The sequence below is a fragment of the Balneicella halophila genome (assembly GCF_003096835.1).
GTDB classification, from domain to species: Bacteria; Bacteroidota; Bacteroidia; order Bacteroidales; family Balneicellaceae; genus Balneicella; species Balneicella halophila.
The window spans coordinates 865,072-922,742 of record NZ_QENZ01000003.1; the positions used below are offsets into that span (position 1 = coordinate 865,072).

The 57,671-nt window shown below is 35.1% G+C and carries 49 protein-coding genes, 4 tRNA genes and 1 other RNA gene (1 of these 54 running past the window's edge); 17 read left to right on the forward strand and 37 right to left on the reverse strand.

What is annotated here, in order from left to right:
* Positions 1-107 precede the first annotated feature (107 nt).
* The 5 genes from C7377_RS03860 to ftcD all read right to left on the reverse strand — a co-directional run bounded on the left by C7377_RS03860 (position 108) and on the right by ftcD (position 4,225).
* A tRNA-Arg gene (locus tag C7377_RS03860) sits at positions 108-181 on the reverse strand.
* A 61-nt stretch (positions 182-242) separates the two neighbouring features.
* On the reverse strand, positions 243-1,211 hold the full coding sequence (locus C7377_RS03865) for a M56 family metallopeptidase (RefSeq protein WP_116495995.1): 969 nt from the start codon (positions 1,209-1,211) through the stop codon (positions 243-245).
* A gap of 35 nt (positions 1,212-1,246) precedes the next feature.
* A complete protein-coding gene (locus C7377_RS03870; RefSeq protein WP_116495996.1) occupies positions 1,247-1,621 on the reverse strand; it encodes a BlaI/MecI/CopY family transcriptional regulator in 375 nt (124 codons plus the stop codon).
* A gap of 64 nt (positions 1,622-1,685) precedes the next feature.
* Positions 1,686-2,453, reverse strand: coding sequence for a S1/P1 nuclease (locus tag C7377_RS03875; protein ID WP_116495997.1), 768 nt, complete (start codon positions 2,451-2,453; stop codon positions 1,686-1,688).
* Between the two features lie 86 nt (positions 2,454-2,539).
* Positions 2,540-4,225, reverse strand: coding sequence for a glutamate formimidoyltransferase (gene ftcD, locus C7377_RS03880; protein ID WP_116495998.1), 1,686 nt, complete (start codon positions 4,223-4,225; stop codon positions 2,540-2,542).
* 262 nt (positions 4,226-4,487) lie between these two features.
* On the opposite strand from ftcD, the gene C7377_RS03885 reads away from it, so the two are divergent.
* Together C7377_RS03885 and C7377_RS03890 are read left to right on the forward strand one after the other, a co-directional pair.
* A complete protein-coding gene (locus tag C7377_RS03885; protein ID WP_207778402.1) occupies positions 4,488-7,424 on the forward strand; it encodes a M16 family metallopeptidase in 2,937 nt (978 codons plus the stop codon).
* Positions 7,425-7,590: 166 nt separating this feature from the next.
* Positions 7,591-9,141, forward strand: a complete 1,551-nt coding sequence (locus C7377_RS03890) for an alkaline phosphatase (RefSeq protein ID WP_116495999.1) — start codon at positions 7,591-7,593, stop codon at positions 9,139-9,141.
* 90 nt (positions 9,142-9,231) lie between these two features.
* On the opposite strand, the gene C7377_RS03895 is transcribed toward C7377_RS03890, so the two are convergent.
* From C7377_RS03895 to C7377_RS03920, 6 genes are all read right to left on the reverse strand, one after another.
* Positions 9,232-10,197: a D-alanine--D-alanine ligase gene (locus C7377_RS03895; protein WP_116496000.1), complete on the reverse strand. Its 966-nt coding sequence runs from the start codon at positions 10,195-10,197 to the stop codon at positions 9,232-9,234.
* A 49-nt stretch (positions 10,198-10,246) separates the two neighbouring features.
* Complete coding sequence (locus tag C7377_RS03900) at positions 10,247-11,281, reverse strand: RluA family pseudouridine synthase (protein WP_116496001.1); 1,035 nt, start codon at positions 11,279-11,281, stop codon at positions 10,247-10,249.
* On the reverse strand, positions 11,281-12,057 hold the full coding sequence (locus C7377_RS03905) for a PASTA domain-containing protein (protein WP_116496002.1): 777 nt from the start codon (positions 12,055-12,057) through the stop codon (positions 11,281-11,283). The genes C7377_RS03900 and C7377_RS03905 overlap by 1 nt, the downstream gene beginning before the upstream one ends.
* A 118-nt stretch (positions 12,058-12,175) precedes the next feature.
* The gene (gene gldG / locus C7377_RS03910) at positions 12,176-13,837 is read right to left on the reverse strand and encodes a gliding motility-associated ABC transporter substrate-binding protein GldG (protein ID WP_116496003.1); all 1,662 of its coding nucleotides are present in this window, start codon (positions 13,835-13,837) and stop codon (positions 12,176-12,178) included.
* A gap of 4 nt (positions 13,838-13,841) precedes the next feature.
* Positions 13,842-14,570 carry an ABC-2 transporter permease gene (locus tag C7377_RS03915; protein ID WP_133241456.1) on the reverse strand — a complete coding sequence of 243 codons (729 nt, stop codon included), beginning with the start codon at positions 14,568-14,570 and terminating at the stop codon, positions 13,842-13,844.
* Positions 14,571-14,633: 63 nt separating this feature from the next.
* Complete coding sequence (locus C7377_RS03920) at positions 14,634-15,458, reverse strand: outer membrane beta-barrel protein (RefSeq protein ID WP_116496005.1); 825 nt, start codon at positions 15,456-15,458, stop codon at positions 14,634-14,636.
* 235 nt (positions 15,459-15,693) lie between these two features.
* Here C7377_RS03920 and C7377_RS03925 point away from each other — a divergent pair, with 235 nt between their 5' ends.
* The 3 genes from C7377_RS03925 (at position 15,694) to C7377_RS03935 (ending at position 20,436) form a co-directional block, all read left to right on the forward strand.
* Positions 15,694-16,728 carry a DUF6340 family protein gene (locus C7377_RS03925; protein ID WP_116496006.1) on the forward strand — a complete coding sequence of 345 codons (1,035 nt, stop codon included), beginning with the start codon at positions 15,694-15,696 and terminating at the stop codon, positions 16,726-16,728.
* A gap of 6 nt (positions 16,729-16,734) precedes the next feature.
* Positions 16,735-19,872, forward strand: coding sequence for a UvrD-helicase domain-containing protein (locus C7377_RS03930; protein WP_116496007.1), 3,138 nt, complete (start codon positions 16,735-16,737; stop codon positions 19,870-19,872).
* Positions 19,873-19,950: 78 nt separating this feature from the next.
* Positions 19,951-20,436 (forward strand): hypothetical protein, encoded by a 486-nt coding sequence (locus C7377_RS03935; RefSeq protein ID WP_116496008.1) that lies wholly within the window; start codon positions 19,951-19,953, stop codon positions 20,434-20,436.
* 186 nt (positions 20,437-20,622) lie between these two features.
* Here C7377_RS03935 and C7377_RS03940 read toward each other — a convergent pair whose 3' ends face one another.
* From C7377_RS03940 to C7377_RS03960, 4 genes are all read right to left on the reverse strand, one after another.
* Positions 20,623-21,243, reverse strand: a complete 621-nt coding sequence (locus C7377_RS03940; RefSeq protein WP_116496009.1) for a sensor histidine kinase — start codon at positions 21,241-21,243, stop codon at positions 20,623-20,625.
* Between the two features lie 56 nt (positions 21,244-21,299).
* Positions 21,300-21,947: a PAS domain-containing protein gene (locus C7377_RS03945; RefSeq protein WP_133241457.1), complete on the reverse strand. Its 648-nt coding sequence runs from the start codon at positions 21,945-21,947 to the stop codon at positions 21,300-21,302.
* A 4-nt stretch (positions 21,948-21,951) separates the two neighbouring features.
* Positions 21,952-22,716 (reverse strand): sigma-54 dependent transcriptional regulator, encoded by a 765-nt coding sequence (locus C7377_RS03950; RefSeq protein WP_317045658.1) that lies wholly within the window; start codon positions 22,714-22,716, stop codon positions 21,952-21,954.
* A 240-nt stretch (positions 22,717-22,956) separates the two neighbouring features.
* Positions 22,957-23,032: transfer RNA gene (locus tag C7377_RS03960), tRNA-Pro, on the reverse strand.
* A 117-nt stretch (positions 23,033-23,149) separates the two neighbouring features.
* Between C7377_RS03960 and C7377_RS03965 the strand changes: the two genes are divergently transcribed.
* The gene (locus tag C7377_RS03965; RefSeq protein ID WP_116496012.1) at positions 23,150-23,956 is read left to right on the forward strand and encodes a mechanosensitive ion channel family protein; all 807 of its coding nucleotides are present in this window, start codon (positions 23,150-23,152) and stop codon (positions 23,954-23,956) included.
* A 60-nt stretch (positions 23,957-24,016) separates the two neighbouring features.
* Here C7377_RS03965 and C7377_RS03970 read toward each other — a convergent pair whose 3' ends face one another.
* Both C7377_RS03970 and gldB read right to left on the reverse strand, forming a co-directional pair.
* Positions 24,017-25,213: a protoporphyrinogen/coproporphyrinogen oxidase gene (locus C7377_RS03970; protein ID WP_116496013.1), complete on the reverse strand. Its 1,197-nt coding sequence runs from the start codon at positions 25,211-25,213 to the stop codon at positions 24,017-24,019.
* A gap of 29 nt (positions 25,214-25,242) precedes the next feature.
* Entirely contained in the window at positions 25,243-26,211 is a 969-nt protein-coding gene (gene gldB, locus C7377_RS03975; protein WP_116496014.1) for a gliding motility lipoprotein GldB, read from the reverse strand.
* A 57-nt stretch (positions 26,212-26,268) separates the two neighbouring features.
* Between gldB and C7377_RS03980 the strand changes: the two genes are divergently transcribed.
* From C7377_RS03980 to C7377_RS03995, 4 genes are all read left to right on the forward strand, one after another.
* Positions 26,269-27,918, forward strand: a complete 1,650-nt coding sequence (locus tag C7377_RS03980) for an NAD+ synthase (protein ID WP_116496015.1) — start codon at positions 26,269-26,271, stop codon at positions 27,916-27,918.
* A 51-nt stretch (positions 27,919-27,969) separates the two neighbouring features.
* Positions 27,970-28,686: a Crp/Fnr family transcriptional regulator gene (locus C7377_RS03985; protein ID WP_116496016.1), complete on the forward strand. Its 717-nt coding sequence runs from the start codon at positions 27,970-27,972 to the stop codon at positions 28,684-28,686.
* Between the two features lie 110 nt (positions 28,687-28,796).
* Entirely contained in the window at positions 28,797-29,264 is a 468-nt protein-coding gene (locus C7377_RS03990; RefSeq protein WP_207778403.1) for a Dps family protein, read from the forward strand.
* Positions 29,265-29,357: 93 nt separating this feature from the next.
* Positions 29,358-30,077 (forward strand): thioredoxin family protein, encoded by a 720-nt coding sequence (locus C7377_RS03995; protein ID WP_116496018.1) that lies wholly within the window; start codon positions 29,358-29,360, stop codon positions 30,075-30,077.
* Positions 30,078-30,160: 83 nt separating this feature from the next.
* Here C7377_RS03995 and htpG read toward each other — a convergent pair whose 3' ends face one another.
* The 4 genes from htpG to C7377_RS04015 all read right to left on the reverse strand — a co-directional run bounded on the left by htpG (position 30,161) and on the right by C7377_RS04015 (position 36,019).
* Entirely contained in the window at positions 30,161-32,197 is a 2,037-nt protein-coding gene (gene htpG / locus C7377_RS04000; protein ID WP_116496019.1) for a molecular chaperone HtpG, read from the reverse strand.
* A gap of 124 nt (positions 32,198-32,321) precedes the next feature.
* Positions 32,322-33,824 carry an NAD(P)H-hydrate dehydratase gene (locus C7377_RS04005; RefSeq protein WP_116496020.1) on the reverse strand — a complete coding sequence of 501 codons (1,503 nt, stop codon included), beginning with the start codon at positions 33,822-33,824 and terminating at the stop codon, positions 32,322-32,324.
* A gap of 87 nt (positions 33,825-33,911) precedes the next feature.
* Positions 33,912-34,601, reverse strand: a complete 690-nt coding sequence (locus C7377_RS04010) for a response regulator transcription factor (protein ID WP_116496021.1) — start codon at positions 34,599-34,601, stop codon at positions 33,912-33,914.
* A gap of 8 nt (positions 34,602-34,609) precedes the next feature.
* A complete protein-coding gene (locus tag C7377_RS04015; protein WP_116496022.1) occupies positions 34,610-36,019 on the reverse strand; it encodes a sensor histidine kinase in 1,410 nt (469 codons plus the stop codon).
* A gap of 95 nt (positions 36,020-36,114) precedes the next feature.
* On the opposite strand from C7377_RS04015, the gene C7377_RS04020 reads away from it, so the two are divergent.
* The 6 genes from C7377_RS04020 (at position 36,115) to C7377_RS04045 (ending at position 40,304) form a co-directional block, all read left to right on the forward strand.
* Positions 36,115-36,747, forward strand: coding sequence for a 7-carboxy-7-deazaguanine synthase QueE (locus C7377_RS04020; RefSeq protein WP_116496023.1), 633 nt, complete (start codon positions 36,115-36,117; stop codon positions 36,745-36,747).
* A 131-nt stretch (positions 36,748-36,878) separates the two neighbouring features.
* Positions 36,879-36,951: transfer RNA gene (locus C7377_RS04025), tRNA-Lys, on the forward strand.
* A gap of 35 nt (positions 36,952-36,986) precedes the next feature.
* Positions 36,987-37,059, forward strand: a tRNA-Lys gene (locus C7377_RS04030).
* A gap of 129 nt (positions 37,060-37,188) precedes the next feature.
* Positions 37,189-38,109 (forward strand): ABC transporter ATP-binding protein, encoded by a 921-nt coding sequence (locus C7377_RS04035; protein WP_116496024.1) that lies wholly within the window; start codon positions 37,189-37,191, stop codon positions 38,107-38,109.
* Between the two features lie 6 nt (positions 38,110-38,115).
* Complete coding sequence (locus C7377_RS04040) at positions 38,116-38,838, forward strand: ABC transporter permease (RefSeq protein WP_133241458.1); 723 nt, start codon at positions 38,116-38,118, stop codon at positions 38,836-38,838.
* Positions 38,835-40,304: a GldG family protein gene (locus C7377_RS04045; RefSeq protein WP_116496026.1), complete on the forward strand. Its 1,470-nt coding sequence runs from the start codon at positions 38,835-38,837 to the stop codon at positions 40,302-40,304. Before C7377_RS04040 ends, C7377_RS04045 begins: the two co-directional genes overlap by 4 nt.
* An 8-nt stretch (positions 40,305-40,312) precedes the next feature.
* On the opposite strand, the gene miaA is transcribed toward C7377_RS04045, so the two are convergent.
* From miaA to C7377_RS04100, 11 genes are all read right to left on the reverse strand, one after another.
* A complete protein-coding gene (miaA, locus tag C7377_RS04050; RefSeq protein WP_116496027.1) occupies positions 40,313-41,212 on the reverse strand; it encodes a tRNA (adenosine(37)-N6)-dimethylallyltransferase MiaA in 900 nt (299 codons plus the stop codon).
* Positions 41,213-41,223: 11 nt separating this feature from the next.
* Positions 41,224-42,867, reverse strand: a complete 1,644-nt coding sequence (locus C7377_RS04055) for a M20/M25/M40 family metallo-hydrolase (protein WP_116496028.1) — start codon at positions 42,865-42,867, stop codon at positions 41,224-41,226.
* Positions 42,868-42,879: 12 nt separating this feature from the next.
* Positions 42,880-43,632 (reverse strand): tetratricopeptide repeat protein, encoded by a 753-nt coding sequence (locus C7377_RS04060; protein WP_116496029.1) that lies wholly within the window; start codon positions 43,630-43,632, stop codon positions 42,880-42,882.
* A 35-nt stretch (positions 43,633-43,667) separates the two neighbouring features.
* Complete coding sequence (locus tag C7377_RS04065) at positions 43,668-45,515, reverse strand: BatD family protein (RefSeq protein WP_116496030.1); 1,848 nt, start codon at positions 45,513-45,515, stop codon at positions 43,668-43,670.
* Between the two features lie 71 nt (positions 45,516-45,586).
* Positions 45,587-46,486, reverse strand: coding sequence for a tetratricopeptide repeat protein (locus tag C7377_RS04070; RefSeq protein WP_116496031.1), 900 nt, complete (start codon positions 46,484-46,486; stop codon positions 45,587-45,589).
* Complete coding sequence (locus C7377_RS04075; RefSeq protein WP_207778404.1) at positions 46,479-47,399, reverse strand: VWA domain-containing protein; 921 nt, start codon at positions 47,397-47,399, stop codon at positions 46,479-46,481. The genes C7377_RS04070 and C7377_RS04075 overlap by 8 nt, the downstream gene beginning before the upstream one ends.
* A 139-nt stretch (positions 47,400-47,538) precedes the next feature.
* Positions 47,539-48,528: a vWA domain-containing protein gene (locus C7377_RS04080; RefSeq protein ID WP_207778424.1), complete on the reverse strand. Its 990-nt coding sequence runs from the start codon at positions 48,526-48,528 to the stop codon at positions 47,539-47,541.
* A gap of 5 nt (positions 48,529-48,533) precedes the next feature.
* Complete coding sequence (locus tag C7377_RS04085) at positions 48,534-49,499, reverse strand: hypothetical protein (protein ID WP_116496034.1); 966 nt, start codon at positions 49,497-49,499, stop codon at positions 48,534-48,536.
* A 55-nt stretch (positions 49,500-49,554) separates the two neighbouring features.
* Positions 49,555-50,433, reverse strand: coding sequence for a DUF58 domain-containing protein (locus tag C7377_RS04090; protein ID WP_116496035.1), 879 nt, complete (start codon positions 50,431-50,433; stop codon positions 49,555-49,557).
* Positions 50,434-50,442: 9 nt separating this feature from the next.
* Positions 50,443-51,438 carry an AAA family ATPase gene (locus C7377_RS04095; protein ID WP_116496036.1) on the reverse strand — a complete coding sequence of 332 codons (996 nt, stop codon included), beginning with the start codon at positions 51,436-51,438 and terminating at the stop codon, positions 50,443-50,445.
* A 97-nt stretch (positions 51,439-51,535) separates the two neighbouring features.
* Positions 51,536-52,813, reverse strand: a complete 1,278-nt coding sequence (locus tag C7377_RS04100) for a permease (protein ID WP_116496037.1) — start codon at positions 52,811-52,813, stop codon at positions 51,536-51,538.
* Positions 52,814-52,914: 101 nt separating this feature from the next.
* Here C7377_RS04100 and rnpB point away from each other — a divergent pair.
* An RNA gene (rnpB, locus tag C7377_RS04105) (RNase P RNA component class A) lies at positions 52,915-53,260 on the forward strand.
* Positions 53,261-53,327: 67 nt separating this feature from the next.
* Here the strand turns inward: rnpB and C7377_RS04110 are convergent.
* From C7377_RS04110 to C7377_RS04130, 5 genes are all read right to left on the reverse strand, one after another.
* Positions 53,328-54,203 (reverse strand): hypothetical protein, encoded by an 876-nt coding sequence (locus C7377_RS04110; RefSeq protein WP_116496038.1) that lies wholly within the window; start codon positions 54,201-54,203, stop codon positions 53,328-53,330.
* A 230-nt stretch (positions 54,204-54,433) separates the two neighbouring features.
* Positions 54,434-54,799, reverse strand: a complete 366-nt coding sequence (locus tag C7377_RS04115) for a hypothetical protein (RefSeq protein ID WP_116496039.1) — start codon at positions 54,797-54,799, stop codon at positions 54,434-54,436.
* 12 nt (positions 54,800-54,811) lie between these two features.
* On the reverse strand, positions 54,812-55,117 hold the full coding sequence (locus tag C7377_RS04120) for a hypothetical protein (protein WP_116496040.1): 306 nt from the start codon (positions 55,115-55,117) through the stop codon (positions 54,812-54,814).
* A gap of 22 nt (positions 55,118-55,139) precedes the next feature.
* Complete coding sequence (locus C7377_RS04125) at positions 55,140-56,456, reverse strand: OmpA family protein (protein WP_116496041.1); 1,317 nt, start codon at positions 56,454-56,456, stop codon at positions 55,140-55,142.
* A 222-nt stretch (positions 56,457-56,678) separates the two neighbouring features.
* Positions 56,679-57,671 carry the 3' portion of a LuxR family transcriptional regulator gene (locus C7377_RS04130; RefSeq protein WP_116496042.1) on the reverse strand. 582 nt of this gene lie beyond the right edge of the window, so only the last 993 of its 1,575 coding nucleotides appear in the window; its start codon lies beyond the right edge, outside the window; its stop codon occupies positions 56,679-56,681.

Below are 57,671 nucleotides of genomic sequence, written 5' to 3' on the forward strand. Positions count from 1 at the left end.
CGTATAATTTCATCCTTTCTTTTCTTATTGATTATTTCTCAACTTGACCTTTCAAACCAAAAAAAGAGAAACCATTTTTAATGATTTCTCTTTTCGAATTTTAACTGTGAACACGGAGGGATTCGAACCCCCAACCTCTTGGGCCGTAACCAAGTGCACTATCCAGTTATGCTACGCGTCCATTTGATTTCGGGTGCAAAGATACGAATATTATCATATCAAAAAAAGAAAATATCGTTTTTTTATTCAAAAATAACAGGAATGCTGTCAGTTGACAAACTATCTATAACGGGGCTTACAGGTTCGCTGATAGTTTCTGAAGCATTCAAAGGGGCATAGTCTGTTGCAAAGGCTAAAACCAAGACTAACAAAAGTGGTAATACTAAAGAAACTTTTGTCTTTCGCCATAGTGGAGATTTTGATTTAGCTAGCATTTTAATTCTATTCTTTAATGCTGTTGCTGCAAAGTTGCTCGCTTCTGCAAAGCTGTGTCCATCTAAGGTATAGTTCAGCAAGTGTTGTTGGTAAACAATAGTATCCATTCCTTGCTCAATCAAGCTGTAATCCGTTTGGTATTCGTGAATTTCTTTCAGCTTCCGTTTTATTGACCACACAAATGGATTGAACCAAAAGATACAACTCCACACCTCCAAAAGAAAACTTTCAATCGTATGCCCTTGCTTGATGTGTTCAATTTCGTGCTTCCAAATAACTTTAAAATCAGGAGCATTCAATTCTTCTTTATTTACATAAATGATGTTCCAAAATGAAAATGCAGTAAACGGCTTATTGTGCACGAAAAGGCGTACTCCATCTTTACGGTATTTTTTTGATACTCTATGTAATGAAGTAATTTGATACAGGAATACAAAGACACGAATTGAAAACACAAATATTCCAATATAATATACTTTCTCAATAATATTAGGCCAGCTAAAAGGGGAGGCTTTACCATAGATAATCACTTCATCTAATAAATAAACAAAGAAAAATTCTTTTGTGCCATCGACTAAAGTATAGAAAAAACTTTCCGGTGTAGATACGCCTATCGGTATAGTAATTTGGATTAAAGGAATCAAAGCAGAAAGAAGCAATATAGCCAAAAGGTAAATCCTGTTCAGTCGGAAGAAAGTTTCTTTCCTGAGCAGAAAATAGTAGAGTCCGTATAAAAGACCGCTACATATGAGTGTTTTGACGATGAAGGCTATCATGATTCCTTACTTAATTTGAGCTGTGTAATAATGCGTTATTTCTTTTGTTCTTTGAGTTGTTTATCAATCAATGCCTGTATTTCTTCCAATTCATTTACGCTAATTTCTTTATTGTTTGCAAAAAAAGAAACCATGTTTTGAAAAGAATTTGAAAAATAATCTTTGACGAAATGCTTTACAAAGGCTTTCTTGTAATTGTCTTTAGCAATAATAGGATAGTAGAGATGACTCTTGCCACAAGCTTCATGCGACACGAATCCCTTTCGCTCTAAGATGCGCACAATCGTAGAAACGGTATTGTATGCTGGTTTAGGTTCAGGTAATTGTTCAATAATATTTTTTACGTAGGCTTTTTCTAACTTCCAAAGCTCTTGCATGATTTGCTCTTCTGCTTTCGTCAACTCTTTCATGATATCCAATTTTAAAAACTTTCTACTAATTTATAACTAAAAATTTAGTTTTCCAAATATTTAATTAAAAAATATCATTCAAAACACCTGCCAGGCGGATTCCTGCTTTGTGTAATTGATGTCTTAAGGTTTCAAAATAATCATACATATACCGGTAGCCTAAGTCCTCATCTTGCTCAGCTGAAGCGTAAACCATCGCCGTAGTAGTTCGCATTTCCTCTGTCCATGTTAGCATGTCGCCTTTTTGCCATTCCTTGCGAACTTTACGGGAGATTTTGGGCATGTTTTCTGCCAATTCAGAATAACTCATTCGGTACGATGATATCATATTCTCATCCCAAACACGATGCAGGTTAGACTTTCTTCCGAACCATTTTACTTTGATGTCATTACCACCACGGTCTTCAGCACGTCCTATGTGAAGCGGTTGGTGAGCATCACCGACTAAGTGAACCAATATCTTCAGACAAAAGCGTTTATCCTCTACAGAGGATGATTTATCTTTTAATGTAGCTACACAATGGTTAAAAGCGGTAACTAGATCTCCTTTAGGGTTTTTTATGCTTTGCAGGTATGTTTCTCCGTCTTTCATATTTACATAATGCCAGGTATAGGAGAAGTCATAGGCTTTATCTGATTTAATATCATCCCCGTAAGTGGAAACCAGTACTAAATTTTCGTCACCCAATAGTTTCTTGATAGCACGTTTTGCTCGGCAATTCAAATGCTCTTGTGCAATGGCAGAAACCGCACGGTGTCCTGTTGGTCCATAAGCCCAAAGTGATAGTGCAGAGCCTATAAATAGAACCGAAATAATTATCTTTTTCATCATAATTTTAAACATTGATTTAAGTACAAATATAGAAAAAGGGAAGCTAATAGACCTCCCTTCTTAGATTATATAAAATGGAATGTTAATTATTCAGATAATTTTCCTTCAGCAATATCAAGAATAATTTTTTCCATATTTACGGTATCCTCTGCAATTTTCTTTGCCTCACCTAACATTTTCTCAACGATTTTGATATCCTCAACATCTTTTAAGTTAACTTGTACGTTTAGGTAAGCTGCTAATACACCAGAGCGAGCGGCCAATGCACCTACTGCAGCATCCGTTACGGAATTTGGATTTCCTATTTCAGTCATCGCTTTGATAACTTCCATGCTGTCGTAGCAAAGTTGCATCGTTTTTAATGGCACTTCTGCGGCATAGATTGTCGCTTCTTGAATAGCTTGTTTGCGAGCTAGCTTTTCCTCATCAGTACTTTTAGGTAGTCCAAAAGCATTCATAATCGCGTTGAATGAATCTGTATCTTCATCTACTGCACGGAGCAGTGCCTGTTGGTAATGCTTTCCTTTTTCTGCCCAGTCAGAAAATTCTTCCCAACGGTCATCCCATCCTCTTTTATGTGATGAAAGGTTAGCTACCATAGTTGCAAGAGATGCACCCAAAGCACCCATATATGCTGCTACGGAACCACCACCCGGAGCAGGTGATTCTGATGCGGTTTCTTCTGCAAAGCCTTGAACAGAGTAGTCCACCAATCGCTTCTTGTCCTCTTGCATCTTGTATTCAATAATCTTTTCTTCAGGATCGAATGGTGCTAATTCATCAAGTCCCATTGTTTTTACAGCAATCTTAATCAATTCAGCATCAGATACACCCGTAGAACGTTTTTGTTTGCGCAAGAAGTAACGACCGGCCTCAAGCATTGCATCTAAAGGAATCAATCCTACAAGTTCAGAGCCAGTTACGCGGATACCTCTTTTTTGTGCTTTGTCACAAACTTCATCAAATGCTTTGTGGATAGAAGTAACCGAGATATCTGTTAGGTTCATAGAGATTTGTGCTACGCCATATTCTTCAATAAACCAGCCGATAGCTTTCACAGATTTTAATGTTCCCGGCTCATTAATTGGGTTGCCTTTTTCGTCTCGAAGAATCTTTCCTGTCAACTTTCCGCCTTCGCGCTTCACACGACCACGTTCACGCACATCAAATGCAATGGCATTGGCACGGCGAGTAGAAGTTGTATTTAAGTTTACGTTGTAGGCAATGAGGAAGTTTCTGGCACCTACAGCTACGGCACCAAAATTAGGGTTAAATTCATCAGAACCGAAATCTGGTTTTCCAGCGTCTGTTTTTAATTTTTTAGCCAAACCTTCGTATTCACCAGAGCGAACTTTTGCTAAGTTTTTGCGCTCAGGAGTTAAAGCGGCAGACTCGTAGCAATATACTGCTAGACCTAATTCATCACCGACTTTTTTAGCCAATTTCCTAGCATATTCTACCGTTTCTTCCATAGAAATATTAGCCACAGGAATGAATGGACAAACATCAGTAGCACCAAAACGTGGGTGTTCGCCTTTGTGCTTACTCATGTCTATCAATTCAGATGATTTTTTGATAGCTTGGAAAGCGGCTTCAACAACTTCATCAGGCGTACCTACAAAAGTTACTACCGTACGGTTTGTCGCTTTGCCTGGATCTACGTCTAGCAAGCTCACTCCATCTACTGCTTCAATAACATCAGTGATTTGTTTAATCACTTGCATATCATTCCCTTCACTAAAATTAGGAACACATTCTATAATCTTCTTCATTTTAAAAACAATGTTTTATAGGTTACATATCATTGCTACAAATGTATGTTTATTATAGAGATTTTCCACATTTTTTAGGAAGGATTTTAGGAAAATATATTCGTATGAAATTTTTATAAATTTCTAGTTCGTCCAATTCTATTTTATACAAGTTGGAACTATTTAATTGTTAAAAACTAATAAAAAATACGAGTGTTTGCTTGAAAGAAATTATCTTTAAAATGGATTAGTATAGATCTATTAAAATTAAAATCAATTAAAAATGATGAAACGTTTATTTATTTTATCAGCTTTTTTATTCCTTTCTCTGGCTTTACGAGCTGAGGATAAGGTGTATAAAGTTGAAAAACACACAGATGCAAATGGGTACAGTTACGAAACTGTAACTAACGACCCCACAGGCACAAGAATCTACACATTAGAAAATGGCTTGAAAGTATATTTAAGTAAAAATGAGAATGCACCGCGTATTCAAACATACATTCCAGTGCGTACAGGTTCTAATAATGATCCTGTTACCAATACCGGATTGGCTCACTACCTAGAGCATATGCTTTTTAAAGGTACTAGCAAGGTGGGTGCACTGGATTGGGGCTCAGAGAAAGAGTTATTACAACAAATTTCTGATTTGTATGAAGAGCACAAAGCGGAGCAAGATTTAGAAAAACGTAAAGAGATTTATAAAAAGATTGATTCGATTTCCCAGATTGCAGCAACTTATGTTGCAGCTAATGAGTATGATAAATTAATGTCATCTATGGGTGCTAGTGGTACTAATGCGCATACTTGGTATGAAGAAACGGTTTATCAAAATAACATTCCAGCAAATGAGTTGGAGAGATGGTTGGAGTTAGAAAGTGAACGCTTTAGTGAACTTGTACTTCGCCTTTTTCATACAGAATTAGAAGCCGTATATGAAGAGTTCAATAGAGCACAAGATAATGATTTCAGATTGGTACACTATGCTATGATTGATGCATTGTTTCCAAATCACCCTTATGGACAGCAAACAACGATTGGTACTTCAGAACATTTGAAGACACCTTCAATGAAAGCTATTCATGAATATTTTGGTACTTACTATGTGCCCAATAATATGGCGATAGTATTGGTTGGAGATATTGAATTTGATAAAACAATAGCCCTAGTTGATCAATATTTTGGGAACTTTAAATCCAAACCTTTACCTGAGAAAACATTTCCTAGAGAAGAGCCAATCACAGAGCCTATCATAAAAGAAGTTTTTAGTAAAGAAGCAGAGCGCATGAGCATGGCTTTCCGATTCGATGGCGGTACTGGTAGCGAAGATGAAAAATATGTCACTTTGATCGATATGATTTTAGCTAACGGTAAAGCAGGTTTAATTGACTTAAACATCAATCAAGCTCAAAAAATGCTTAGTGCAGGCTGTTCTCCAAATATATTGAAAGAATACACTTACCACAGTTTTAATGGAATGCCTAAACAAGGTCAAACATTAGAAGAAGTTAGAGACTTATTGTTAGAGCAGATTGAAAAAGTAAAAAAAGGAGAATTCCCAGAATGGCTGATTGAAGCTACAATCAATGATATGGAATTAAATGCGATTCGCTCTATTGAGAAAGCCAACAATGTCGCTTCTCTATTATATTCAAGCTATATTCAAGGAGTAGATTGGGCAAATAGATTAGCATTTTATCAAGATTTACGAAAGATTTCTAAAGATGATATTGTAAAATTTGCAAATGAGCACTATAAGGATAATTATGTGATTGTTTACAAACGACAAGGTGAAAATAAGAACTTAGTTAAAGTTGAAAATCCTGGTATTACACCTATCCAAATAGACCGAACTAAAGTATCTGAGTTTGGTACAAACTTATTAGCTAAGCAAACTGGCTCATTAAAGCCTCAGTTTATTGATTACAAAGAGAAAATTAAATCAACAGAACTTAATGGTAAAAAGATTGAGTATATCATTAATGAGGATAATGACTTGTTTGATTTAAGTATCATATTTGATATGGGAAGTTTTAACGATAAGAAATTATCATTAGCAGTTTCTTACTTAGAATATCTAGGAACAGACAAATACACACCAGAGCAAATCAAGCAAGAATTTTATAAGATAGGTGTATCATACAGTGTTTCTAGTGGCTCAGAGAAATCATATATCTCTTTATCTGGTTTGAAAGCAAATATGTCAAAAGGATTAGATTTATTAGAGCATCTTTTAGCTAACGTACAAGCTGAGCCAGAAGCTTACAAGGAAATGGTGAAAAACATATTGAAGTCTCGAAAGAATGCCAAAACAAATAAAGGCTACATATTACGAGGTGGTTTAATGAACTTTGCAAAATACGGTGAAGATTCTCCATTAAGGGATGTATTATCGCGTGAAGAATTACAAGCGATAAATCCTTCCGAACTAGTAAGCATTATCGAGGGTTTATTGAATTATAAGCACCGCATTTTCTATTATGGAAATGACGTGGCAGGACTGAAGGATGCATTGCAAAAATATCATAATTTTGGAATGAATAAAGAATATCCTAAAGCCAAAAAATACACTGAAGTTGATACAGGAAATAAGGTGTACTTTACGGATTATGATATGGTGCAAGCTCAATTAATGATGTTGAGAAAAGCAGGTGAGTTTTCAACTAAAGAAATGGCTCTGTCAAGTATGTTTAATCAATATTTCGGAGCAGGACTTTCTTCAATTGTTTTCCAAGAAATTAGAGAATCTAAGTCATTGGCTTATTCAGCCTATGCTTATTATGCAATACCTGGAGATAAAGACGATCATACTTATGTAATGGCATTTATAGGTACGCAAGCAAATAAATTGCCAGAAGCATTAGATGCGATGAATGAATTAATGAATGACATGCCTTTAGCGCATAAAAATTTTGAGGCTGCTAAGGAATCTGCATTAAAACAAATAGAGTCTCAACGGATTACACGTTCTTCAATTTTCTGGAACTACGAAAGCTTAAAGAAATTGGGCATTGATTATGATATTCGTAAAGATATTTATGAAGAACTTAAAACGATGACATTAGATGATCTTCAAAAATTCTTTAAAGAAGCTGTAAAGGGAGATAATTACACACTAATTTTAATTGGTGACAAAAAAACGATGCCAATGGAGAAATTGAAGGAGTTCGGAGACGTAGAGGAATTAGATGTTGATTATTTGTTTAACAACAAAGAATAAAATCCAAAATTTTGTGTGATGTAAAAAGGCTGGGAAACTTCCCAGCCTTTTCTCTGTTAGAAAGACGTTATTGACTCACTATGCGGTAAGAAAATAATCTTTAGTTAATGTGACACTTTACAATTTCTATTATCTTTGAAAATAAATTATTAAAATATCAAGATCAATGAAAAAATATCTATACCTAATTGCAGGGTTATTCCTATGGGCATCCTGTGTTGTAGCTGTTAACAATAAGTCCGGATTGTCTGGAAGTACATCAGCGAATAATAAAAAGGCAGAAGCCAAAAGACAAAAAGCACCTAAATATGTTTTTTACTTTATTGGTGATGGATATGGTCCTGCACAAGCACACTTGGCTGAGGAGTACTTAGCCAATAGAGATGGACGAATATTGCCAGATACCTTACTGATGAATACATTTCCGGTACACGGCACTTATACAACCTATGCAGGAAATCGTTTTATTACAGGTTCTGCAGCGGCTGGTACTGCATTGGCTGCTGGTCATAAAACAACAATAAATACCATTTGCATGAGTGGTGACCATGGATTGAAATATAAAAGTATGGCAGAGTTGTTAAGGTCAAGAGGAATGAAGATAGGTATTGTAACTTCAGTTTCAATTGACCATGCTACACCTGCGGTATTCTATGCGCATCAGCCTAATAGAAATAATTATTATGATATCGCTTTAGAGTTAGCAGAGAGTGATTTTAATTATTTTGCCGGTGGTGGATTTAAAGATCCTGAAGGAGTAAAAAAAGGTAATAAGAACCCATTGGCGAATATGGGAATCGATAAATCAACGGCAACTTCTGCAAACAAATATCCATCAGCTTATGCGATAGCTGAACAAGCTGGATACCGTTTTGTCAATTCAAAATCAGAATTTGCACAATTAAAAAAAGGAGATGATAAAATTGTAGTTTTTGACCCAAAACCCGCATCAGGTGCCTCTATTCCTTATGTGATAGACCAAACCGACGAAAATTTTACTTTAGTAGATTTTACGAAAAAAGGAATAGAGTTGTTAGATAATCCGAATGGTTTCTTTATGATGGTTGAGGGAGGAAAAATTGACTGGGCATGTCATGCCAATGACGCAGCAACTGCAGCTTTAGAAGTTTTGCAGTTTGATGATGCTGTACGCGAAGCCTATAATTTTTATTTGAAGCATCCCAATGAAACGCTCATTGTTATTTGCAGTGACCATGAAACTGGCGGACTAACCCTAGGACACGCTGCAACACATTACGAAACTTCATATCAGTATTTAAACAATCAAAAATGCTCTACAGAAGCGTTTACTGAAATGATTGAAGACTACAAAGCGAAACATCCAAATAATGCAAGGTATGAAGATATTTATCCACTTTTAAAAGAATATTTCGGATTTGATACAACAGATGAGTTGAAATTAGACCAATATGATATTGCTGATCTTAAAAAAGCACTGCAAGATGATGTTACGACGACGTATGAAGAGCGTATGCACAATCCACGTTTGGAGTGTGGCTATGGTCCTTACAATCCATTAGCTACAGTTGCAGCTCGTATCTTAGCAAATAAAGCCGGTTTAAGCTGGACTACCTATTCTCATACAGCAATTCCTTGTCCTGCAAGAGCAGTGGGAGTAGGAGCAGAAGCGTTTTATGGATACTATGACAACACAGAACTTCCTCGAAAGATTCTAAAAATGTATGAATTACTTTAGAAGATTAATTTTATAAGAACATTAAATACACAAAAAGCCTTGGATAACTAACGTTTCAAGGCTCTTTTAATTTTCTACTAGGGGAAATAGTTATCCGATTAGCTGGCTTAAAATATCTGACATTTCTTTCCCCTCATAAGCTAATTGTTTTGGAATAAAGCTATTGGAAGTCATGCCTGGTATGGTGTTGGCTTCAAGCATATAAATGTCATTATCTCTTATGATGTAATCAATACGTACAATGCCTTTAAAACCTGAGATTTTATAGATTTTCTCTGTAGTTTCTTGAATTTGCTTCGTCAGTTCATCAGAAATACGTGCAGGTGTTATTTCATCTGCAAAATCCGGGTCATACTTTGCTTGAAAATCAAACAAATCATTTTTGCTTACAACTTCTGTAATTGGCAGTGCCTTCACCTCTCCATTTAACTTTATGACTCCGTTGGTAACTTCTGTGCCTGTTATAAATTCTTCTATAATTACGGCATTATCTTGTTCGAAAGCTTTAGTAATAGCTGGTGATAAATCATCTTTTCTTGTAACCTTAGCAATTCCAAAACTGGAACCTTGTTGGTTGGGTTTTACAAAACAAGGAAGTCCTGTTGTTTCAATAATTTCATCTACATTGTAAGCAGTGTTTTCTAGGACTAATACTGACTTTGCAATGTTTACTACATCGAAACTTTTGATAAAATGATTGTAAGCAAATTTATTGAAACTCAACGATGACTCCATCACTCCAGAAGCGGAGTAAGGAATTCCTAAAATGTCAAAATATCCTTGTAAAAGACCATCTTCAGCAGGTGTTCCATGTATCGCTATAAACGCATAATCAAACTTTAAGATATAATCACTAAGCGATACACTAAAATTATTCTTATTAATATCATGCTCCGTATGTCCGGCTTGCAAATACCAACGGTCTTTGTCAATAAGCACCAAGTAAGGATTGTATAAACTCTTATCTAGAGCATTCATAATGTTTTCAGCAGTCCATAAAGACACTTGTCTTTCTGATGAATAACCACCTGCTACTACTGCAATATTCTTCTTCATTTCTTAAATTTTATAATCGTCAGTAATTTGTAGAGAAAAACATTTTATTTTAAATATCATCTCTTGCTGAAGTATAGACTCGCCACTTTTCTATCAAAGCCGTCATATCTTCAGGTAATGGTGAATTGAAATCGATATATTCATTGGTTCTCGGATGAATAAAACCTAATGTCTTGGCATGTAAAGCGTGACGAGGACATATTTTAAAACAATTTTCGATAAACTGTTTGTATTTAGAAAAGGTGGTTCCTTTTAGAATTCTATCACCTCCGTATTCCCAGTCATTAAAAAGCGGATGTCCTATGTGTTGAAAGTGAGCACGTATTTGGTGGGTACGACCGGTTTCTAGTACACATTCCACTACATTTACATATCCTAGAGGCTCTATTACTTTGTAATGAGTTACAGCATGCTTACCATATTCATTACCTTCAGGAAATACAGCCATTACTTTTCTGTCTCTAATGTTTCTGCCTATATTTCCTCTGATAGTGCCTTCTTTTTCTTCTAAATTTCCCCAAACAACAGCTACATATTTTCGAGTCGATGTCTTGTCGGCAAATTGAGCACTCAGTTTTGTTTTTGCGATATCGTTTTTTGCAATTACCAATAGACCCGAAGTGTTTTTGTCAATGCGGTGTATTAGTCCAGGTCTTACATCACCGTTTTCTTCATTGAAATATGGATTGTCTTTAAAATAATGGGCAAGTGCATTCATTAATGTACCACTATAATGTCCGTAAGAGGGATGCACAACCATACCTGGTTGTTTATTGATGACCAGTAAATCCTCATCTTCATAGACAACTTCCAAAGGAATATCTTGAGGAATCAGTTCAAACTCCTTTTTAGGATAATCTAATACCAATGCCACAATATCGTTCGGCTTTACTTTATAATTGGATTTTACTGATTTACCGTTTACATGGATAAATCCAGCTTCGGCTGCAGATTGTATTTTACTTCTTGAAGCATTTTGATGTTTCTGCATTAAAAACTTGTCCACCCTTACTGGGGTAATGCCTGGCTCAGCAATATATCTGTAATGTTCGTAATATTTTTGTTCTTCTTTAGGATAATCCATTAATTCTCGTTTGTAGTTTCAGGCTTGGCAAGAATTAGATTAATGCTTGATCCGGGGGTAGCAAGATCGCCGGAATTGAGAGACTGATGTTGTACTCTGGCAATTCGACGCCCTTCTTCAGAATCATCTTTAAAGGTTACTTTTCCGATATTCAATCCTGCCTCAAAGGCTTTACGCTTGGCATAGTTTTCTGATAATCCCTTTAAATTAGGGACGGTAAAGGTTACTCCTTCATTTGTGCCTACTATTAAGGTGACTTCCTCGCCTTTGTAAATTTTATCACCTTTTCTTAGTTCTTTCCCATTCAATGAAATTCCAGTTACCAAGTTCGTGTACGATGATGGTACATAGTCTAATTTTTTGATGTAAATTCCTTTTTTACTCAGTTGACCAATGGCTTGTCGCAACGAAAGATCACGAACTTGATCAATCTGCACCTTTTGTGGAGCAATAGCCGCTATGGTAAGTGTTACTAGACGTTTTCTTTTCACTTCTTGACCACTACGAGGATATTGTTCAATAACACTACCCGGCTCGCTGCCTCTGTTGAATACAGAGTCTTGAACTTCATATCTTAAATTGCTATCATTTATCAGTTCCTCGACTTCAGCTAGTTGTTTCCCTCTTAAATCAGGAACAGGAATTTTTTCTCCGTGGTGAGTATAAAGGTTAGTAAGTTTCAGCCCAACCCACATTAGAATAAAAGCTACGATAATAGAGATAAACAGATTTTTCCAAAAAGCACGTGATACGATAAATGAAGCGAAACTACTCATGTCTTATATTTTATAATAAAATGCAGTATTTACATTTAGTTGACTACAAAAATACAATTTAATATAGATATGTAAGAATGCTTAGCTTAGATATTTTTACTTCCTATTTTTTTGTTATCTACTTGGAGTATTTCTTTTTCCGATAAAATGAATAAACAAAACCAACGATTAATATAAATAGCAATGGAAATAATACGTTTATCAGTTGCCAATAGGTTCGTTCTGCCCGTGCTTTAGTTTTTTGAAGTGTTGCGGGAGTATATTCTTTATTTCTCAATTCTAGCCAGCCTTCATCATCGCAGAGGTAATCAATAGCGTTTAGTAAAAAAGTTTTATTACCATGGACATATTTATAGTCAATATTATAACCTAAAGGAAGAAATTGCATGGATGCTCTGCTACCTCTGGTTTCGTTTTTTATGATATCGCCATCGGCAATGACAATCATTTTATTGAAAGAACTTTTATCTTTATAGTTCTTTTGTTGTGTATAAGCAAGCCTTCCTTTAAACACAGAGGAAAAATTCCCCTCTAATAATACGCCTACAGTAATATTGGATTGGTTGTAAAAATTGGGCTTTTGCATGCGACTAATTTCTTGCATTTGAATCAATCTGGGAACATTTTCTAAACGTGTTGAGGTTGATGTTCGCAGTAAAGGAGTTGGCTCTATATCTTGTAATGATAGCGTATCGATACTATTGGCGAAAACAGCTCGGACTGGCGAAAGTCCTTTGGTAATCACATGGAAAGGGTTAGTCTCCAAAAGCGGTTCGTATGCCCAAGGAAGTGCCGTGAAGCGTGGTTGCTCTCCTTTTAATGCAGTATTTACTTTAACCAAGTCTGAATTTCTATCTAGTACCAATTGAGGATTGATGCGAATTCCGTATGTGAAAAGTTGGTCTTCTATATTTAAAGGCTTATAGAATGCTGTTACCTGTTGATTAGCCCGTAGGCTATCTTTAGACACTCGTACTTCATCAACCAACCAGAGAACCTTTCCCCCGTTCATAATGTATTGGTCAATAGAGAACTTATCATCTTCAGGGAAATCCTTATTAGGCTTTGCAATGATAAGTGCGTCAATAAGTGTGTCAAGGTTTTGACTAGTTGCTCGAATAACATTGTAATTTTCGGAAAGTGACGTGGCAAAATCGATAGTTTGTGCGGGCAAAAGTTCGCCATGCCCTTCTAAAAATGCGACAGTAGGAAGTTTCTCCTGTTCAAGCATACGCAAACCATTCACTAACTCGTATTCTAGATTGGCGATGGATTGATTCAAATTCTCCTGCCCAGAGAGAGCCGGATTGTTTTGTAATAAAGGAATAACAACTTCCTTCTCTTGATTGTGTAAAATCAGTGCAGGGAAGAGGAGTTGCTGTGTAAGTCTTCCTTCTTTATCTTTAATGTTGACACTTGTGTATTTTAAACCTCTTTGAGTGAGTTGTTCAACAGTTTTCGGATTGTCTGGTTCAATTTCAGGCAATACATACGATATATCTTGTGAGGTTTCTCTGTCTAATTCCTCTAAGATTTCTATGGTTGCTTGTTGCAATTTATGAAAGCCGTACGGCAATTCACCACTCAAATAAATCTCCGCTTCATAATCGTGATTTAAATCCTTAAGAAAATCGTAGGTGTTTTGAGACAAACTGTATCTTCTTTCTTTGGTTAAGTCAATTCGGTAATAATAAGTCTGTGAAATCCAATAGATGACTGAGCCTGCAATCACAAATATTACGATGAATAACCAATGTTTATATGTCTTGAAAACTTTCAAACTCTTATCTCTTTTTAGTTATTACTATCTGTGTCAGCATGAGAAAAAAAACAGTAATAAGGATAAAATATACTAGGTCACGTGTATCTATCACTCCTCTTGATATTGAATAATAATGTTCTTCAATGCTTAAAGAGATGAGTGTATTTTGCAAACTTTGTTTTGTGAAAATACTTGCTAAATAAGTCCATCCTGTATATATAAAAGCACAAAGTATCACTCCCAACAGAAAGGCAATGAGTTGATTGTTGGAAATAGACGATGTAAAAAGACTGATGCTCAGGTAAATACTTGCTAAAAAAAGCAATCCGATGTACGAACCACCAATGGCGCCAAGATCAACATTTCCTGCAGGATTAGCAAGCAGATAAATGCTAATGGCGAAAATAAATGTGGGTATTAAAGCAAATAAAATGACTACAAACCCAGCCCAATATTTTCCCATGATGATATCCCAAGTGCTTAAGGGTCTGGTGAAAAGTAACAGGCTTTTCTTTGTACGATAGGTTTCAGAGAATAAATGCATACACAATGCTGGGATCAGCCATAGAAAAAGCCAAGGTGCATTTGTAAATAATCCATCTAAGTTTGCAAATTCTGTATCTAAAATGTTTTGATAACCAGGAAATACCCAAAGCAAAAGTGCACTCGCTAATAAAAATATTGCGACCACAATGTATGCCATCGGCGAACCGAAATACAACGCTATTTCTTTACGAAAAATCTGAAACATTTTTGAATTCTAAAACAAGTATTTATACTTGCAATATTACACAAAATAAAGGAGTTTTTTCGTTTAGATATGAATACCGATAATAAATGGAGTTAATTCAGGACCTTTATTCTTTTCAAACAAATCAATCAATGAATAATTGAAAAACAAATGAATTCCTTGATAGCCTATACGGAATTGTGCGTCAAATTTGAAATCTTTTAAGTTGAAATTATCACGATTTTTGGCTTTCTCCCAGCCACTATTTTCTTTATATTTTATCTTGGTACGTGATGATAATCTGAAACCGCCCTCAACACCTGCACTCACATGTATTCTTCTGTTATGTGCATCAGGAAATTGCACCTCAAATAAAAGTGGTGCCGTAACATAAAGAATATGTAATTTAGATTTCTTTAATTTTCTGTATGTTAGTGGTTTAGGTTGTATGACACCGTCAATATTTTCTATTGTGTAGTCATTTTCAAATCTAAAATTTTTACTTTCAAGTCCAAGTCCGGTGACAAAACCCATATTGTTTTTGTGTTTTTGAATACCAAGGTCATATTGTATTAGGTTTAATCTAACAGCTGCAGATTTTATAGTACGTAAATCCATGAAATCCTTTATTTCATAATTGCTATAATCTTCATTTGCGAAGCCATTTAGTCCAAGCTCCAAGCCAGACCAGTTTCCATGGAAGTTGTTCTGATCATATTTATTCCCATAGCAGACTTTAACATTGTTATCACTTATTCTTACTTCCACACCCACTGCATGAATCTTTGTAGTATCAGTATTGTTTTTTGTTCCTGAGTTTGATTTTTTACTTTTATCCATGGATGTTTCCTGTTGTGCACACAGCGTAGTTGATACAATTAAACAAATTAGAATTAGAATGTTTCTCATGGTTCATGTTTTTTATTAGTTATGTTTATTTTGACGTACCCCCAAAAGCAAAGGTTACACAAAAATCCGAAATTTTTAGTGAAAAACTTACATACAGCCACATGCTTTCAGGGTTAATGATAACTATTGCATTATTTTTGCTTAAAATTTAATTGTACTATTTCTTTGCAGTTGTAGAGGAAGCATGTCGGATATATTGTTAAATTTGTAAGTAGGATCAAAAAATATAACTATTATGAAAAAGGTATTTTTACTCTGTGTTTTTCTGTTAATTAGTATAACACTAGCGTTTCCTGCTGGAGTGCTAACCTATGAGATATTAAGACCAGCCTCAGATCCTCTCCCCAAAGACGTGAAAACTTTGGCATTTGTTTATCGTAATTACAATTTTAAAGCAGATAGTATTACGCACTTTTATAAATATAATGATGAGACTTTTGTAGACAATGAAGATTACACCAAGCTTATTGCAGAATCTGCGTATTGGGGATTTCGTGCTACAGTCGAGGAGCATTATTCTTTAGATACGATACCTTTTGTCATGCTGGATGAAACTGAAGGAGATTCATTGCGTACTATTCCACCACTTACATGGGATAAAGTGAATTTGATTTGTGCAGAAAATAAATCAGATGTACTCGTTTCCTTAGATGATATTACCATATTTAATAACTACGAAACGTGGTTTGATGGAGAAAAATACAACGGCGTAGCTGATATTTCTTCTTTTCACCGATGGACTGTATATGATCCATTAACGGAGGTTTATCTTTTTGAGGAGGCAGAATTAGATAGTTTGCAGGCGTTTGAAACAGATTATTATCTAGAACAGTTAGTAAAGTCAAGACTTCCACATCGTGAAGAAATCATGAAAGTAGTTGCTTTTTCTATTGGTGAGGCTTTAGGTAAAAAATTAGCACCGTATTGGGAGACTGTTTATAGAGAATATTATGACAGTGGCACTCGAGAGATGCGTGAAGCAGCAAAAAAAGTTAGAGAAGAAAAATGGGATGAAGCTCTTCAAATATGGGCAGAAATACAAACGAATGCTCCCGACAAACATAAAGCTAGGGCTGCATTTAATATGGCGATTGTCCACGAGCGTTTAGGACTTCTTACCCAAGCTTTGATAGATATCCAGGTAAGTATAAATTTTTATAAGAATATTAAAAAGCTCGAGAAAGAAAGAGAATTGGCTGAAACTCTCAAAGAAGTTTTACAAAGGCGAAAGAGTGAGGTTGAGCAACTAAAAGCTCAGAATGTAGAATAAACGATTATGACGCAGCTTTCTGTATATAAAGCCTCTGCAGGTTCAGGAAAAACCTTTCGGCTCACGATTGAATATTTAAAAATAATCTTAGCAAATCCATCTCATTATAAAAAGATTCTCGCAATAACTTTTACCAATAAGGCTACTGCTGAGATGAAAAAACGGATTCTTGAACAACTTCATGAATTGTCAGTAGGTAAAGCAACACCCTATCAAACTATTTTAGCGGAGGAGCTATCATTGTCATCAGTTGCAATACAAGATAGAGCGAAACAAGCAGAACAATACATATTGCATGACTACAGTCGCTTTTCAGTGATGACTATTGATGCCTTTTTCCAGTCAATTCTTAAAGCATTCGCCAAAGAGCTTGGTGTATCGTATAACTATAATGTTGAGTTAGATACAGATCGGATCAAACGTCTGGCTGTTGAACGAATGTTTAATGAATTGGATGAAAATAAGACCTTAAGAGGTTGGCTGATGTCCTATGTGGAGTCGAAGATTCAAGATGGTAAATCATGGAACATCACGAATGATATCTTAACCCTCTCGAAGGAATTATTTCAAGAAGAAATTTTCCTTATTGCTAAGGATAATAAATTGTCTCAATGGAATGATAAACAATTTATTGCGAATTTTTCGAAGAAATTGAATGCGCATATTTATTCTTACGAGAATGCTATGAAGGAAATTGCGTCTTCAGCTTTGGAATTAATAGCCTCACAAGGTTTAACTGTCGATGATTTTAAACATAAAAAAAGCGGAGTTGTTGGTTTTATAAAAAAAATAGCTGACGGGAATATGGAACCAGAGCTAAGCTCTCGTAGTTTGAATGCTATAGATAATTCAGAGGGCTGGTATAGTAATACTTTATCTAATGATAAAAAACAGAGAATAGAGGCAATTTATCCGCAACTAAATGATCAACTAAAACAAATACAAGACTTCATAGAAAACAAAGCAAAAATCTATCAAAGCTGTGTGTTGGTAAGGAATAATCTTTATATGATGGGAATCTTTTCGGATATTGCCAAGCATATTCATGAGGTTTTGCAGGAAGAGGAAAAAATATTGCTTTCTGAAAGCAATAAATTGCTATATGAAATGATAGCAACGAATGAGGTGCCTTTTATCTATGAAAAAACAGGGAATCAATACTTATATTTTTTGTGGGACGAGTTTCAAGACACTTCGCAGATGCAATGGCACAACTTAAAACCACTTCTAGCTAATGCTTTAGCTGAAGGCAATCCCTGCCTAATTGTTGGAGATATAAAACAAGCCATATATCGTTGGCGAAATAGTGATTGGCAAATCATGGATACGCAGGTAGCGAGAGAATTCCCAGAACTCACTACAGTGTCGTTGCAAAAGAACTGGCGAAGCGCTACTCGTGTGATTGAGTTTAATAATATGATATTCAGTGAGCTACCTCGACTTTTACAACAGAAACTAGAATTGGACGATAGTAAGATAGTCTCACTCTACAGTGATGTACAACAACAATTTGCTAAAGAAGATGATGCTCGTGAAGGTTTTGTAAACTTTTCATATTTTGAAAACTCAGAAGACTTGACTGACGAGGAACTGATGTTGAAACAATTACCTGAGTGGATTGAAAGATTGCAAGAGGAAGGGGTTCGAGCAGAAGACATTGTTTTTCTTGTTCGTAAAAATAAGGAAGCTGTTGCTATTGCTGATTATTTTGCCAAATTAGAAGCTCGTAAATTTGGTATCAATTACAATGTCGTTTCAGAATATGCACTACTCTTAGAAAATGCCTTTGTAGTGAAAGTGCTGATTCATGCGCTTTATTTCTTCCAGACGCAGGAGAGGTACTTTGAAGTATTTTTGGAGCAATCAGTCCCTTATTTACCGGATGGTGAAACAAGTGTGTATAACTGGAAGGAATATGTTGCTGCAGGACAATATGCCATCTCTTTAGATTCCCTCATCCAAAAAATCATTCGTATTTTCAAATTACATCTGTTAGGTGCTGAGCAATTATACTTAATGGCTTTTGAAGAGTTTCTAGCCAATTATTTAGACAGCCAAAATGGTAATTTGAGTGATTTTCTACTCAGTTGGGAAGATAAAAAATCCTCCCTTTCAGTCACTGCGGGTGATCGTGTTCAAGCGATGCGCGTTATGACGGTACATAAGGCAAAAGGTTTGGAATTTCATACAGTCATTTTACCCTTTGTCCACAAAAATTTGAACGAGTACCAAAACGGAGAAGCCTTTTGGCAAGAATCAGCTACAGAACCGCTGAAAGGTGTTGGGGAATTATTAATTCCATTCACAAGAGGTAAACTTTTAAACAGTACCTTTGCTGATGCATTTAAAGAAGAGATGTGTAAGAGATATATTGATGAGTTAAATGTCTTCTACGTAGCTACCACACGTGCCGTAAATAATTTAATTATATTAGCTCCTGAGAAAATCACTGCTAAAGGTGAGGAGAGTGGTGTGCGCATCACCAAACTTCTCTATGACCAGCTCCAGAGTCAAGCAAAAAAAGATTCTTGGACATATACACAGAATGATGCAATGGAAGAATGGAGCTATGGAGAGTTAGTAAGTTCCCAAGGAATAGAAGAGATACAAAAAGATAAAATTTATCATCACAATCAGTTCTTTTATCAAGACTTTTTAGAACGATTTTCTCTACGTATCAAAGCAATAGATGATGCTAAACGGGATACAGTTGATGCTCATACACCAACTGAAGATGGCAAGATCTGGCATCAATTACTTGAAGGAGTAAAGTATATTGATGACGTACCTATAGAAATAAGGAAAGCCTATTATTCAGGATTAATTACTTCAAATGCGATTCCAAACTATAAAAGACATTTAACGGAGCTACTTCAAAGAAAAACGATTCATGAATATTTTACGAAAAAATATGAAGTTTTGAATGAAAGACCTTTTTGGATGGAAGGTAGTGCCTATGTGCCAGATAGAGTGGTGTATAACGATGAGGAAGTTGTTGTTATTGATTATAAGTTTGGTGAAACCCAGCAGTCAAGTCATAGAAAGCAAGTTGAGAGGTATTTATCCTTTTTTGAGAAAAAAGGTTTTAAAAATAGAAAAGGCTTTCTGATTTATGGAGTTTTTTCTGAAATTGTACAAGTTTAGCGCTTGTTGGCATAAAAATTGTTATCATTGTTTTTAAGTATTTTTTAAAACAACAAATTAATTTAAAAACTGTAACACATGAAAAAAATTGCTGTAATTTTAGGAGTATTAGCATTGGTATTCTTTGCTTCTTGTAACAACAAAGAAAATGAACTTAGCGAAGAATCTAGAAAAGCTATCGAGGATGCAAAAGCTCAAGTTGAAGTAGTAAAAGGAGAATTATCAGAAGCTGAAAGAAAACTAGCTGAAGCTAAAAATGCAACTTATGATTCTGAGGAATTAAAAGACCAAGCTGTTGCGAATGCAGAAGAGGTTGTTCGAATCACTGAAAATAAGCTTGAAGAAGCTAAGAGAAAAGTTCATGCTGAGGTTGAAAAAGCTGGTGAAGCTGGAAAAGATTTAATTGATGAGTCTGAGTACAAACTTAAAAAAGCTGGTGAAGACATTAAAGATGCAGCTAAAGATGCTGGTGATGCTATCGAAAGAGGTGCAGAAAAAACTGGTGATGCTATTAAAGAAGGAGCTAAAAAAACTGAAGAAAAAGCAAAAGAGATTTTTAACTAATCATCTTTTTTAAAGTTTAATATATGAAAATCCTTGCTTGGTAAAGCAGGGATTTTTTTTATGAATTACTAAGTTGTAACGACAAACTACTAAAACAATTCTATTTTCATAAGCTCATTCTAAGTTTAGAATCACTCCTTTCATCTGTTACACTCTTAATTTATTATTAATTGATTCCATAATTTATTATAATTCGAGAACAAACTGACTGCCTTGCCCTACTTCTGAAACTACGCTGTTAGTACCACCGTGGTTACGCATAATCTGACGAGAGAGGCTTAATCCTATGCCGGAACCATTCTCTTTTGTAGTGAAAAAAGGAATGAAAATTTGCTCCAATAGTTCTTTTGATATACCGCAACCATTATCCGCTACAATTAGTTGAGATTTATTGTTTTTATTTAGTTGAGCAATAATTTTTATCGTTGGGTTTTTAACCTTGTTCAATGCGTGGGTAGCATTTTTTATTAGGTTAAGAAGAACTTGTGATATTTGTCCCTCGTCTGCGTCTATTGTTAAGTTTTCTGGAGTTATTTCGTATTTAAAGTTTATTTTTTCATCCTCTACCAATAAAAGGAGATGCTCTATGAATGGCTTTGCTGCAATGGTTTTTAGTACAGGTGCAGAAACTTTAGTTTGTTTTCGATAAGATTCTACAAAATGAATTAACCCGACACCTCTTTCTTTGATAACCTCTAAACCTTTAATTGTATTTTCCGTAATTTTCGGTGTGATAGGCTCTTTAGGAGATGTGTAATAATTTAATAAAGTATCACTTAAGGAAGTTGTTGGCGTGATGGAGTTCATTATTTTGTGATTGAGTACACGGATTAATTTTAACCACGCTTCTATTTCTTTAGCATCTAATTCATTGCGTTGTCCTGAATAGAAACCAAGGTAAAGGACGTATTCCGCGTCTCAAAATTCGTAGCTTGTAGCGTAAGTTGGGTGGTGGTATTATTGTGCGTTAATTTGACCAATTGGCGGTTTCCCTCGCTGAGCATTTTAAACGCCTGATACAGATTTTCATCAATACATTTTAGTTGAACGATGTGCGTAAGCGTATTATAATTCAACAGTTTTTTGGCTTCCGTATTGGCTTGTAAAATGTTGCCGTTAGCATTGAGGACAACAATTCCCGTCGTAACTTGTTCCAAAAGAGCTGCAAAATATTGGTCTTGCTCTCGGTTTCTCAATTTCGCTTCTTGGATTAGTAAATTAATGCGATTTAAGCTCTTGTGTAATTCGCGAAGTGAGGAATTATTTACTTTTTCAGAAAAATATAAGGTAGAGTCTTCATTTTCTACAGCATTAAAAAAGTAGGCTATCTTTTGGTGAATTTTATCGAAAGCCGTAATAATTTGGTAGGCAGAAATAAGAAGAGCAATACCAACTAACAACATGAGTGTGGGAGAATATTCATTGTTATACAACCACACTTCTAATCCTGAAAAGATGATAAGCAATAAAATATTTATGGCGATACGAGTATGTGAGGAGTGAGTGGACATAGTTTTAAAGTTCGTATTTTTTAATTTTATTATATAAGGTTTGACGAGTAATGCCAAGCTCCGTTGCCACTGCACTAAGGTTGTTGTCGTTGCGTTGCAGACACTGTGCAATCATTTTACGCTCCATTTCTTCGAGGGTAGTCGTAGGCACTTCTATAATTTCGCCAGATGGGTTGAGGAGTAAATCTTCCGGAGTGATTTGCAGACCATCATTGAGGATAACGGCTTTTTCTATGGTGTGTTGCAATTCTCGGACATTGCCCGGCCATTGGTTTTTTGATAGTTTTTCTAAAGCTTCGGCATTTATTTTCAATTTGGGTTTGTTGTATTTGAGGGCATATTTCTCTAAAAAGAATTTCGCCAAAAGAGGAATATCGCTACTTCTGTGACGCAATGCAGGAACCTCTATTTGTATTGTGTTGATGCGATATAGTAACTCCTCACGGAATTTACCTTGTTTTACCAAATCCGGTAAATTGGCATTGGTGGCACAGACCAAACGAATGTCGATAGGGATTTTTTTGTTGGAGCCTACTCGCACAATCTCACGAGTTTGTAAAGCCGTGAGGAGCTTTGCTTGTAGCGGTAGAGATAGGTTCGCTATTTCGTCTAAAAACAAGGTACTGCCTTTTGCCAATTCAAATTTTCCCATTCTGTCCTCTTTCGCATCGGTAAAGGCTCCTTTGACGTGTCCGAATAATTCACTTTCAAATAATGTTTCGGAAAGTGCTCCCATATCAACGCGAACGAGAAGCTCCCTATTTCTCAAAGAATTGCACCGCGAGGGAATGACGATTATCCAAGTAACTCATAATGATAAATTTGCAATCTATGGTGAACGCATCGTGAAACTGGAAGATGGAAGGATAATGGGGTAAAGAAAAGCTTTTGATATGTTGTTTATGGCTTGTTTTAATCTCCTATAAATTGCGAAAATTGTAAATGGGAGGGGTTATGTAATAATTCAAAAGCTATGTAAAAGCTTGTGTTCTTTTTGTTTTTTACTAAGTCGGGATGACTGGATTCGAACCAGCGACCCCACGCCCCCCAGACGTGTACTCTAAACCGGACTGAGCTACATCCCGAACTTGTTTTATTATCAAGAAATGACTGCAAATATATAGTTTTTTTTGGTAACAAAAGCGTATTGTAATAATCTTGAGATTCTTTTATATTTGCGGTATAATTAAAAAAAGACATTTATGGATTATCTTGAAACTATCAAAGAGATGGCTGTTCAGTATGCACCAAAGGTACTGGGAGCGTTACTTACCTTAGTCATTGGGTTTTGGCTGGCAAATGTATTGAAAAGATTGGCAATAAAACAGATGGAGAAACACAATGTTGCAGCCGGTGTTATAACTTTTATGGGCAGTTTTATTGGTATTATCCTAAAGGTACTGGTATTGCTAAGTGCGGCAAGCTTGTTCGGTTTTGAGGTAACATCCTTTATCGCTATTTTTAGTGCCTTTGCGTTTGCTATTGGAATGGCGCTACAGGGCAATCTGAGCCACATGGCGTCAGGGGTATTGATCTTATTTTTCAAACCGTTTAGAGTAGGTGACTTTATCGTAACCCAGGGGCATTCAGGAACGGTTAAGGAGATTCAAATATTTAATACCATACTCACAACTTTAGATAATAGAATTATCATAATTCCTAATGGAGCGGTTATGAGTGGTCCTATTGAGAATCTCACAACAAATCCTATGCGTAAAGTGCCTATGGTGTTTGGAATTGGCTATCCTGATGATATTGACCAAGCAAAACAGGTGATTAAAAAAGTTGTGGATTCCTGCCCTCATGTAGATCATGAACAGCCTGTTGATATTTTAGTAACAGAATTAGCAGATAGTTCTGTAAATATCGCTGTACGTCCTTGGTGTAAAACCGAAGATTATTGGAATGTGCATTTTTATATGCAGGAGCATATTAAGAAGGAATTTGACAAAGCCGGAATTGGCATCCCTTTCCCACAAATGGATGTACACCTTAACAAAGCAGAATAACACATTTAAACTATGAAAATGTAAAAAGGGTTGCTGATTTATTTATTGGTAATCCTTTTTTTATGCTTTGCTAATATAGCGAAGTGCTTCTTCTTTTGAACGCAATAGACAATCTTCTAAACTCAACCCTTGAAAATAATTTCCCGTTACATAGATGTTTTCTAAAGATGCTATTTCTTCAGTCATTGCTTCTAGTAACTCCTCGTGTCCTTTTCTAAGTTGGGGGAGGTAATTATTCTTATATTTCTCTTGAAGAATGCTGTTGGGTGTTATGTTAAGTTCCTCGCAAAGTAAAGTCCGCAAGTCATTGGCAGTAAGATTTCCCTGAGAATGAATAGAAAATCCTCTGTAATTTTCATTGGATACAATGTCTCTAGAAACAATTGAGGTGTATTTCTCTGTCGGAGTAAGTAGTCCAGCAAACGTTCTTAAGCTCTGAATTTGTTTTTTATCAACAATGATTCCTAATGAACTCACTCCCTGATAAGAAATTTGATCCAAAATACTTGATAGTGTTGGGGCTAATTCTTTGGTGAGATTTACAACAGCATCTGCATGGCAAGCAAAAGCTATATTTGGGCAGGAGAAGGTACTATTCGCTGTTTGGATATCAAATTCTTTTTTGTTTTTGGTAATTTTTTCAGCCTTAGAGTTAGTAATAACAGTGATGTTCGGATGTTGTTGTAATCCATCAGTGAAAGTTTGCAATCCTTTGGAGAAAGTAAAACTGCGTGGGTAGGCTTTGTTGCGTGTATTTCTGCGCTTTAGGAAAAATGCAACAGGATAATTGTCAGCACTTTGGCACAGTACAGCTTTGAAAAAATGTCTGGCAAAGTTGTTATAATTTTTTTTGCCTAAGATGGGAGCATAATATTCCCGAACACTTTTCCCTTCTTTTTTAGAACCTAATATTTTAGGAAGATTAAAAAATAATTCTCCAAAATTTAAAGGCTTAGTCAACTTTTGTATTCCATTAGAGGTTGAAAAGAAATATTTCTGTTTTTCACGTTCTTTTAGCTGATTTTTTACAGAAGTTTGTTCTAGTAATTCTATAAATGTGACATAGGAATTGTAGGCGGTATGTGCCCCTAAATCAATTGTGTAATCATCATGAGTAAAGCTTTCGACAGCGCCGCCTACTCGTTTTGTTTTGTCCAAAACAAGCACTTTTCTGTCCATATTTGCCAGCATATAAGCTAAAGAAAGCCCGCTGATGCCTCCACCAATAATTGTGATATCATATTTTGAAATTTCCATATTCTTTTTATCAATTTGAAGTTAATAAACTACTCAGGATTATAAGCTGATAGTTCTAAAATGTCTGAGTAATCTGTATTGTCAAGTAGCTCGGTTAAGTTTGTTTGCGTATTGTCCATATAGTCTTTTACAATCTGAAAGCCTATCCACACGCCTGTTTGCCCGGGTGATTCTGTAGGAAATCCCTTAGTAAACGGAGCAGGATCTATATACGATCTTATCGTACGGTAATCAGATGAGAATAAATGTTGATGTTCTACTAAGTAACTCCACATCATCGCTTCGTTTGCCTCACACCACAGCTCTTGTTCGGGAGTATAGTTTAGAAAAAAAGCAAGAGATTTTTTTGGAAATAATTCTTTTAATACATAATAAACTTTTCCTTGATAAATCATTGTAGATAGCAGATTATCAGTAGCATTAGTTGGGTTCACTTTTTGAAAAAGGAGCATCTTCATAATGTCAACAGGAATCTTATTAGGAAACATGCCTTCTCGCAGGTATTGATAAACACCTAATTGGTCATAATAATTACTCTTTCCTAAATAATTCTCTAAGCTTATAGAAATAATATTCCCGTTAGTAATGATAGATTCATTAAATCCTGAAAAATGTGTGTATAATTTTGGAATACTGTCATTGGGGAAATAAGATATGTAGTTACCTAAGGCTAAAGCCAATTGCTTCTCAACGCTATCCATAGTGCGAAACACCACTCTTACACTATCATAAATAGGTGATTTATAAGTGTTTTTAAATTCCTGGAAATAAGCAACAGTGGTGCTGTCGCCAGCTTGCCCTACTTTGATAATTTTCTCCAAATAAAAAGGTGTAAAAGCAGGATAATCTGCTACAAGTTCATTGATGTTTTTAGAAAAAACAGCCTCATCAAACCGCTGAAATTCTACAAGCACTTCAGGATGCTGTTTTGAATTGCATGCACTCAATAGAACGATTAAGCACAAAAATGGTATCCAGGTTTGTTTTTCTTTACACATAGAAGATATTTGCTTATTTTTGTTTCCAATAGCAAAACTACATTATAATTGAGAGAAATGAAAATAGCATTAGCCCAGTTGAATTATCATATTGGTAATTTCCAAAAAAATGCAAAGAAAATTATTGATCATATCCATAAAGCAAAGGAAAACCGAGCAGATTTAGTTGTTTTTTCTGAGCTTGCAGTTTGCGGTTACCCACCACAAGACTTGCTGGAACGCAGTGATTTTGTAGAGGATACTTTTGCATGTTTAGATTCAATAAGGAAGGAAGTTAAGGATATAGCCGTCATTATAGGTGCCCCTTCTTTAAACCCTAATTCAAAAGGAAAAAACTTATACAACTCGGCATATTTTATTGAGAATGAGAAAATTCAGTTGGTGCAACATAAAACATTACTGCCTGATTATGATGTTTTTGATGAATGCCGATATTTTGAGCCTAATGATAAGTTTCATACTATTAAATACAAAGGATATCGGATTGCTTTGACGATATGCGAAGATTTGTGGGACAAGCTACCTCAACAAAATAATTTTGCAAAAACAGAGCTCTATACAACATCCCCTTTGAAAAGATTAATGAAGGACAATCCAGATATTGTAATAAATATTGCTGCATCCCCATTTTCGTATGATCGTGATGATACCCGCACAACTATTCTTGGCGACGTGTGCAAAAAGTACGGAGTACCTCTGGTTTATGTTAATCAAGTTGGAGCACATGCTGAGCTGATTTTCGATGGAGATTCTAGAGTATTTAGTGACAAAGGAGAGGTGAAGCTACAGCTCCCGTCCTTTGAGGAAGATTTTCAAATTTTTGATTTTGAAAAAATACATGAGATTGACACCTTACCCCTACAGAAAACAAACGACATGGAATTGATTCATGATGGTTTGGTTTTAGGAGTAAAAGATTACTTTGCAAAAAATGGATTCAAGAAAGCCTTGATAGGACTTTCAGGTGGGATTGATTCTGCCGTTACTTTTGTGATAGTGCAACGAGCTTTGGGTAGTGAAAATGTGCATGCTATTCTAATGCCTTCCGAATTTTCTTCAGATCATTCAGTAGATGATGCAAAGAAGTTAGCTGAAAATGTTGATGTTTCTTACGACATTATTTCTATAAAAAAATCGTATGATGCTGTTGTAAATACGATGACGCCGGTATTTAAAGATTTACCATTCAATGTAGCTGAAGAAAATATACAAGCTCGTCTTAGAGGTCTTATTTTGATGGCATACTCGAATAAATTCGCGCATTTAGTGCTGAATACTTCCAACAAGAGCGAGATGGCTGTTGGCTATGGTACTTTATATGGAGATATGGCAGGTGCTTTGTCTGTATTGGGTGATGTCTATAAAACCAAAGTGTTTGAACTGGCAAGATATATGAATAAAGATGGAGAAGTAGTCCCTGAGCATACTATTGTAAAACCACCTTCAGCAGAGTTGCGTCCTAATCAGAAAGATTCCGATTCGCTTCCTGATTATGATTTATTGGATAAAATTCTTTATCGATTTATTGAACAAAATGCTTCAATAGAAGATATTTTACAAGAAGGATTTGCTGAAGATGTTGTACGTCGTGTGATTCGTTTAGTCAATTTGAATGAATATAAACGATACCAAGCAGCACCAGTTTTGCGCGTAACAACCAAATCTTTTGGTATTGGGCGTAGAATCCCGTTGGTTCATAAGTTTTGATATACTCGATTATTTGATTATTTTTGTTATGAAATAACCTAGCTAAAAAAGATGATTGTAGAAAATAAGGAGTTCCATTCTAGAATTTGCGTGGATGCTTTAGAAAATGCTAAATCAGTATTTTCTCCATTAAGTTCAGAAGAAAAACAGTTGCTTTTAGAACAAATGATCGCTCATGAATTTAAAAAAGGTGAGGTCATATATAGAGTAGGAGAAAAACCAGACGGAGTATTGTATTTGGTGCATGGTAAAGCTAAGATTGCTAAAGCAGGAATAGGCGGTAGAGAACAAATTGTAAGGATGGCAGGTGTTCATTCTTTTATCGGTTATCGGGCTCTCTTTGCAGAAGAAGAATCCTATGCTTCTGCTACAACATTAGAGGAAACATTTTTAGTGCAATTGCCTTTCGAGACAGTAGTCTCAGTAATACGTTCTAATTCGGACTTTGCTCTAGCTTTATTAAAATCTTTTGCAACAGATTTGCGTTTTGCTGAAAATCGTACAGTTACACTTACTCAAAAACACATTAGAGGTAGATTAGCAGAATCTTTGTTATTGCTTCACAAAGAGTATGGCGTAGGCGATGATGAACAAACTTTACAAGTTTTATTATCAAGAGAAGATGTAGCTAAGTTTTCAAATATGACACCATCCAATGCAATCAGGACATTATCAGCCTTTGCGCAAGAAGGAGTTATTGCTTTAGAAGGTAGAGCTATTAAGATTCTAAATATAGATGAACTTGAACGAATTAGTCGATTAGGTTAATTTATATAAGAAATGTTTTTATAGATTTTATTTATTTGATTTATGCGCAGTTGTTTGCTATATTTGTAGTAATAACATTTAGAAATAATAACTAATAAAAACAAATAAAAATGAGTACAATTGGATTAAGTAAAGAGACTAGTGTAAAAGTTGCTGATAGTTTGAATGAACTTCTTGCAGATTATCATATTTTCTATATGAATGTAAGAGGTTTTCACTGGAACATTAAAGGTCATAAATTTTTCGTTCTTCATGAGAAATTTGAAGAGCTTTATGATGATTTGTTTGAGAAAATTGATGAGGTAGCTGAGCGTGTATTAACTCTTGGTCAATCACCTAAGCATGCTTACTCTAATTACTTAAAAGTGTCAAAAGTAAAAGAAGCAACTGATATTAGTGATGCTGAAGGAACAGTAAGTTCTATTTTAGACAGCTTTGAGGTTATCATTGAAAAACAACGTGAGATTCTTGATTTAACTGACGAACTTGAAGACGAAGGAACAAACGCACTTATGAGTGACTACATTAGCGAACAAGAGAAATTAGTTTGGATGTATTCATCTTTCTTAGGAAAATAATCTTAATTAAATAACTATAAAAATCCCTTTTAGTATTGTGCTAAAAGGGATTTTTTTACTTTTAGGGAATATTAACTAATTCCTTTAAGAGTCATGAAAAAAATTATACTGTTTTTTATTGTAATCGTATTAAGTATAACATCGGTATTTGCAAAAATCAATTGGGTTACAGATATGCAAATGGCTAAAGCTATGGCTTTGGCTGAGAATAAATTACTTGTAATTGATTTCTGGGCAATATGGTGTGGACCATGTAGTAAAATGGATTCTGAGTTCTGGTCTACAGACAAGGTTAAAGATTTTGAGAATAATATGATTTTCTTAAAAGTTGATATTGATACCGAAACTCAACTAGCCCAAAAATACGGTGTTAGAGGAATTCCCTATGTGGTTGTTGCAGATGTTGCAGAAAATAAGATTTGGGAAAATGTAGGTTATAATGGACCAAGTTCTTTTTCTGAGATTTTCAATAGCATTCCAGCTAATGTAGAAAGCGTCAACAAAGTTGCTTCACCTTTTTTAAAGGACACTGATTCAGATGTTGATTACATTAATATGGGCAAAGCATATACAGATCTAGCACAGGATATTGAAAATAGTGAACTGAAATCTAAATTCTTCAATATGAGTAATAGAATGTATAAGAAAGCACGTAAGGGAGATTATTCAGATGAGGCTGAATTAAGAATTCTTTTAAATAAAGCGTATCGAGGACATACAAAAAAGTTAATGAAAAAAGTAAACAAAATAAAAGTAACACCTGAGAATAAAGAGTTGCGGAATTTTGTAATCAATTATATTCAAAATAATTGAGAATATTATTGGTTTTGCTAATAAAAAAAAGCCTTTCTATATATCAATAGAAAGGCTTTTAGTGTTTGTTCTTATTTAATAAATTATTTAATCATTCCTACGCTTCGTTTAACAAATGCGGCTAAATCTTCTCCTTTAAGCATATTGTTTGATAAGAGGGCAAGGTCAGTTAATTGCTTTACTAACTCATTATCCTTACCAAAATTACTTAGCAATTCTTCTTTTTGTTTTCGTTCACTGCTTAATTTCTCCGTTAATTTTTCTCGCTTGTCTTTCTTAACTTCGTCAGCATCTTTAGACTCATCTATAGCCTTTTCTTCTGCTTCCAGTTTTGCAATTTTTTCATTAAAAGGAGTAATCTCTCCTTCTAATTTCTCTTCTTTATCTTTTATAATTCGTTTTACTAATTCATGGTCTGTATTTACAATAAGAGTGTAAGAGTCAGGCATTTCTCCGTAGAAATTCATTCCACCACCACCCATAGCGGACATATCTTTCATACGACGCATAAATTCTGCTTGAGTTATCAATACCGGTTGTGCATTTTCACCCAAGGCTTCAAAGTTTACCATATAATTTATCTTTTCACTTTGCAGTGGAGCACTGAAAATTGGTGCTAAGTCAGTACGTTCTTGTTCGGTGAGTGAGCTTTCAGTTGTTTCATCTTTTACTATCAACTTATTTACGACATCTGCATCTACGCGAGTATAGCGTTTATTGCTATCCTTTTGCTCTAAGAAGTTAATAAAATGCGTGTCTAATTGCCCGTCCATTAGCAATACATCATAGCCTTTATCTTTTGCTACTTGGATGTAGCTGTATTGTGCATCTTTATCTTGAGAGTACAAGAAAATAACATTATTATCCTTGTCAGTTTGATTCTCTTTCACAAGATTTTCATATTCCTCAAGTGTAAAATATTTTCCTTCGATGTTTTCCAATAAGAAGAATGGTTTTGCTCGCTCAGCAAATTTCTCATCAGTTAGCATGCCGTATTGCACGAAGATGCGTAAGTCATTCCACTTTTCTTCAAATGAAGCACGGTCATTTTTAAATAAATCATGCAGGCTGTCAGCCACTTTTTTGGTAATGTGATTTGATATTTTTCTTACATTACTGTCACTTTGCAGATAGGAACGTGAAACGTTTAGTGGTATATCAGGCGAATCAATAACACCGTGAAGTAGTGTTAAGAATTCTGGAACAATATCTTCTACGGAATCCGTCACAAAAACTTGGTTGGAGTAGAGCTGGATTTTGTTCTTCTGAATCTCCATATTGTTCTTAATCTTAGGGAAATAAAGAATTCCGGTAAGATTAAATGGATAATCTACGTTCAAGTGAATATGAAACATAGGATTTTCTGCAAATGGATACAGTTGATGATAGAATGCATCATAATCCTCCTGTTTTAAATCTGCAGGAGCCTTTGTCCATGTTGGGTTAGTATCATTAACGATAAGAACTTCATCAGTTTCAATTTCTTTACCGTCTTTCCAGTCTTTCTTTTTTCCAAATGCAATTGGAATAGGAAGAAATTTACAGTATTTATTCAATAATTCTTTGATGCGTGGCTCTTCCAAGAATTCTTTTTCATCCTCAGAAATATGCATAATAATATCAGTACCGCGCTCAGTTTTAGTTCCTTTTTTCAGCGTGTACTCAGGAGTTCCATCACAAGTCCAATGTGCAGGCTCTGCACCTTCTTGATAGGAAAGTGTTTGAATCTCTACCTGGTCTGATACCATAAATGATGAATAAAAACCTAAACCAAAGTGACCAATAATAGCATTTGCTTTATCCTTATATTTATCTAAAAATTCTTCAGCACCGGAAAATGCAATTTGGTTAATATATTTTTTTATTTCATCTTTAGTCATTCCGATACCTTTATCGGAAATTGTTAGGGTTTTTGCCTCTTTGTCGAGTTTTACCTCAATTGTAGTATCGCCAATCTCGCCTTTATATTGCCCAGTAGATGCAAGAGTGTTTAGTTTTTGAGTAGCATCAACTGCGTTAGCAATAATTTCACGTAAAAAAATGTCGTGATTCGAGTATAAAAACTTTTTGATAATCGGGAACAAGTCTTGACTTGTAACTCCTATTTTTCCTTTAGCCATAATGCTTATATTTTTAGTTATTTATTTTTTTCTGATTACGGCTGATAAGAAGACAAAAAAAATACCAATAGATGAAGACTGCCATATCGACAGAATATGTGACAGGCTTATAACGGTTGGCGTTTTACTCTTGCAATTCTAATATTACATCAGACAGATAGTCGGCGATAAGTGAGGCGGTAAAGGTTTCTGGTGCGTGATTTGTTGTGTAAATTTCCGCTGTACGACCGTGAATATAAACTCCAAAACAACTTGCCTCTCTCGGAGAATATCCTTGTGCCAATAATCCTGTGATAATGCCAGTAAGTACGTCTCCGCTACCTGCTGTGGCAAGTGCATTATTCCCCGTACTGTTAAAGTAAAATGCTTCCTTTGTGGCTGTTAAAGTGTATGCACCTTTCACAACAAGGATAATGGAATATTTTTCCACAAAAATTTTTATTTTTTCCAATTTCTCGTAATCATTATCCCATTTGCCGATAAGACGTTCCAATTCTTTCGGATGTGGCGTTAAAATACTATTCTTTGGCAATAGCGTGAGCAATTCTTTATTTAGAGCTAAGCAATTCAACGCATCTGCATCTACAACTAAAGGTGTTTTGTTGTTTTGTAGAAACTTTTTAAATCCGGCTAGTGTTAGGTCTGAAGTGCCCATTCCTGGACCTATCTCTATAACGGTTGCATTTATTGTGGGAGTAAAGTCAGCCAATTCAATTTCATGGTCAGTCTCAGCCATAACTTCTGGTAGAGCAGTTTGCATTATTGTGTAGCCACATTTTGGAATGTAGGCAGTAACCAAGCCACTACCAATTTTAAGTGCAGCTTTTGCTGAAAGGGTAGGAGCTCCTATTTTACCATAACTTCCCCCGATTATTAGGCTGTGTCCATAGGTTCCTTTGTGTGCCCATTTGTCGTTGCGAGCTTTGTAAGTGGCTTTGGCTTCCTGAGCTGTAAAATAGTGATATTTTGTAGGAAGTTTATTGATAAATGATGTGTTGAGTTTAATGTCAAGAATTGTCCAATCTTTTATAAAATTTTTATTGTCCGGAAGGAAAAATGCCAATTTAGGAACTTGAAAAGTAAGGGTATGGTGAGCTTTAATTACTGAATCTTTTGCTGTTACAGATTTTCCAGAAAATAGACCTGAAGGAATGTCAATAGCGATTACCGTAGCTTTGGCTTCATTAATGTACTGAATTAAGTTCTTTGAAAGACCCTCTGGAGCTCTATTGAGTCCATTTCCGAATATCGCATCAATAATGAGGTCTCTTGGAGAGAGCTTTGGCAAATCTTCTTGTTTTTCGATGAAAACAATCTTTGCGCAAACATCATCTAACCTTTTTAAATTGATTGAAAACTCTTCAGTTTGCTTGTTGCCAAGAGGAAGAATAAATGTCTTAACACTGAAACCTTTATTTTTTAGTAATCGTGCAATAACCAATCCATCTCCACCATTGTTGCCTGTCCCGCAAAATACTTTAACTGACTTTGTATTTTCAAAATTTGAGGAAATCCACTCAAAACATTTTGTGGCAGCTCGCTCCATGAGATTAACTGGGGATATAGGCTCATTCTTTATAGTATAATGATCAGCTTCAGCAATTTGCTTGGGAGATAATATTTTCATAGTTTAAAGACATTCAATTTATAAAAAAAGGAAATAGTTGCCTGTACAAACAATATTTCCTCTTCCAATAATTTCCTGTGGTTTCTTTTACATAATTAATTTGTAACCTTTGCCGTGCACGTTTATAATTTCAACACCTTCTTCTTGTTTTAGGTGCTTTCGGAGTTTTGTAATATAAACATCCATGCTTCGTGCATTGAAATAGTTATCATCGTCCCAAATCGCTTTTAAAGCAATATTTCGCTCCATCACTCTATTTGCATTGATAGCGAGCATACGTAACAATTCAGACTCTTTTGTTGTAAGTTTTATGATAGTTCCATCTTCCTGAGTCATAATTTGTTTTTCAGGATTGAATTTTAAAGAACCAATTTGAAATTCCTTAGGAGCATCTTGTTCCATAGGTTTTATACGACGGAGTATGGCTTCTATTCTAAGTAAAAGCTCCTCCATGCTAAATGGTTTTGTGATATAATCATCAGCTCCTAACTTTAGTCCTTCCAAAATATCCTCTTTTAAAGATTTTGCAGTAAGAAAAATAATTGGAATATCACTATTAACTTTCTTAATATCTTGTGCTAAGGTAAATCCATCTTTGTGTGGCATCATTACATCGAAAATGCATATGTCAAAAGGCTCTTTAAGGAATGCATCATAAGCAATATTTCCATCCTCACATAAAGTTGTTTCAAAGCCCTTCGCAATGAGATATTCTCTCAATAACATTCCTAAGTTTGCATCGTCTTCTGCTAATAATATTCTTGCTTTTGTAGTCATAATTTCTGTTATTTCTTAATCGGTAATGTAATGGTGAATTTACTGCCTTTTTGTGGCATACTTTCTACCTCTATTGTTCCTTTATGAGCTTCAATAACTTTCTTTACATAAGAAAGTCCAAGTCCAAAACCTTTGATATTATGAACATTCCCGGTATGTACTCTATAGAACCTTTCAAATATCATCTTTTGATCTTCTTTCGCAATTCCTATGCCATTATCAGCAATGCTCAATACAACATGCCCATTTTTATTTTCTGTTGATATCGTTATCTCTGGGGATTCCTCAGAGTACTTCATGGCATTGTCTAAAAGATTAGCAATTACGTTGCTAATGTGCACTTCATCACCTATGATTTCATTTAAATCTGGAGATAAATGTGTAGTAACCGTACCTCCTTGTTTTTCTATGCTGATCTTAACGTTAGGTATATGTTTTTCAACCAAGGAATTCAGCTGAATGGTTTTCAGTTTTAACTTCATTTCAACCTCATCAAATACAGCCATTTGCAGTATTTTTTCTACTTGAAAACTTAAGCGCTTGCTTTCATCGGAAATCATAGAAGAATAACGATTTACACTCTCTTGGGTATTATTTAGTGTTTGATCCTTAAGCATCTGTGAGGCAAGAGAAATTGTTGAAATGGGGGTTTTAAATTCATGGGTCATATTGTTGATGAAGTCATTCTTAATCTTTGACACTTTCTTTTGACGGAAAATAATATATATCGTGAAAGCTGAGCATAACATGAGTATTAGAATCAGAATACTTGCAGGAATAATAAAACGCAGAATATCATCAGAATAGAAATCATTTGGGCTTGTTAAGTGAATAATAAGCAAGCTTTGCGGTTTCGTTATTGAAGATATTTCATTCGGGAATAATACTTTTGAATGTCTTTCCTTACTAGTTTCATTACTATTCTTCAAAAAGTTTTTAGACATATAATTATATGTACCTGCAGTTTTTATAGCATACTCAAAATCTAAAAAAATGTTATTCTCTATGAGTGATTCTGATATATAGTTTCGTAGTTCTTCAAAATCTATACGTTCTTCGATTGGTCGTTGTGCAAAGTTGAAAAAGGTATTCATCATATCTAATGATGATGTCTTAACAAAATCCTCTTTTATGTAAATAGAGCTATTTGTTTTTTGTAATTTGTAACTATTTCTATAGGAAGAAATAGAGAGGTTTTGTTGCTTTTGGTTTTGTTCTGTGTAAAAAAGAATACGTAATTCCCGTTCCTTTTGCTCCAATTTGTTCATGACACTATTGAGTGCTATATTCACACTCATGTCTAATTGCTCTTTCTTTAACTTGCGAGCATTTTGAAAAAACCAAGCTTGCAAAATAATAAGAGACAGCAACGCAACTCCTAAAATAATACTAACTATCCAAATGTATCGCTTCTTCATTAATACAAAGTTAAAAAAAGACTTGATATACCATTTCTGGCTTAACAATCTTTAACAGGAAATAGATTTGAAGCTAAAAAGTGTACTTTTGCACCATGAAAGAACAGATAGCACAGATTGAAGCAGGAAAAGCACTTCCCTTGGTGGAGGAGTTTTATACCATTCAAGGTGAGGGGTTTCATACAGGGAAAGCAGCTTATTTCATTAGGATAGGTGGTTGTGATATAGGTTGTAGATGGTGCGATAGCAAAATCACTTGGAGTGCAGCTATGCATGGGGCAAAAAGCATAGAGGATATCGTTCATAAAGTCTTAGCAACTCCGGCAAAATCTGTAGTAGTCACAGGTGGTGAGCCAACTTTATATAATTTAAATCCTCTGACTAGCTTGCTGAAAAAGCACCAAGTAAAAACTTTTTTAGAAACTTCAGGCGCGTATGATATCAGTGGTGATTGGGATTGGATATGCTTGTCACCAAAAACGAACAAACATCCGAAGTTGTCTTCTTTATCTAAAGCGAATGAGCTCAAAGTTATTATTTATAATTTTGAAGAAGATATTGCTTGGGCTGAATTACAAGCCCGAAAAGTAACTAATGATTGTAAGCTGTATTTGCAACCAGAATGGAGTAGGTTTAAAAAAAACATAGACGATATCGTTAATTATGTGAAGACCAATCCACAATGGGAACTTTCCTTGCAAAGTCATAAATTTGCAGGTGTTCCTTAATATGTTGTTTATTAGCTGTTTAGTGGTCTTTAGGTAGGTTTTTTCATAACAATTAGGTGTTTTTTTTGTGATTTTAAAAATAAGAACCTATCTTTGCAACGCTTTTTACAAAGGCATTTTTTGTTTTTAAGGATTCCGTAGCTCAGCTGGTAGAGCACTTGACTTTTAATCAAGGGGTCCTGGGTTCGAACCCCAGCGGGATCACAAATTTATACTAAATAAATGTTTTTTGTTTTAAGGATTCCGTAGCTCAGCTGGTAGAGCACTTGACTTTTAATCAAGGGGTCCTGGGTTCGAACCCCAGCGGGATCACAAAGAAACTATCTCTTGTAAATTAAGAGGTAGTTTTTTTGTTTCTATAGCTAATATTATTGCCGACTATTAGTTCTTTTTATCCCACGAAAGTCTATGATTGCTACATTTTGCTAACTTTGTAAGGGTATGGAAATTCTGGTAAAAGATATCTATAAAAGTTTTAAAGGGATTGAGTGTATCAGTGACGTTAGCTTTACCGCCTACGCTAATGAGATTGTGGGTGTACTAGCTCCACGAGGAAGTGGTAAAACTTTACTGTTAAATTTATTGAGTCATAAAAGCCTTCCTGATGCTGGAACAATAGAATTTATAATTGATGAGAAACCCTTAACTAATAAAGATATTCCCCAAAATGTAGGATATTTAGATGCAGATAATCCACTATATCCTTATATGACTGCTTATGATTATCTTACGTTTTCTGCAAGTTTCTATAAACTCCCAAGCTATTTGCGTAGAGATAGAGTGAGGAATTTAATTAAAATTTGTGGTATCTCTCATTGGAAACATAAACTGGTCTCTGAACTTTCAAAAGGGCAGAAGCAAAGATTGGGTATTGCACAGGCTATGATTCATAATCCTGCATTTTTACTCTTAGACGAACCTGTCAGTGGTTTGGATCCGAAACAGTCGGAACAATTGTATGAGTTGATAAGAGAGTTTGGGAAAGAACGTACGATTATTCTTACATCAAGCCGTATGCGCGATATGGAGAATATGTGTGATACTATGCTCGTTTTGTCTAACGGTAAAGTGCTGGCTAAGGGCACGGTAGAGGAATTGCAACAAGAAGTTGCCAATAGCAGTATTTTAAAAATAGAAATAAAGGCTACTGATAGTACACGGGTATATGAAGCACTGCAACAAATAGATTACATACAGATTGTGAAATACAAAGGGTTTAGTTTTGATATCCATACAACTCATGAAGATCGATTTGCTAGAGAACTCTTCAATATATGTGTTGATAATAATTGGTATATTAGACGCTTAGTGGCTGCCGAAAAAACTTTGGAAGATACGTTTAAACAGTTGAGAAAGAATTAAAACAAGGTGAAAGCGATTTTGAATATAACGAGGAAGGAATTACGACGGTGGTTGTCTATGCCATCATTTTATATTCTTTTAGGTCTTTTTTTAATGTCTGTAGGTTTGTACACATGGTTTTTCCATGCACAAGATTCTTTTTTCGATATTGAAAGAGTATTTCCTGCATCTTTAGGTGCTATCTATTGGGGATTAGCCATATTCGCACCTATATTGTCAACAGGTGTTATTATGGAGGAAAAAAAGACAAATATGTTCAAAGTTCTGTTGGTGAAGCCCATTAGTGTTAGAAAAATTGTTGTTGGTAAATTGGGAGCTATAGTTGTTGTCCTTGCGATCTTTTTAGTATTGAGTTCGTTACATTATCTAAGCATTCTATCAATATCAGCGATAAACTTTCATTATGTTGCTAGAAATTATTTATTTTTATGTTTACTAGGTATTGCATATGCATCGATTAGTATGTCTGTTGCATCATTTTTTTATCATTATTGGAAGAGTTATTTGTTCTCTTACTTAATAATATTTTTTGTTCATTTTTTTGCGAATCTATTAGGTAGTTTAAGCATAGCTGAGGTTCAGATTATCTTCAATTATATTGGATTGTATGCTCACTTCGATTATTTCCTTTCAGGAGGTTTTGCTTTGAGTACATGTGTGTATTTGCTTTCAATAACTACTATTGGAACCGCTATTACTATTTATAAATTAGGTCGAGATAACTCATGAAATTAAAACGAAGATATAGACTTATTTTATTGATTAGTGCAGTAGTTATAGTCAATGTATTTGTATACACTTATGATTACAAAACACCCAGCACAAAGGAAGAAGTCTATGAGCTTGATGAGGCTTCTTTGCGCATATTAGACTTAGTAGATGATCCCATAATTATAACATTTTATAAGTCTGATAATCTTAATCCTTTAGAAAAACGACTCGCAGGAAATATTGAGAAGACCTTACAGGCATACAAAAATGCTACTGATATTCCGATACATATTGAAGTTGTAAATCCTTATGAGAGCTTGGAGGTGGAACTTGAAGCTACGAACTCTGGAATCAAACCGATTGAGATAAAAGAAAGCAACAATGCACTTAGGAAAATCTTCCTTGGATTGATTATTCAAGAAGGAAACAGGACAGAAGTGCTACCGCAAATCATGCCACGCATGAGTACTGAATATTTGGTGTCATCCAGCTTGAGAAAATTGACGGAGAAAGGTCGTCGTAGGATTGCTTTGATTCAAGGTCACGGAGAATCTGAGCTTTCAGATATGTCAGGAATTGAAAAGCGCTTACGTCCAAACTATGACTTAGTCCCTGTTAAAATGCAATCAAAAATAGATTTAAGTGACTATGAATCAGTAGTAATCGTTGGACCTTCATTCAAGTACAGTGATACGGAGCTGGATCAATTAGACGAGTTTTTAGATGAAGGGAAAAGCATTTTTATTGCGTTAGACAGAGTAGAATATGATGCAGAAGAAAACGAAGGTTATAAAATAAACACTCGGATAGAAGAATGGTTGGTACGTAAAGGAGTAATCATTCAAAGTGATTTTATCGTTGACAATTCCTGTAGTAATGTAAGGGTGGAACCCATGGCACCTGCTATTGCTTTTCCTTATTTTCCTCAAATTACCAATTTCCCTCGTCATGTTTCCACTATAGGTGTAGGGGTGGTTGCGTTACGTTTTGCAAGTTCTATTGAATCTATAGATAAGAAAGGGATTCAATTTACGCCATTGGCAGTAACTTCCGAAGTTTCTGGAAAAAAGTCGTTACCGTTGAGTATAAATATGAAGCACGAATGGACTAAAGCAGATTATCTGTTTCCTAGACAAGTTGTAGCAGGCTTGCTCGAAGGTCGCTTAGGCGCTAATGCTGAAAATGATTCTAAGATTGCAGTTATTTCTGATGCCGATGTCGTTTTAGGAGATGAGAACTTACGTGAATTAGATAATCACTTGTTTGTGGCTAATATTATTGATTGGCTTTCTGACTATTCTGGCTTAGCATCAATAAAGCACAGAGGCATAGGTGAAGAATCCAAAGAGCCAGAAGTAGAGGTGAGTGCAATTAAAAAGTATTTAAACATACTTCTGCCTGTTGCAATTATAGGTCTAGTTGCTTTATTTTTCTTTTATCGTAGAAAATTGCATGTCGATAAACTTAGGACTTCAGATTTTTAGTCCTTTAGTTATTTCCAAAGTTGAGTGACCTCAGCTACTTTTTCTTCAGTTGATAGATTTCCATCTAACCAGTGTATAGCTATGCCTTTACGCTCCATTCTTCGGAACCAGGTCATTTGTCGTTTAGCAAATCTATGAATTGCAGTATTCAACTGACTAACCATTTCATCATAAGACAGTTGGTGGGTGAGATAGAGTGTGATGTATTTATACTCTAAACCATAGTATATTAAGTCGTTAGGGTTTACTCCGCTATCAATTAGATTCTTAACTTCATCAACCATACCTTCTTCAAGTCTTGCATGAAGTCGTTTGGTGATACGTTCTCTACGTTGCTTCACATCAAATTTTATCCCAACAATTAGTGGGTTTAAGGTTATTTTTTCAATCTTTTGTTGAGGATGTTCGCTTTCATAGGTAGCAATTTCTAGAGCACGAATGGTTCGCTTTTTAGTGCTGGTATCTGTGGTATTATGCAGGGTTTTGTGTTTCTTTAATAATTCAACGAGTTCTTCCAAAGACTTTTCTTCTAACTCTTTTCGGAGAGCTTTGTTTTCAGGTACTGCTTGCATTTCATAATTTTCTAAGACAGCCTCCAAATAAAGCCCACTTCCACCACATAATATAGGCAGTTTATCTTTTGCTGTTACTTCTTTAAAAGCTATCTGAAAATCCTGTTGGTATTCGAACACATTATATTTGTATCCAGCAGGATGGATGTCAATTAAATGAAAAGGAATCTCTCCATATTCTTCCAAATCTTTTCCTGTGCCTATATTCATTGCACGATATATCTGTCGGGAGTCCGCACTGATAATTTCACCGGAGAAATAACGAGCCAATGCTACTGCCAAGTTGGTTTTTCCTGTCGCAGTAGCACCTAAAACACAAAGCAAATTGTAACTCATAGAAGAACTTGTTAGTTTTCTCTTATCGATTTGAATTCAGAATTTTCATTCCACTTAGGAAAGCTATTTTCATTAGCCAATCGATAACCTATTTTAAAGAACAGTTTGGCATCTTCTACATTGCCTGATAGGTCTGACTGCTCTGGATAATAATTGTCGCCTGGTTTATGATATGCATTTGCCCAATAATTATTAATTTGTTCCTTAGCCCATTCTTTACCGTACTCACGACTATCTTGCCAACCCTTAATAAATAGTGATGGTACCCCTACTTGAGCAAATCTAAAATGATCTGATCGATAATACATTCCGTTTTCAGGGAATGGTTCAGCAACAATGTACCGATCTTGTTTTTTTGCTTCTTCAGCCACATAATTATCTAACTCAGACTGCCCAAAGCCAGTAATCGTTACATCCTTCATTCTTCCCATCGGCAAAAACAACTCGTAATTAAGATTAGCTACTGTTTTGTCTATCGCAAAGGGACTGTGCTGTGCATAATATTGTGAACCAATCATTCCGGTTTCCTCTGCAGTTATAGAAAGAAACACCACAGAACGCTTTGGTTTTACCTTTAAATTAGAAAATGCTTTGGCAGTCTCAAGCATGCAAGCTAATGGGATGGCATTGTCACAGGCACCGTTGTAGATACTGTCGCCATTGTTGTCAACAGGTCCAATTCCAAAATGATCCCAATGAGCAGTGTAAACAATACATTCTTCAGGATTAACAGTGCCTTCTAGCACTGCAGCTACATTTTTACTGCTCGTGTATTTCAATTTATTTTTGATTGAGATATCCATATTTGTACCCAGTTCAATCGCTTCAAAATTTCTATTCAAAGCATTCTCTCTAAGTTGATTAAAATCTTGACCACAAGCATTAAATAATTTTTCACAAGCTCTGTCATTTATCCAACCTTCTAACGTACACATATTTTTGTTGCCATTTTCTGCTTGGATATAAAGATTTGTCTCTGCGGTATTTGTCAAAACATTCCACCCGTAACCAGCAGCATCAGTACTATGAATTACCCAAACTCCTGTGGCGCCTTGTCTGGCAGCTTCTTCGAATTTATAAGGCCATCTACCGTAATACGTCATCGCATTGCCATTGAAAAGCGTACTGTCTTTCGTAGCAAAGCCTGGGTCATTAACCAAGACTAAAACAATCTTTCCTTCTACGTCAATGTTCTTATAATCATCCCAACCATACTCTGGAGCAACAATACCGTAGCCGGCGAAAACGATAGGTGTATCCTTTAACTTCACTTCATCAACGATATGCGGTGTTGTTGCAATATAGTCTTTGATATTTTCTAGCTTTAGATTCCCTTTTTTTGTTTTCAGATTAATTTCGGTTGATGGGGAATAGTTCATAGAGACTATTGGGACTTCTTGAAAATAACTGTTGTTTTCGAAAGCTCCTTTTAAGCCCATGTCTTTAAAAACTTTCTGTAAATATTCCGTAGTTCGTTTTTCACCTATGGTTGAAGGTTTTCTGCCTTGAAATTCATCAGAGGCGAGAGCCATAACATGCTTTTCGAGATCTTCAGCATTTATCGTAGCTTCAGCTTCATCAGGGTTAGCGCTCTTATTATTGCAAGAGTAAAAAGCTGAGGTCATAAGTAAAATAAGCAGGATGTAGTTTTTCATAGTTTTATTTATTTAGATTTTAACAACTTCTTTGGCAGGTAACCAGCCCTCCCTTTCATCAGCTAATTGAATTTTGTACCAATTGCCAACTTTATCTAAGACTTTTACTTTTGTACCAGGATGCAGTATAAACAGGTCGGTTCCATTGTTGCTCGGTGTACTCTTAGCTGTGATATTCTGTGCGAAAACAATAGCGTGTGTTTTATTCTCATTTACCGAGTACTGAGAATAAGAGGCATAGAAACTGAACAAAGAAATTAATAGACTAAACAAGATAAATGAAAAGAAAATTTTACGTTTTTTTTCTGAAAATGTTCTGATGAATAATGTCAGGAATATAAAAAGAACTGCCCAGAAAGCAATGCCAATATACGCCCAAGTGTTACTATGGAATTCCTCAACAAGAAGCTGTATCCATCTGAAAAAGAAAACACGTTGCGGTTTTTCTATTTTGTCCACTTTTTGTGCATTTGCATAGGCTAGGTTGGCACGGATGTCTTTGTCAGAGGGATTTAAACGATAAGCACGTTCGTAATTGAGAATAGCACTCGCTAAATCGCCTTTTTTGAAGTAGGCATTCCCTAAATTGTAATATACTGAAGCCGCCTCGCCTTCATTTTTCAGTACATTTTCATAGTTAGAAATTGCCTCATTATAATTACCTTCTTTATACTGTTCATTCCCTTTCGTAAATGCAGTATCTTGTCCCCAACTTAAGGAAGTTATCAAGAGTAACGTGAAAAGTATATTAATCTTTTGTATCATTTTGTTGTTGTTTTCACAATAAAAACCCTCTCAGATTAAATGTTTTGTTCTAATTTACTAATAATATCAACAGCGCTTTGGTAGCTATTCCTCATATTTGCCGAGGAAATAGGGGCGTACTGTGCCATTTCGCATTCGTTCAGCGTAGCAATATATGCCTCAATATTTTCTTCAGGAACCCCTTTCTGAACAAGTAAATCATGAATATTGTCTTTATTTAATTCTGATTTTGGAATATGGAGTTTATCACTTGCGAATCCCCATAGTGCTTCTAAGACTTGAGCATAAAATTCTTCTTTATTGTTTTGTTCTAAACTTTTTTTAGCTGTCTTTAATCTTTTGATAGCTACTTTATTTGCTTTTTTGCTCTTATTTTTCATCACGTCAGCTGACCGAGCTTTCTGTTGCTTCAGAACTATAAAATAAATAAGAGCAATAAAAGGAATTCCAACTAGAAGAATCCAAAAAACTAAGCTATTCCAAAAATAACTATCTTTTGTTCTCAAACTAGGTATTTTTGTTTTAATGAACTTAATATCATTTCCTAATTCTGACACATCTTGTTGATTATTTTGGTAACGTGATATAGCTTCAGTATTGTCTATTTGCTTAGTTCCTTGAGTTACTTTTAATGTATAATCTTGTGATTTAATTTCTTTATAAGATTTAGTAGAAGGATCAAAATAACTAAACGTAATTCCTGGTAGTGTGAAAGTTCCAGCTTGTCTTGGAATAATTAGATATTCAAAAGTAGTACTTCCATTCATACCTGAAACCGTAATGCCGGAATTATTCATCGTTTTGGGATCATAAACTTCTAAGTCAGGAGAGAACTGTATTTTGGGAGCTTTTTGCATCTGTAAGTTACCATTACCTTTTAGCGTGATTTTGAGTGTTACCGCTTCATTGGTTGACACACTATCAGCACTTAAACTAGAACTGATAGTAAATTTACCCACAGCATTCGTAAATGATGCAGGTTTATTAGAGGGAAGGGGAATTACATTGACTGTTATTGGAGGATTTTTTGCACTTACATTGAATTGTTGCACACTTCCACCAAAGAAATCATCAAAAATGCTTCTTCCAGAACTCACCCGTTGTTGTGCCACAGCACTGATAGAGAAATCATCAATGGTAAGCTTTCCGGCACGCTGTGGAAATAAAATATACTTGCCAATCACTGCAGTATTGTAGATTTGTCCATTGATATTTTCTTGAGAAAATTGATTTTGTCCACTGTTCGGAACTTCTTTACTCAAAAATCCGTTAAATGATGGAGGATCAATCTGCACATTGGAAATACCCCCATAGCGTGTGTATAACTTTAATGTAGCTACAGTGTGTTCATTAGGATATAAATTATTTTTACTCAATAAGACTTTCACAAAAAAGTTATCTTTTTGGTTTTTTGAAAGTGTAGTTGCTTGTTTAGGGGATTTTTGTTGTTCTTGAGGTTGCGTAGTGCTACCTTGATTAGGCACTTTAGCATTACCTTCTAAAACTTCAATCTCTTTGGTGGCAGTCTCATAAGTTTTGCCATCAATGATTACTGATGCTGGAGGTATGGTGTATTTACCTTTCTTTTCTGCTAAGAGCACATAGCTATAAGTATAAGATTTGTTGCTAGTCATTTTTCCATTAACAATACTTACGTTTCTTGAGGAGTAAACAGAGGGCCCCATCAGTATTTGGAAACCTAACAATTCTGGTATTTTTATATTGTCTTCTGGCTTCTCATTCAATACGTAGCTAATCTTAAACCGATCGCCTTCATGAACATATTCAGGAGCATCTAGCGTAAAATTTACCTGTGCGCTAAGCATAAAACTCCATAGTAGTAATAGTCCCAGTATTAAATATCTTTTACTATTTTGTTTCATAAGTATTCTGTCTCCGATTAATTATATTCTTACAAAGATACAATTTTGAATCTACCTTTTTTCTTAGGATTTTACCAATTCTTTTTCTTTTTCACACGACCTTTTTTACGTGTTTTGTCTTTTTGTACCTTCTCCTGAGATTCCTTTTCTTCTACTGCAATAGCATCCAATAAATCTTCAGCCTCTTCTTTAGAGAGTTCTACAGGAATAAGTTGTTTTTCTCCATTCTCATCTGGATTTCCTTCCTTAGAATCTGACGGTTCAGGCGCATTATTTTCTCGTTCGTCATCTCCCTTTTCTCCATCTTTTTGATCTCCTGATTCTTGGTTGTCCTGTTTCTTTTTATCCTTTTGTTCATCCTCTTGGTTTTCTTCTCTCTCTCCTTTACCTTCTCCTGGTTTAGGTTGTGGCTTAGTTTCCTTATCCCCATCTTTAGGTTGATTATCTTGTTGGCTTTTCTGATCTTGTTTGTTTTCGTTATCCTGTTGGTCTTGCTTTTTCTGGTTTTGATTCTGCTGTTGTTGCTGTTGCTGTTGTTCCCGCAATTTCATAGCATAGATCAAATTATACTTAGTTTCCTTATCATCAGGATTCTCTCTTAGCGACTCTTTATATGCTTCAATAGCTTTATCAATTTTTTGCGTGTGCAAATAGCTATTTCCAAGGTTATGCAGTGAAGCTGATTTCCACTCCTTTGTTTCTAAAGAATCTAAAAGACGAATGTATTTTTTTACAGCTTCTTTATAATTCTCTTGCTTGTATGTAGTATTAGCAATATTATAGTGGGCAACAAAGGATGTTGGATTGTAGTCCAAAGCTTTACGATAAAGAATTTCAGCTTCATCAAAAATACTATCTTGATATGCTTTATTTCCTTCACGAACCATCTTTCGTTCGTTATCACTAAGTGAACAAGAGGTTGCCAAAAGACCGATTATTACAATTAAGAGATATGTCTGTATTCTATTCATTTTCTTTTAAAATCTTTTCTTGATTGTCAACTTTAAAAATACTGTACTTTGCCCAAGAAGTATGACGTCTTTCCGGGAAAAGAATTCCTATAATCAGTAAAATAATACTGATAGCAAGAAAGTATTGATATTGCTCTGCATGAGCTGTAAATTCAGTGCTTTCATAAGTTTCTGTATTCAGTCTATTAATCTCAGAGAATATATCATCCAATCCAACATTCGTATTACTTGCTTGGATGTAAGTCCCGTTTGCAGCGCTAGCCACTTCTTGAAGATACGTAGGATTTAGTTTAGAAATAACGGTATTCCCAGCTTCATCTTTTATAAATTCTCCGTTCTGGCGTGGTGAAGGAATAGGTGCACCCTTTTCTAACCCCATACCAATAGTGAATATTTGTATGCCTTTTTTGTGTGCTTCTTTGGCTGCTTTCATCGCATTTCCTTCATGGTCTTCACCATCGGTGATAATAATGATTGCTTTACCGATGTCACTGTCTGTTGTAAACGATGTACTTGCTAATGAAATAGCGCTTCCTATTGATGTTCCTTGTTCTGAAATAAGATCAGGACTTATCGTAGATACAAAAAGTTTAGCTGCAGAATAGTCATGTGTCATCGGTAATTGAATAAATGCATCACCTGCAAATGCGACTAAACCTAATTTATCGTTTTTTAGTTTGTCAATTAATTGTGATAATGCATACTTAGAACGTTCTAATCGGCTAGGAGCGATATCTTCTGCCAACATAGAGTTTGATATGTCTAAAGCAATCATTATCTCGATTCCCTCTTTTCTTATGGTTTCTGTACGTTCTCCAAACTGTGGGCGTGCAATTGCTAAAATGAGGAAGAAAATCGACCCAATAATAAACAATGCCTTATACAACGGTAAATTTCTGGCGTACTGTGGCATCAAGTTCCTTACCAAGTCCCATTGTCCGAATTTTTTGATGGAGCTCTTCCTTCTACGTAAATAAAACAATAGCAATACTATAAATAGTATGCAAATCAACAACAAGTAAAGGAAATTATGGTTAGCAAATCGAAACATATCAAGGAGTTATTTTAAGTATCCAAAATTTTAATAAAATATACAAAGCTAATAATGCTAATCCTATAAATGCAAAGAGTTGGAACATTTCATTATGTCGTGTATGTTTATCTTTTAAAATTTTAGTTTTTTCAAGTTTATCTATCGCCGTGTATATTTCTTTCAATTTATTCTTTGTGGTAGCACGATAATATTTACCATCAGTTGTCTCGGCTATGGTTTGTAGAAGTGCTTCGTCCAGCTTTACAGGAAGGTTGTCGTAGAGTATATGACCATTGGGTCGTATACCTACAGGCGTACGAGCGGTTCCGTTTGAACCAATCCCAATAGTGTAAACTTTTACCCCAAACTTTCCAGCTAACTCAGCTGCTGTCTCTGGCGCAATAGAACCTCGGTTGTTTTCACCATCTGTGAGTAGGATGATAACTTTAGACTTGGCTTCACTCTCCCGAAGTCGGTTTATTGAGGTTGCTAATCCATTTCCTATAGCTGTACCGCCATCAATAGCATCATTTGTTTTCACTTCCGAAAAAAGATTAAGCAAGATACGCTGGTCTGTGGTCGGAGGACATTGAGTATAACTTTCTCCACTAAAAACAACCAAACCGATACGGTCATTGGGGCGATTGGTAACAAACTCCATCGCAACGTCTTTGGCTGCCTCCAGACGATTTGGTTGGAAATCTTGAGCTAACATACTAAATGAAATGTCTAAAGCAATCACAATATCAATACCTTCGGTTTTGCTTTTCTCAAAACTAAATGAAGTTTGTGGACGTGCCATTGCAACAATCAGAAAAACTAATGAAGAAAATAGCAAGGTGTAAAGAATATGTTGCCAAACCTTTCTCGTCTTCCTAAAATCTCCAAATGCAATTGTATTTGGGACCTCTATATGTGCGTGTTGTTTTTGATGCTTCCAAAAATACCAGCCAAGAAGCGGAAGCAAGAGTAGCAACAACCATAAATATTCCTTATCTGCAAAAGTTATATCTGTCATTTTGCACCTCCCTTTTCAGTATTGATTATAATTTCTTTTGTATGTTGCACAAACTGAACGGCATCGCTCCAGCTCTTATCATTTTCATCTGGTAGGGGATTACCTTTAGCGAATTTTGCCATATCAGCACGACTGAAAATATCACGCAGGCAATCAATGTTTTCCGGTTTTACATCCTGCAATTTTATAGCTGTTAATATTTCACTGCTTGTGCTTTCCATTGTATGCATTCCATAGCGTTCGTCCAAATAATGTCTAATGATATCCGTAAGTTCTGAATAATAAAGCTTAACTCTATCATTTTGCCATAGCTTTTTAGCTTTCAAGTCACTGAGAGCTTCAAGAGCCTTCACATCTGCTGGTCTATTGTCAACAATTTCTTCTTGTTTCTTTTCTTTCTTTTTCTTATAAATCAAGAAATAGTAAAGCAATATTGCAACAATGGCTAAAATAACTAGAAAAATAATTCCAATAATCTTTGCATAAGGTAACCACTCACTAAATTTAAAAGGTAAATCGGCGGGAGGTTTTATGTCAAAAATTCCTTTTTCCATATCAACGATGGGATAGTTCACGTATAACATTGCACTGTCTGTGGTCATTGTAGAGTTATAGCCTTCCTCGACTATTCCGACCTCAAATGGAGGGATAAAAATATAACCCGTGTCAAAAGAAGTAACTAAATAATCGTGGGTTATTTGTTGTATGTTGTCTTTTAATTCAAGTGTATCAATGGTTTTACTGATGATTTCAAGACTTTCTCCAATCTTTTCTTTAAAATCAGGAAAAATAGCTTCTTTACCTTTCGGAACAGGAAGAGAAAGACGAAAGTGTATCTGGTCTCCAATACTAAAAACGGTGGTATCTATTTGAACTACAGGGGGGATACTGTCTTGCTGAGCATTCGCTGAAGTAATACTTATCAGTAAAATTAAAAATATTTTTACAATTTTCTTTATCATGTACACCTTTTTTAAGATGAATAAAAATTTAAAATAGAGAATATTTTAAATTATCTTATTTACCAGCTCTTTGTTTAAATAAATTCTGTAATGCAAAAACATAATCCTCATCAGTACGAATATTAACAAAATCGACTTTTTTCTGTTTAAACAACCTTATGGTATTATTTTGAAAATTATTCCACCATTCTGAATATTGCTCACGAACCTTTTTATTGGCAGTATTTACCCAATAATACTCTCCAGTTTCTGCATCTTTTACTTTCAAAATTCCTACGTTTGGAATCTCAGTTTCCCTATGGTCATAAACCTGCAATGCTACCACATCATGTTTATTATTGGCGATGGATAATGCCTTGTCAAAATCAGGAGAAACAAAGTCTGAAATTACAAATGTAGTACAGCGTCTTTTTTGAGCATTAGTAAGATATTTTAATGCTACAGCTACGTCAGTACCTTTACCTTTAGCTTCAAAACTAAGTAATTCCCTAATAATTCTGAGAATGTGAGATTTTCCTTTCTTGGCAGGAATATATCGTTCAATCTTATCGGAGAAGAAAAGAACGCCCACCTTATCATTGTTTTGAATAGCAGAAAAAGCCAGAACTGCAGCAATTTCGGCGATTTGTTCTCTTTTGAATTTATCTTCTGTACCGAAAATTGTTGAACCACTTACATCTATAAGAAGCATTACGGTCAGTTCTCGTTCTTCTTCATATAGTTTGATGAAAGGTTGGTTGTACCGTGCCGTAACATTCCAATCAATAGTTCTTGTATCATCACCATATTGGTAATTACGAACCTCGCTAAAAGTCATTCCTCTACCTTTGAAACGGGTGTGATATTCACCTGCAAAAATATTATTGGAAAGACCTCTGGACTTGATTTCAATCTTACGAACTTTCTTGAGTATGTCTTGTGTGCTTAGACGCATGATTCTCTTCTAAGGTACATCAATAGTATTCAGAATTTCACTAATTACATCATCAGGACTGATATTATTCGCTTCTGCTTCGTAAGTCAATCCAATACGATGACGCAACACACTGTGTGCAACGGCTCTTACGTCTTCAGGAATAACATAACCTCTACGCTTAATAAACGCATAAGATTTTGCTGCGATTGCTAAACTTATACTTGCACGTGGAGAGGCTCCAAATGCTATCATGTCCTTGAACTGCTCTAAACCATTATCTTCTGGGAATCGTGTCGCAAATACAATGTCAACGAGATATTTTTCTATTTTTTCATCTAAATACACTTCCTTAACTATAGAACGTGCATTTTCGATAGCCTCTGTAGTCATTACTTTATTAGGAGTAGGATAATCCTTAAGAAGATTTCGACGAACAATCAGCTTTTCTTCTTCCTTCTTAGGATAGGTAATAACTGTTTTTAGTAAAAAACGGTCAACTTGCGCCTCTGGCAGTGGATATGTCCCTTCTTGTTCAATTGGGTTTTGCGTAGCCATTACTAAGAAAGGTTCTTCCAACTTGTAAGTTTGGTCACCTAAGGTTACTTGTCGCTCTTGCATAGCCTCTAAAAGTGCCGCTTGAACTTTAGCAGGAGCACGATTTATCTCATCGGCTAAGATAAAGTTGGCAAATATAGGACCTCTTTTTACTTGAAATTCTTCCGTCTTTTGACTGTAAATCATTGTACCTACAACATCGGCAGGGAGTAGATCTGGAGTAAACTGAATGCGATGATATTTTGCCTCTATCATCTCAGCTAAAGTCTTTATCGCCAAAGTTTTTGCTAATCCTGGAACTCCTTCCAATAAGATATGTCCGTTAGATAGTAAGCCAATGAGTAACGACTCAACTAAATGCTTTTGTCCAACCAGAACCTTATCCATCTCCATGGAAATAATATCCACAAAGGCACTTTCTTTCTGGATTCTTTCGTTTAATTCTTTAATATCAACAGCTATTGTCATATGCTTTTATGTTTTTTAACCCTTGCAAAAATAACAAGGAGTACCTTAAATTTCAGTAAAGGTTTGTTAAAAAATACTAAGGGCACTATGATCATAATTATAATCGTCCTTCGTAGGTGAATCCCCTTTCTTTTACAATCTTTTCTACTGTTTCATCAGTAATAGCTCCTTTGATGAGCAAGGTTTTTTTAGGAACATTAACATTAACTTCTTGAACGGATTCGAATGCACTAAAAGCATCTTCAAGACTTTTTTTACAATGGTTGCATGATACGTCTGGTACTTTGTAAATACTACTATCTTTTGAGTGTGTCATAGGTTTTGTTTTTTCAATATGTTTTTGAATGTAAATATACAAAATAAGCCCCACAAGTATTATAGTGGAGATTGTTTGCAACCAAAAGATCCAGCCTTGTTCGCCACCGTGTACGTGATTATGAGATAGATTTTCAATGGTGAACCATTCCCTTGGAAGAAAAGTATCTATCAAAATGCCAAAACCTACTGCTGCTCCAATAATGGTTGCTAAGTATGCGATTAGACTTTTCTTTCCCATTGTCTTTCCTATGAGTGTAAAAGATGCAACATTAGTGGCGGGACCTGCCATTAAGAAGACTAAAATAGCACCCGGAGAAATACCTTTGCTCATCAAGACTGCAGCAATGGGTACAGAAGCAGTTGCACATATGTACAAAGGCATAGAGGCAACTAAGATGAGTGCGATACCTAAAATTCCCGAGGAAATATAGTTTGTGAAGAAAGCATCAGGAAGTAATACAGAAATAAAAGCTGCAACTAAAATCCCAATGACAAGCCAACGAGCAATGTCTGATAAAAATGTGAGAAAAGCATACCGAAACACTTCCGCAATACGACTAAAACCACTAGCTTTTACTTCTGTAGCACAACTTATAGTCTTTTTTTCTACGGTAACCTTAACACGATTTTCTTTCTTGGTAAAGAGATTGGTCGCTATACCGCTTAAAACACCACTGATAAGAGCCACTGTAACTCTGATGATTGCCATGGGTAAGCCTAACATTGCGTAGGTTACCAGAATAGAATCTACACCTGTTTGGGGTGTTGAAGTTATAAAAGCATTGGTTGCACCTTTCGATGCACCATTTTTATACAAAGAAATCCCTGTAGGTAATACACCGCAGGAGCATAAGGGGAGTGGGATTCCTAACAAAGTAGCGTTGACGGCTGATTTTGCATTGCTTTTTCGTAAATATTTACTGATAAATTTCTCTGGCAGATAGACTTTTAATAATCCTGCAAAGAAAAGTCCCAGCAATAAATAAGGAGACATTTCATTGAGAATATAGAAGAAGTCAATAAAAAACTGTTGGATGTGTTGATATATATTGGTCATTACTGTTATTTATAATCAACAAAAATAAGCAAAATCTAAAGACCATAAAGTCTTTAGATTAAACTTAATGTAAACTTGATTCTTTGTATCTTTGCCCGCAACAAGCAGGTCGTTCTATCGCTACAGATGTAGAGGAAAGTCCGGGCAATACAGAGTACCGTCCTTCTTAACGGGAAGATAGGCGCGAGCTTATAGTCGTATGGAAGAAAACAACCGCCCTTCGGGGTAAGGGTGAGAACGTGAGGTAAGAGCTCACGCACAGTTTTGGTGACAAGGCTGTGGCATGCCTGACGGATTGCAAGACCATGTACACCAGCAATTAAGGTTTACTCGACCGTTGTTGGGGGGTAGGTTGCTAGAGACTGTCGGTGACGGCATTCCGAGATAAATGATAGAACCATTGTTTCGACAAATGGACAGAACCCGGCTTATAGACTTGCTTGTTTTTTTTAAGGGATGAACAAATATTTGTTTATCCCTTAAACTTTAAATAAAAACTCTGAATATCAAATTTTTACAGTATAAATTTTGCTGCTTTTTTAGACATATCATATATTTCTTTTAATTCCTCATCACTTAATTCTCTCATTTCAGGGTCATTTCCTTGTACTGTTTTTTTCCATTCCTTGAATGACATTTTCTGAATTTTTTTTAACTCCTCTTTCATTTGTTCTATTTCCATATCTTCGTTGAAATCATCTGAAGCATCATCATTTTCTATAAAACTTGAAAGCCTTTTTACAGGATAGTCAGGTAATTGTAAGTCTTTATCTGAGATATCTACATCGAAAGTGGCACTAACAGCTTCTTGAACTGTAAGCAGGCCAGCTATATTTCCCTCTATCTTAAGAGGGACGCCTTTATAAATCCATTGTTTAACACCCATCAATTCCCATATATCACATGGATAACCAAGTACCTTTTCCGTACCTATTTTCTTTCCGCCCATAGCCTCTAACCCTTTTTGTCCAAAATCTCCTGCATCTTGATTTGGATAGAATGCTTTGATAAAATTCATTGGCATATCATCAGATTCATAAATTACCTGTTCCTCGAAATCTACAGAGTAACTCTTTCCTGATATTAATTTATCTAACGTGTGTGAACTTTGTACATCTCTTTTTGTACCAGCAAATGGTATCTTAACAACAGTGGTGGTGGTTGATTCCTCTTCTCTTAATTCGGTAGCACCTGAATCTTTAAAAACACAACGAGCTGTTCCTTCTTCAGATATCGAACTTCCCATCATATTACCACTACCCGTTATTCGATAATTAACAATTCCTGATTTAACATCGTAGCGTTTAAGTTTATCATCATCTTTTTTTGAACTGTTACTGCAACTTGTAATCATTACAAATGCAAATAATAAAATCTTTAAATTTTTCATTTTAATACTATTTTTTTAAGTTGATAAAGTTTGTAATCAATTTCACTTGTGAACCTATTAGGCTCTTGTTCAATTATTTTAGCATAAATGCCAGGCATATCATTAATCATCCAAAGCTTTTTCTTTGTTTCAGATTCAACAGCTTCTATCACAGTGCATTCGTAAATACCAATTGACGTTTTAAGTCTTTCGGTTCCAATAACCCTAAAGCTGTTATCCTGTTCAGGATATTAAGGGCTGGTATAGTCAACATTTGAAGGGAACTCGGTGTCTTTAGGTAAATTGTATCTATCGTATCCATAAAATATGTAATCAATTTCTAATTTCATTTCTTCTAAGTTGGTATTTACATTCGCTGTTAATGTTTTAATTTCATAAGATTTTAAAACCTCATTCCATCGTGAATATTTATAGATTAGTTTATTTACTTTATCCAAACTTTTAATCATATATGTAATATCCTGCCACGGTAATTTACTTTCTTCGCCATCATATTTATAATTTCCATATTCAGAATAAAAATCTGATTCAGTAAATTTAAATGGAATTAACTTATTTGATTCTTTATTTTTTTCTAAGTAATACACTATATCCACTTTCTTATATTCCTATATTGAATCTGAAATGGTAATGATTTTTCCTATATCATTCAAATTGCTGTCTATTTTGCTGCTCATCTTGATTGTCTTGTTTTTGCTATTATACTCCCATTTGCCCGCTTCGATTATCTCTCCCATATTAAACAATCCCAATTTTAAAACACCGCCTTTTTCAAATATTATACCGCTGTTAACTTTCTTTTCTTTATTCCCTTTTCTCATTGTAGTAAGCCGCCACTCTCCAATAATGGATGTGTCTTGTGCTAACCCTGTTCCATAAATTATTATCAATAATAAGATTAGTGAATTTTTCATATTGTTAGTTTGATAAGTTAATCTATTTGATAACAACAAACTCTACTCTTCTGTTATTGGCTTTCCCTTCGGGAGTATCATTGCTGGCAATAGGTTTACTTTCGCCTAAACCTTTGCTCGTTAATCGATTTTGTGTTATACCCATAGCTACAAGTTTATTCATGACTGTTTTGGCTCTACCTTCGGATAAAGTTTGATTGTTAGCGTCATCTCCATCGCTATCGGTATGTCCCTCTACACTGAATTTTAGCTCTGGTTTTTTCTGCATCAACTGATAGATTTTATTGATAGGTCCCATACTTTCAGGGCGTAGCGTGGTTTTGTTTACGTCAAATTTGATTCCGTTTACGATAATTTTTCCGTCTTGTATGGCGCGATCGTAATATTTTACGCCACCTTTGGCTATTCGGATGTTTTTAAAATAGAAAGGTTTGTCATCTCCTAAATCTGCCCAATAAGCTTGCAGTGATAAGCCCTTAGGGTTACCCTTGTAATGGGGAATGTTTATCACTCTTGTATCGTCCATATACACTTTTAATTTTCCTCTTGTAAAAGCGATAGAGATATGAATCCATCGGGCATCATTAGAGTTTGTATAATCAATGTTTGGCATATACCCCATAACGTCATGTAATTCTTCTGATACACGCTTAGAGCTAATGTCCATATACATATTATATTCCCCACTTTCTAAGTTTTTTTTCTGGTTTATTCTGTCGTATAAATAGACAGATATTCTATTGCCATCAAATGGTTTATAAAAATCAAACTCTATTGTAAATACATCGGGTAAGTAATCTTCGCTACTATTTTTAAGATAAGGCACAATTTCTGGATTACCGTCTATAAACATCAATACATTTTCACCATTGATATTTGCTATTTCAACTTGACCTTTAACCAGATCCCATCGGCTTGGAAATTCGCCATTTTCCTCCATAGGGTCAGGACCGTCTTCAAAAATGACCTCATCACCGGGTACAAAGTCAAATTTACTCCATACAAGTTGCTGTTTTTTAGGTTTATTGGTGCCTGATACTTCTGTATTGCTGTCATCACTATGAATATCGCTGGTATTGTTAGAGCTATTTTCGTCTATTTTATTTTTTTCTGATTGCTTTTTTGACTTTCTTTTACCGTCAATTTCATCTTCAACTTGATCGAATTTTTTATCAATTTTTTTATCGATTCTTCGCTTAGACCTTTTTTCTGCTTCTTGCTCTATCTTTTTTTTAGCATGGTTTCTTAATTTTTTAAAAAGTTGTGCATCTACAGGATTTGATAGACAAATAGCTATAGATAGAAAAAAGAATGTTGTAATAATTTTTTTTGTTTTCATGATTTTGCTTTTTAAGAATTTGACTTAGTGTTTCTGAAGTAAAAGTAGGAGTGTTGAAGTGAGAAAATTTCATCAAAAAGGGTAGTTTAAACCTACCCCAAGAGGTAGGTTTTACCATTATCAATCATTTTTACTATGGAAGAATAGTATAAATTAAACTTACGTTGTGTTTTTAGATAGAAAGAATATCTATCCAAATGTTAGAAAAAAATTACTGTGATGTTATTTAATTATTTCAATTTTTTTCATCGCTTCAATCCGACTTCTCACATCAAGTTTGCTGTAAATATTTTTGGAATGATATTTTACAGTATTTTTAGAGACGAATAGTTGCTTAGCAATCTCATCATTACTAAGTCCTTTTAATATGAGTTTCAAAACTTGTGCTTCTCTTTCTGATAAATTGAATGGTTTAATTTTTTCTTCATAAGAGATATTGTTCTTATTTATATTATCATCGAGCTGTAGCATATAGTTTTGTAACTTCTTGTTGAGGTTTTCTACTTTCAGTCGTGAATTTTTTCGGAAAAGGTAAAGTATAATCAAAAAACTTACTAACAATATTGTACCTATTACTAAACTATAAATCATTCTCTTATGATTTTGTCTTGCTTTTTGCTGACTCACTGCGCTTTCTGTGGCTAATTGTTCAATTCTTTTTTCTTTGTCTTTTGTTTCGTAAGCTATTTGTGCGTTAATAAGTGTTTTTTGAGAAAATTCATTAAAAATACTGTCTTTGAACAAGGAAGCTTTTCTATAGTAATTTAGTGCTTCACGATATTTCCCGACTCTTGAATAATATGTACTCAAGGTATTATAAGCAGCGAGTGCATTTTCTTTAGACCCTATTTCTTCTGCAATATTTAGTCCCTGATTTATTGAAATAAGTCCTTGTTCAGTTTGTTTTAATGCTATTTTATTTATGCCAATATTAACTAAAGCATTAGAAAGATATCTTTTATTTCCTCTGCGCTTGTGGATAACTGAAGCTTCATTGTAGTAGAGATTGGATATTCGGAATTTTTCCTGTTTCTGATAGATTTTACCTAATAAACTAAGCTCAGGTCCGTGTGTGTCTTTTTTACCATTATTTTTTGATAGTTCTAATGCTTTATCTGTATAATAATGAGCAGAATCATACTTATTTAAAAAGAGAAATGCCTCACCGATATTGGCATAATCATATTCCATACCTCTTTTATTATTTGAGGCTAT

What these genes read in the sequence shown, in the direction of transcription:
- C7377_RS04035 (WP_116496024.1), top strand. Translation starts at nt 37,189, where the DNA reads ATGGAAATTCTGGTAAAAGATATCTATAAAAGTTTTAAAGGGATTGAG.
- C7377_RS03900 (WP_116496001.1), bottom strand. Translation starts at nt 11,281, where the DNA reads ATGGATTATCCTAAAGAAGAACAAAAATATTACGAACATTACAGATAT.
- C7377_RS04095 (WP_116496036.1), bottom strand. Translation starts at nt 51,438, where the DNA reads ATGACAATAGCTGTTGATATTAAAGAATTAAACGAAAGAATCCAGAAA.
- C7377_RS03870 (WP_116495996.1), bottom strand. Translation starts at nt 1,621, where the DNA reads ATGAAAGAGTTGACGAAAGCAGAAGAGCAAATCATGCAAGAGCTTTGG.
- C7377_RS04085 (WP_116496034.1), bottom strand. Translation starts at nt 49,499, where the DNA reads ATGATAAAGAAAATTGTAAAAATATTTTTAATTTTACTGATAAGTATT.
- gldB (WP_116496014.1), bottom strand. Translation starts at nt 26,211, where the DNA reads ATGTGTAAAGAAAAACAAACCTGGATACCATTTTTGTGCTTAATCGTT.
- C7377_RS03905 (WP_116496002.1), bottom strand. Translation starts at nt 12,057, where the DNA reads ATGAGTAGTTTCGCTTCATTTATCGTATCACGTGCTTTTTGGAAAAAT.
- C7377_RS03970 (WP_116496013.1), bottom strand. Translation starts at nt 25,213, where the DNA reads ATGGAAATTTCAAAATATGATATCACAATTATTGGTGGAGGCATCAGC.
- C7377_RS04075 (WP_207778404.1), bottom strand. Translation starts at nt 47,399, where the DNA reads ATGCCACAGTACGCCAGAAATTTACCGTTGTATAAGGCATTGTTTATT.
- C7377_RS04090 (WP_116496035.1), bottom strand. Translation starts at nt 50,433, where the DNA reads ATGCGTCTAAGCACACAAGACATACTCAAGAAAGTTCGTAAGATTGAA.
- ftcD (WP_116495998.1), bottom strand. Translation starts at nt 4,225, where the DNA reads ATGAAGAAGATTATAGAATGTGTTCCTAATTTTAGTGAAGGGAATGAT.
- C7377_RS03865 (WP_116495995.1), bottom strand. Translation starts at nt 1,211, where the DNA reads ATGATAGCCTTCATCGTCAAAACACTCATATGTAGCGGTCTTTTATAC.
- C7377_RS03920 (WP_116496005.1), bottom strand. Translation starts at nt 15,458, where the DNA reads ATGAGAAACATTCTAATTCTAATTTGTTTAATTGTATCAACTACGCTG.
- C7377_RS03895 (WP_116496000.1), bottom strand. Translation starts at nt 10,197, where the DNA reads ATGAAGAAGAATATTGCAGTAGTAGCAGGTGGTTATTCATCAGAAAGA.
- C7377_RS03875 (WP_116495997.1), bottom strand. Translation starts at nt 2,453, where the DNA reads ATGATGAAAAAGATAATTATTTCGGTTCTATTTATAGGCTCTGCACTA.
- C7377_RS03995 (WP_116496018.1), top strand. Translation starts at nt 29,358, where the DNA reads ATGAAAAAAATTATACTGTTTTTTATTGTAATCGTATTAAGTATAACA.
- C7377_RS04005 (WP_116496020.1), bottom strand. Translation starts at nt 33,824, where the DNA reads ATGAAAATATTATCTCCCAAGCAAATTGCTGAAGCTGATCATTATACT.
- C7377_RS03935 (WP_116496008.1), top strand. Translation starts at nt 19,951, where the DNA reads ATGAAAAAAATTGCTGTAATTTTAGGAGTATTAGCATTGGTATTCTTT.
- C7377_RS03940 (WP_116496009.1), bottom strand. Translation starts at nt 21,243, where the DNA reads ATGAACTCCATCACGCCAACAACTTCCTTAAGTGATACTTTATTAAAT.
- C7377_RS04015 (WP_116496022.1), bottom strand. Translation starts at nt 36,019, where the DNA reads ATGAAGAAGCGATACATTTGGATAGTTAGTATTATTTTAGGAGTTGCG.
- C7377_RS03915 (WP_133241456.1), bottom strand. Translation starts at nt 14,570, where the DNA reads ATGTTTCAGATTTTTCGTAAAGAAATAGCGTTGTATTTCGGTTCGCCG.
- C7377_RS04125 (WP_116496041.1), bottom strand. Translation starts at nt 56,456, where the DNA reads ATGAAAACAAAAAAAATTATTACAACATTCTTTTTTCTATCTATAGCT.
- C7377_RS04020 (WP_116496023.1), top strand. Translation starts at nt 36,115, where the DNA reads ATGAAAGAACAGATAGCACAGATTGAAGCAGGAAAAGCACTTCCCTTG.
- C7377_RS03945 (WP_133241457.1), bottom strand. Translation starts at nt 21,947, where the DNA reads ATGTCCACTCACTCCTCACATACTCGTATCGCCATAAATATTTTATTG.
- C7377_RS03925 (WP_116496006.1), top strand. Translation starts at nt 15,694, where the DNA reads ATGAAAAAGGTATTTTTACTCTGTGTTTTTCTGTTAATTAGTATAACA.
- C7377_RS03890 (WP_116495999.1), top strand. Translation starts at nt 7,591, where the DNA reads ATGAAAAAATATCTATACCTAATTGCAGGGTTATTCCTATGGGCATCC.
- C7377_RS03990 (WP_207778403.1), top strand. Translation starts at nt 28,797, where the DNA reads ATGAGTACAATTGGATTAAGTAAAGAGACTAGTGTAAAAGTTGCTGAT.
- C7377_RS04120 (WP_116496040.1), bottom strand. Translation starts at nt 55,117, where the DNA reads ATGAAAAATTCACTAATCTTATTATTGATAATAATTTATGGAACAGGG.
- miaA (WP_116496027.1), bottom strand. Translation starts at nt 41,212, where the DNA reads ATGAGTTACAATTTGCTTTGTGTTTTAGGTGCTACTGCGACAGGAAAA.
- C7377_RS04100 (WP_116496037.1), bottom strand. Translation starts at nt 52,813, where the DNA reads ATGACCAATATATATCAACACATCCAACAGTTTTTTATTGACTTCTTC.
- C7377_RS03930 (WP_116496007.1), top strand. Translation starts at nt 16,735, where the DNA reads ATGACGCAGCTTTCTGTATATAAAGCCTCTGCAGGTTCAGGAAAAACC.
- C7377_RS03885 (WP_207778402.1), top strand. Translation starts at nt 4,488, where the DNA reads ATGATGAAACGTTTATTTATTTTATCAGCTTTTTTATTCCTTTCTCTG.
- C7377_RS04110 (WP_116496038.1), bottom strand. Translation starts at nt 54,203, where the DNA reads ATGAAAAATTTAAAGATTTTATTATTTGCATTTGTAATGATTACAAGT.
- htpG (WP_116496019.1), bottom strand. Translation starts at nt 32,197, where the DNA reads ATGGCTAAAGGAAAAATAGGAGTTACAAGTCAAGACTTGTTCCCGATT.
- C7377_RS04055 (WP_116496028.1), bottom strand. Translation starts at nt 42,867, where the DNA reads ATGAAAAACTACATCCTGCTTATTTTACTTATGACCTCAGCTTTTTAC.
- C7377_RS04045 (WP_116496026.1), top strand. Translation starts at nt 38,835, where the DNA reads ATGAAATTAAAACGAAGATATAGACTTATTTTATTGATTAGTGCAGTA.
- C7377_RS03980 (WP_116496015.1), top strand. Translation starts at nt 26,269, where the DNA reads ATGAAAATAGCATTAGCCCAGTTGAATTATCATATTGGTAATTTCCAA.
- C7377_RS04060 (WP_116496029.1), bottom strand. Translation starts at nt 43,632, where the DNA reads ATGATACAAAAGATTAATATACTTTTCACGTTACTCTTGATAACTTCC.
- C7377_RS04010 (WP_116496021.1), bottom strand. Translation starts at nt 34,601, where the DNA reads ATGACTACAAAAGCAAGAATATTATTAGCAGAAGACGATGCAAACTTA.
- C7377_RS04070 (WP_116496031.1), bottom strand. Translation starts at nt 46,486, where the DNA reads ATGAATAGAATACAGACATATCTCTTAATTGTAATAATCGGTCTTTTG.
- C7377_RS03985 (WP_116496016.1), top strand. Translation starts at nt 27,970, where the DNA reads ATGATTGTAGAAAATAAGGAGTTCCATTCTAGAATTTGCGTGGATGCT.
- C7377_RS04065 (WP_116496030.1), bottom strand. Translation starts at nt 45,515, where the DNA reads ATGAAACAAAATAGTAAAAGATATTTAATACTGGGACTATTACTACTA.
- C7377_RS03965 (WP_116496012.1), top strand. Translation starts at nt 23,150, where the DNA reads ATGGATTATCTTGAAACTATCAAAGAGATGGCTGTTCAGTATGCACCA.